Here is a 55,819-nt window from a genome sequence, read left to right as displayed (position 1 = left end):
GAACGCGATCGTTCGCGTGATACTCGCGTGCAGGCCGTCGCGGACCGCCGTCACCGAGACCAGCGCGTAGTCGCCGAGTTCGGCGTCGCGAGTCGTGTAGTGGCGATACTTGCTGGCGCGCTCGCCGCTCCCGACGAGGACGACCGGCGAGTCGATGCCGCGAGCGAACAGGCGGTCACGCAGCCGCCCGCCCACCTCGCGTTCGCGGTCGTCCGCGCTCGCCTCGCGGACGACGCTCTCGACGACCTCGGCGGCGTCGGCGCCGAGCGAGCGGTAGCGCTCGACGTCGGCGTCGGTCATCGGCTGGCGGAGCGGCGTCGCGTCGACCGATTCGAGGCCCGGCACGTCGAAGTCCGCGGCCGCGGGTTTCGGGCTGTGAGCGGCGACGGCGTCGGCGAGACCGCCGTCGTACCAGTCGATCGATTCGACGGTCACCGCGTCCGAGAGCTCCTCGTCGGCGAGGCGCGGCGCTTCGATGTTGTTCGTGACGACGGTGACGCCGTCGCCGTCGTAGCCGGCGGCGGCGACGCCGACGCCAGCGCTCCGGTCGACGACGTTGTTCCCGCCGGTCAGCCAGGTGAACGAGGGCGGTCGGGCGAACCAGACGGCCTCGAGGTCGCGGTCGGTCAGCAGTGCGTCGAGCCGTTCGGTGACGGCTTCGCTGTGGTCCATGCGGGGTACTGCTCGGCAGCGGCAAGTAAAAGCATCGCGTGTCGCCGGAGGCGTGTCAGTAGATCGGAGGGTGCGCTGCTCACTCCGTCTGGTAGCGTTCGAACAGGCCGGAGAGCTGCTCAGCGCGCATCGTGAGCATCTTCGCGTTGACGTACATCTCGGAGAGCGCGAGGTTCTGCTCCTCGGCGATGGCGGCGACCTGTTCCGCCTCCTCGACGTTCTCCTTGCTGGTCTCGGCGGCGTCGTCCGCGATCGAGGCGACTTCCTCGGAGCTGGTTGCCTGGTCGTCGGTCGCGTTGCTGATCTCCGTGACGCCGGTGGAGGTCTGCTGGACGTGTTCGAGGATGGACTCCAGCGCGTCGAGCCCCTCGCCGACGCCCGACTTCCCCTCGTCGATGGTCGTCTGCATCTCCTCGATCTCGTCGACGGTCTCGTCGGTCTGCTCCTGGATCTCGCCGATGAGGTCCTCGATCTCGTTGGTCGCGTCCTTGGTCTCCTCGGCGAGGCTCTTGACCTCGTCGGCGACGACGCCGAAACCGTTGTTGTCCGCGCCCGTGGACGCGTGGGCGGCCTCGATGGAGGCGTTGAGCGCGAGGATGTTGGTCTGCTCGGCGATGTCGTCGATGAGGTCGACGATCTGGCCCACCTCGTTCATCTGGTCGTCGAGTTCGGTGACCGTCTCGACCACGTGGGCGATCTGGTCCTGTGCGTCGTCCATCGTGTCGCGTGCCGACCGACCGGCCTCGATCCCCTCGACGGTGCGTCGCTCGGTCTGGTCGGCCATCTCGGCGACCTCGTCGGAGGAGGCGGCGATCTCCTCGATCGTCGCCGACATCTCGGACATCTCCTCGGAGATGCCGCTGATCTGCTGGTGTTGCTCGTGGAACACGTCCGCGATCCGCTGGATTCGCTCGGCGACCCGCTCGCTGGAGTCGGTGACCGCCTGCGTCGCGGTCGTCACCTGCTCGGAGGAGCCGACGACCTCGTCTGAGAAGCCTGCGGCCGCCTCGAACGTCCGCTCGAAGGCGGCCGCCATCTCGTTGAACTCCGTCGCCAGCGCCGCGAGTGTCTCCGGCCGGTCTTCGGCGTCGAGTCGCTGCGTGAGGTCGCCGTCGCCGAACGCGTCGAGCGCCATCCCGACCGTCTGGACGTCGCTGTCGTACTCCGCGAGAGTCGGCTCCTCGGCCGTCTGGACGCCGCCGTCGGTCGTCGCGACCTGCGGACTCGTGGGGTGACCCTCGAGTTCGGCCCGGAGGTCGGTCAGCTCCGTCTTCGCGTCGTCGAGCCGCGACCGGAGGTCGTCGCGCTCGCGCTCGACCTCGGCCAACCGGGTTTCGAGTCCACGGCGCTCGCAGACGCGTTCGTCCAGCGCCCGCACGACCGAGACGTACGCGTACCCCGCTCCCGCCGCGGCTCCGAGCAATCCGAGTCCGCCGAGGAGCGGCCACAGTCCGGGCACGACGAGGAGCACCACCACCTGGTAGACCGCGTGGGCGAACTGGACGCCCAGCGCGGCCCCAATCCGTCGCTTGAGGGTCGATCGCATGTATTAGCGGTACCGTGAACTTTCATATAGTGTCTTCTGCCGCGGTACAAATTCTGAGAATGACGACGGGTCCCCCCACACGCGTTCGCGCCGGCGAGTATTCGTCCACACCCGATACCCTTAAGTCGATGTACTGATTCGTACATCACACTACGGAACAGTCCATCGGTGACACACATGGAAGCATACATCGAATCAGTCACGGACGGGGAGCATCTGACGCTGGAGGAGGCCCGCGAGGCGGCGACGGCCGTCTTCGAGGGGGCCACGGAGGCACAGATCGGCGCGCTGCTGGCGGGGCTGCGCGCGAAAGGAGAGACGGAGGCGGAGATCGCCGGGTTCGCGCAGGGGATGCGCGAGGCCGCCCGGACCATCGACCCGGACCGGGCACCGCTGGTCGACACCTGCGGGACCGGCGGGGACGACTACAGCACGATCAACGTCTCGACGACGAGCGCCATCGTCGCCGCGGGCGCCGGCGTCCCGATCGCCAAGCACGGCAACTACTCCGTCTCCTCCTCGTCGGGGAGTTCGGACGTGCTGGAAGAGATCGGACTCGACATGGACACCCACCCCGATGCCGTGGAGGCGACCATCGAGGAGGCCGGCATCGGCTACATGCACGCGCCGGCGTTCCACCCGGCGATGAAGGCTGTCATCGGCCCGCGCCGCGAACTCGGCATGCGGACCATCTTCAACGTGCTCGGCCCGCTGACCAACCCCGCGGGCGCCGACGCGCAGGTCATGGGCGTCTTCGACGCCGACCTCGTCGGCCTGATCGGCCGCGCGGTCGCGGAGATGCCGGTCGACCACGCGCTGATCGTCCACGGCTCCGGCATGGACGAGATCACCGTCCACGACGAGACCGCGGTAGCCGAAGTCGAGGACGGTGACGTGACGGAGTACACGATCACCCCGGAGGACCTCGGACTGGAGACCCACCCCATCGAGGCCGTCGCGGGCGGCACACCGGCGGAGAACGCAGCAGACCTGCAGGGCATCGTCGACGGGAGCGTTACCGGCGCGAAGCGGGACATCATCCTCGCCAACGCCGGCGCGGCGGTGTACGTCGCCGGACAGGCGGACTCGCTGGAGGGCGGCGTCGCGGCGGCCGCCGACGCCATCGACTCCGGCGACGCCGTCGCGAAACTGGACAGCCTCCGCGACGTCAGCGACCGGGTCGCCGCCGACGGGGGCCGATGAGCGACGTGCCCGGACCGGACCACGGACTGTCGGCGACGCGCGTCAAAGTCTGCGGGGTCACCCGAGCGACCGACCGCGACGCGGTCGTCGCCGCCGGCGCCGACGCGGTGGGCGTCATCAGCGACGTTCCCGTCGACACGCCCCGCGAGGTGAGCGAGGCGACCGCCGCCGACCTCCTCGCCGGCGTCCCACCGCTGGTCACCAGCGTCCTCGTGACGATGCCCGAGAGCGTGGACGAAGCCGTAACGCTGGTCGACGCCCTCCGGCCGGACGCCGTCCAGGTCCACGGCGGACTCTCACCCAGCGAACTGGCCGCGTTCGGCCGCCGAGTGCGTCAGGATCTGATCGCCGCCGTCGACGCCGACGCCGACGACGTCGCCGACTACGCCGACGCGGCCGACGCCCTGCTCGTCGACTCCGTCGACGCCGATGGCGGCGGCGGCACCGGCGAGACCCACGACTGGGAGCGCACCCGCGAACTCGTCGCAGACGTGGACGTACCGGTGATCCTCGCGGGCGGACTCGCGCCCGACAACGTCGCCGAGGCCGTCGCGACCGTCCGGCCCTTCGGGGTGGACGTCGCGACCGGCGTCGAGCGGTTCGACGCGGACGGGGAGCGCGTCGGCGGCGAGAAGGACCACGACGCACTCGAGCGCTTCGTCGCGAACGCGACGCGAGCGGAGGTGCCGGCGTGAGTTCCCCCGATCTGGACCTCTCGAAGGCGGAGTTCGTCGAACTGGCCGAGGCCGACGAGCCGGTCGTCGTGCGCGCGGCCGCCGACCTCGACACCGACCTCGAACCGCTCGAGGCATACGCCGCGCTGTCCGGGCGGACGACGGACATCGACGGCGCCGACTACACGTTCCTGCTGGAGAGCGCGGAGAAGGTCGCCTCCAGCGACCCGGACGGCGCGTTCTCGCCGACGACCGAGGACCGCCACGCCCGCTACTCCTTCGTCGGCTACGACCCGAAGGGCGTCGTCACCGTCGACGCCGACGACGCGACCGTCGAGACGTTCGACGACCGCTACGACACGTTCTTCGAGTTGAACGGCGGCGATACGCTCGACCAGGTCCGCGGGTCGATGCCCGACGTGGAGCGCCGCGGGTTCCCCGACATGGACCGCGAGCACTTCGAGGGCGGCCTCGTCGGCTTCCTCTCCTACGACGCCGTCTACGACCTCTGGCTCGACGAGGTGGGCCTCGACCACCCCGACTCGCGGTTCCCCGACGCCCAGTTCGTCCTCACGACGAGCACGCTCGTCTTCGACGAGGTCGAGGAGACCGTCTCGCTCGTCTGTACCCCGATCCTCGAGCCCGGCGACGACGCCGCCGCCCGCTACGAGGAACTGGAGGCGGAGGTCGAGCGCGTGGCCGACCTCCTCTCGGGCGCGAGCGACCTGGAGACCGGCGGGTTCGTCCGTCACCGCGAGGACGCCGGCCCCCAGGACGAGTACGAGGACGCCGTCGAGAAAGCCAAGGAACACGTCCTCGCCGGCGACATCTACCAGGGCGTCATCTCCCGGACGCGGGAGCTGTACGGCGACGTCGACCCGCTGGGGCTGTACGAGTCGTTGCGCTCGATCAACCCCTCGCCGTACATGTACGTCCTCGACTACGACGGGCTGAGCATCGTCGGCGCCAGCCCGGAGACGCTCGTCGCCGTCCGCGGCGACCGGGTGCTCTCGAACCCCATCGCCGGCACCTGCCAGCGCGGGACGAGCCCCGTCGAGGACCGCCGACTCGCCGGCGAGATGCTCGCCGACGGGAAGGAGCGCGCCGAGCACACGATGCTCGTCGACCTCGCCCGGAACGACGTGCGCCGCGTCGCCGAACCCGGCTCCGTCCGCGTCGAGGAGTTCATGAGCGTCCTGAAGTACAGCCACGTCCAGCACATCGAGTCCACGGTGACGGGCACGCTCGCCGACGACCAGGACGCCTTCGACGCGACCCGCGCCTCGTTCCCCGCGGGCACGCTCTCCGGCGCGCCGAAGATCAGGGCCATGGAGATCATCGACGACCTCGAACGGTCGCCGCGAGGCCCCTACGGCGGCGGCGTCGGCTACTTCACGTGGACCGGCGACGCCGAGTTCGCCATCGTGATCCGGTCGGCGACAGTGGAGGAGGCAGGGGACGAAGAGCGGGTGACGGTCCGCGCCGGCGCCGGCATCGTCGCCGACAGCGACCCCGCCAGCGAGTACGAGGAGACCGAACAGAAGATGGGCGGCGTCCTCGACGCGCTCGAAGCCATCGAGGAGGACGCCGGTGACGACTCCGACCCCGCCGCCGTCTCCGCCGAGGAGGTGTCCCGATGAGCGCCCGCGGCCGCGAGCGGGCCGACGAGAGCGACCGGAAACAGGTCCTGTTCGTCGACAACTTCGACTCGTTCACCTACAACCTCGTCGAGTACGTCAGCGAGCACGCCGACACCGAGGTCGTCCGCAACACCGCCTCACTCGATGGCGTACGCGCCGCCGACCCGGACGCCATCGTCGTCAGCCCCGGCCCCGGCCACCCGAAGAACGACCGCGACGTGGGCGTCACGACCGACGTGCTCACCGAGGTCAGCCCCGACGTGCCGACCCTCGGCGTCTGTCTCGGCCTCGAAGCCGCCGTCTACGCCTACGGCGGCGAGGTCGGACGGGCGCCCGAACCGATCCACGGCAAGGCCTTCCCCATCGACCACGACGCCGAGGGCGTCTTCGCCGGCCTCGACCAGGGGATCCGCGGCGGCCGCTACCACTCGCTCGTCGCCACCGAAGTCCCCGACTGCTTCGAGGTGACGGCGACGACCGAAACCGAGGGCGAGGACGGCGAGACCGTCGAACTCGTGATGGGGATCCGTCACCGCGAGCACCCCATCGAGGCCGTCCAGTTCCACCCCGAATCGGTGTTGACCGCCGTGGGCCACGACGTGATCCGCAACTTCCTCGACGGCGTCTGAGAGTTCGCGGACGCCCCTCCGTATCGGTTCTGTCGAACCCCTCCGCGGGAGACAGGTCTCAGCAGTCGTTCTGAATACGGGGTGCACACCAGCCGAGTCAGACACGCTGGACGAGAACAAATTACTTGTTTGACATTGCAGGCCGAAGACTTGCCGAGCCTCGGTTCCAAGCAACTACGCCCCACCGCCGGGACGTCGTCTCGAGAGGGCGACACCGGAGGCCCCACGACGCGAACTCGAAACAAGGTTGCACTAAAGACAGTGGTTCAGTCGTTGCTCCGTCAGGCCGGAGAGCTCTCGTCGGTCTCCCCGGAGCTACTCGTCGTCTTCGCGATTATCGTCGGCGCGGTCGTTTTCTTCATCACCCAGCCGCTCCCGCTCGATATCACCGCGTTGCTCGTTATCGTCGTCCTCGTCGTTCTGGAACCGTGGACGACGATCTCTCCCGAGGACGGCATCGCCGGCTTCTCGAGCCCGGCCACGATCACGGTGTTGATGATGTTCATTCTCAGTGAGGGGATTCGTCGCACGGGAGGCGTCCAACTGCTCGGTGAGAGGCTCGCTGCTTTCGTGGGAGAGGACGACCGTCGGCAGCTCGGAGCGGTCGTGGGAATCTCCGGGCTCTCGGCCGGCTTCATCAACAACACGCCGGTCGTGGCGATCATGATTCCGGTCGTGAACGATCTCGCTGCCCGGACGAATACGTCACCGTCGCGGCTTCTCATCCCGCTCTCGTTCGCGTCCATGCTGGGTGGGATGCTCACGCTGATCGGTACCTCGACGAACCTCCTCGCGAGCGCGATCGTCGCGCGACCGAAATACCTGGGTCGCCCGTTCTCCATGTTCGAGTTTACGGCGCTCGGCGCGCTGGTGCTCGCAACTGGATCGCTCTACCTGCTCTTCGTCTCCCCGTATCTGCTCCCCGAACGGATCGCGTCCAGTGAAGAGTTCACCGACGAGTACGAGATAGGACCCTATCTCACCGAGGTCGTCGTCCCCGAGAGTTCGCCGCTGGTCGACCAGACGGTTCAAGAGGCCCTCGGCGCAGTGGCTCCCGAGCTCGAACTGGTGACCCTGTATCGAGACGACGACGTCTTCGGAGCGCCCGTCGACGAGAAGGCGCTCCGACCGAACGACGTGCTCCTGGTGCGAACCGACCGGGAGGCTGTCGTCGCGGTAGCCGACGTAGAGGGACTCGAACTGGCCCCCCAGATGGAGAGACGCGACCGGGACCTCGAGGCGTCGAGCGTGGCGCAACCCGGAGCAGATAGCACTCCCCTTCCGGCGAGCGACTCACTCGCGGCGCGGCCGACGCCACAAGTGCTCGCCGAGGTGATCATCGCCCCGGACGGCAACTTCGTCGGCGAGACGCTCGAAGACGCGAACTTCCGGCGCCGATACGAAGGGACGGTGCTCGCGATGCGTCGTGGCCCGGAGATCCGTCACACGCGGATGGACCAGCAACCGCTCCAGGGCGGGGATATCCTGCTCGTCCAGGCGAGTCGCGAGGGGCTCGAACGCCTCGGTCACGATCGGAACGTCATCGTCGCCAACGATTTCACGCGACCGACCTACCGGCGGGCGAAACTTCCGCTCGCGCTCGGCATAATCGTCGGCGTGGTCGGGGTCGCTGCCCTCGGGATCCTTCCGATCCTCATCAGCGCTATCGCGGGTGCCATCGCCATGGTCGCGACAGGTGTCCTCACCCAGGAGGAAGCCTACAACGCCGTCGACTGGAGCGTCATCTTCCTGCTCGCGGGTCTCATTCCGCTGGGGATGGCGATGGAGGAGACGGGAGCGGCGGCGTTCCTGGCAGGGAGCGTGATCGGCCTCGTCGCAGACCTCCACATCGTGGTCGTTCTCGGACTCGCCTATCTGTTCACCGCGCTGCTGACGGAGGTGCTCTCGAACAACGCCAGCGTCGTGTTGATGATCCCGGTGGCGTTCGACATCGCCGTTCGGCTCGGTGCGGACCCCTACGCGTTCGTACTGGCAGTCGTGTTCGCGTGCAGCACGCCGTTGCTCTCACCGGTCGGGTATCAGACGAACCTGATGGTCTACGGCCCTGGCGGCTACGAGTTCACCGACTTCGCACGAGTCGGTGCACCGCTGCAACTGCTGCTGACCGTCGTGACGACACTCGGCATCGTCGTGATCTGGGGCGTGTAGCGTGAGCGCACTCGATGCCTCGAAGCGGTAGTCTGCGCGAATGCATCGGCCGAGCACGACAGCACGTTCGACGAAGCGGAGGAGACGTGACTTCGGGAGAATCTATCCTGGCTCGCGCGACGAAACGCGCCACCGTCAGAACCCGCTCTGACGGCCCTCGGAACCGCAAGCGATTCCGCCGTCGTCCTCCAGGCGCGCTTCTGGATCGACAGCCACGACCGCGAGGAGTTCTCCGTCGCCCGCTCGACGTACATCCAGCGGGTCAGCGAGCGCTGTCGCGCGGCGGGCGTCGACCTCAGCACGACCACGAACCACGCGCTCTCCGGCGAAGTCGCCGTCGAGGACCGCTCTCCTGCGGACCCGCCCTGATATCGCAACGCCTACCGAGTCCAGCGGATCTCGCGAGCCGAGAATGGAAACGCGTCCGTCGGGGTAGTCCCGGCGGTCGGACGTCGACCGTCAGAGGATGCCGAGGCTGAACCCGAGCACGCTCAGGATGTACAGCGTGCCGACGACGATGATCCCGATGACCACGAGTCGCCAGGCCATCGACAGCAGGAAGCGACCGATCAGGATGATGGCCGCCAGCAGCACGAGCACGCCGAGAATCCCGACCGGCTGGGTCAGAAACTCGAACTGGAGCGCCAGCGCGTTGAGCATACCCGTTAAACTCCCGCCCGGCACCATAAGCTTCCGGGGACGGCTGACGGTCGTCTGACGGACGAGAGCCGCGCTCGACGGTCGATCCCCTCGTCAGCCCTCGTCGGCGGGTTCCGGGGTCAGCGCACCGGATTCGACCATCGCTTCGAGGGGGTTGTCGTCGATCCGCAGGGGCAGGTCGACGCGACCGCGCCGACGAGCGGACTCCCACGCGGCGAAGATCACTTCGGTCACCGCGAGCGCCCGCCGGGCGGAGAACTCCGGTTCGACCCCGTCGCGCAGGCAGTCGACCACGTGGTCGATCGCCGGCGGGACCGCCGCCGCGTGCTCGACGTCCTCGACCAGCGTCTCCCAGTCGCCGCCGTCCCGCCGGACGCGGACATTTTCGTTGCCCCACGGCGTGATCTCGATGACTCCCTCCGTGCCGTGGAGGCGGTGGCGCACGCCCTCACCGACGCCGTCGCTCCCGAAGCCGGTCATCGCGACGCCCTGCACTCCGCTGTCGTAGGCCCACTGGACGATCCCCTGGTTCTCGTTGTGCGCGCCGTACTTGACGTACTCCTCGCGGTAGTCGATCTGGCCGATGACCCACTCGACCGGCGACTCCCCGGCGTACATGTGCGCGAGGTCGATGTGGTGGGTGCCGTTGTCCAGCAGAGTGCTCGTCCCGACCTCGATCCGTTCGAGGTCGCCGATACGCCCCTCTTCCAGCGCGAGTTTCGGCTCGCGCCACACCGGCGAGAAGCGCCGCTGGTGGTTGAACGTGAGCTGGATATCACGGCGATTCGCCTCCTGTGCCATCAGCCGCGCGTCGCCCCACGTCGTCGCCATCGGCTTCTCGCAGTGGATCGCGTCGGGGACGCCGCTCGCGATGCAGTCGAGCACGATGTCAGCGTGGGTCGGCACCGGCGTCGAGATAGAGACGATGTCCGGGTCGACGGCGTCGAGCATCCGCTCGTAGTCTTCGAAGACGCCGTCGGCGTCGATGCCGAACTCCGTGGCGAACGCGTCGACGTTCTCGCGGACGATGTCCGCGGCGGCGACGATCTCGCAGTCCTCGCGCTCGCGGTACCCCTCGGCGTGGCGGTACGCCATCGCCGCGCTCTCGCCCCACACCGGGTTCTCCGGTTCGGGCCCGGTCCCGATAAACGCGATATCGTATGCCATACCCACCGCGTTACAGCGACGGGACTAAAGTCCACGCCTCCCGGAACGCCAGTCCGATTCAGTGCAAGCGGGGAGTGTTCGGATCCGACGAGCAGTCGGCTAGCCCCGGTGGCGCGTGCTGTCGTCTCGGAATCGCTTGCGATTCCGAGGGCCGTCAGAGCTTCGCTCTGACGTTGGCGCGCTTTCATGCGCGCGACGAAGCCGCGCGAGGGATGAGCGACCGTAGGGAGCGAATCCGTTGGGGAGGCGTGAGGCCGTCTGCGGCGCGTTCGCGGTGCGGTCTTCCTGGTGGACTGAAAGGGCGAGGCGCGCTCGCGTTCAGTTTAGTCGTCTGAGCGGCCGCTATCCGCGCGAGTGCGGCGCAGTGCTGTTGTCCGAGCGCGGATATGCCGGTCAGCGACCGCGAGCGGGCCGAGGGCTTTCAACGTCTGCTGTATACTGCGGTCGAAACGACTGCTAGCGAGCGGGCCGAGAGCGTCCGAGACCTAGCACGGACTGCATCGACTCCTCCCACCGGCGAGTCGCTCCCCAACCCGTGGACTGAAACCCCGTCCGAGCGACCCACCGGTATGGTACGCACCGCGATCAACCTCTACTCGGTCCGCAACCTCGACCTGCCGATGGCGGAGATCCTCGAACGCTGCGCCGACGCCGGCTACGACGGCGTCCAGTTCTCCGGCGAGTTCGGCGAACTCTCGCCCGACGAGATCGCCGCGAAACTGGACGAACTCGGACTCGACGTGACCGACGCGCACGTCGACCTCGACGCGATGGAAGCCGACGCCGCGAGCGTCGTCGAGACCCACGGGACTATCGGGTCGAGCGGCGCGGTCGTCCCGTGGCTCGGGGCCGAGCACTTCGAGACCCGCGAGGCCGCCGAGGAGACGGCCGCTCGCCTCGAGAACGTCGCCGCGAACCTCGCCGACCACGACTTCGCGCTCCACTACCACAACCACGACCACGAGTTCGTCCCCTTCGACGACACCAACGGCTACGAAGTGTTCGCCGAGTCGTGTAGCCTCCTCCTCGAACCCGACGTGGGCTGGATCGAGACCGCCGGGCACGACCCCGTCGACATCCTCGAACGCTACGGCGACCGCGTCGAGATCGTCCACATGAAGGACATGGACGACGGCGACTTCTGCGAGATCGGCGACGGCGACGTGGACATGCAGGCCTGTGCCGACACGGCCCGCGATATCGACGCCGAATGGCTCGTCTACGAACACGACCAGCCCGAAGACCCCGCCGCATCCATCGACCACGGCGCCGACTTCCTCGCCGACCTCTGAGGCGGACGGCCCCGCGGATTTACTCGACCTCGCGTTCCAGTTGCGGATCCGCGGCCGTCGATTCCGGCTCAGACTCAGACCCCGATTCCGACCCGGAATCGGGCTTCGACTCGGACGCCGACTCCGACTCAGACCCCGGCTTCGACGCACCCTCCCCGTAGGCGAGTTCGGCGTCGGTCATCGATTCGGTCTCGAGCAGTCGCTCGACGCGTCGCTCGAACTCCGCGTCGTCTATCTCGCCGTCGGCGTACCGCCGGCGCAGGTCGGCGAGCGGGTCGGGCCGCTCGTCGGCGTCGTCCGACTTGGGTTCCGGCTCTGCTTCGGCGGTGCGCTCCTCGTACCACCCCGCGAGCGTGCCGGCGAGGGGGAGGACGACCGCGAATCCGATCACGAACACCATCCAGAAGTTCGACCACCCGGCCAGCAGGAGCGTGATGCCGAGCGCGAGCGTCCCCCAGACGATGACCGAACCGACGGCCGAGGACAGGTCCTCCTCCGCCGAGTCGCCGCTCCCCTCCGAGTCGCCGCCGGCTTCGAAGGTCGCGTGGCCCAGTTGCGTGCCCGAGAGCGTCGCGTCGGTCAGGTCCGAACCGACGAGCGTCGCGTGCTCGAGGTCCGCACCGCTCAGGTCGGCGCCGGAGAGATCGGCGTCGCTGAGGTCTGCGTACCTGAGGTCTGCACCGCCCAGGTCCGCATCCGAGAGGTCCGCACGGCTGAAGTCCACGTATCTGAGGGTCGCGCCGCTGAAGTCCGAACCGGAGAGGTCCCGCCCACTGAGATCCTCACCCTGCTGTGGCATCGCGCTGAAAGTACGCGACTGCACCCTAAAAAAGCCGGTCACGAGACAGGTCGCCGCGGTTCCGGGCCCGCCGCTTCACCGGCCACAGCGGGTCGAGACGGCCGCGTTCGCGAGGGTGCCTCCCGTCGAGCGCGGACGACCAACTGTTAAGGAGGCCCTTGCCAATGCGAAGACATGGATACGTCGCTCGTTCGCCGGTGCCTCGTCGGTGCCGTCGTCTTGTCGCTGCTCGCAACTACGTTCGGCGCGAGCGTCGCCGCCGGTCTCTCCGATTCCGGGGCTCCGACACCGGAGTCCAGCGCAGTCGCGACCGGCGACGGCTTCGCCGCGGACACGGTCGGCCCGTCGGCGCCCGCGGCCGAGACCAGGACGACGGTCACGGAGTCGGGCGGGTCGGCCTTCTCCGTCGGGACCGACGACGTCTTCGACAACGCGTCGTCGAACATCACCGCCACGCAGGAGTTCCGGCTGACGCCGAACGACCGCGGCCGGATCACCGTCGTCCAGCGCTATCGGGTTCCCGAACGCGTCGCGGCCCTGAAACCCCAGCTACCGGCCGAGGTGAGCGTCACCGGGACGACGGGGTTCTCGCAGGCCGACGGGCAGACCTACGAGTGGGACGGGAACACGACGGACCCGCAGATCACCTTCGTGATGGACGTCAACGAGACGCGCGATCTCACCGGGCCGGAGGGCGCACGCGGGCGATACCTGTTCGTCGACGCGGGCGACTGGGCGCTGTTCCGCCAGCCCTCGATCGCGACGAGCTGGTCCTATCAGGGCGGGGAACCGGTCGGCATCACCCGTGAATCGACGACCGCCGGCCCGGGGTACGTCGGCGACTGGATGGTGTACATGGGCGAAGTCGAGACCCACGAACGGACGGCACACGGACAGCGATTCCAGTTGATCGTGCCCGACCGCGCGTCGCTGGCGGAGTCGCCCGACGACATCCTCGACACGATGGCGACGGCCGCGGACCAGTTGCGGGTGGGCGACCGCGACGACGAGGTGTACGCCTTCGCGGCGCCGACGACGACGGTCGAGTGGGGTGTCCGCGGACTCCAGTACGGCGACTCGGACATGTGGGTCCGCGACGCCGAGGCGCTCGCGACCGCCGAGAACACGTGGCTCCACGAGTACGTCCACACGCGACAGGACTACGACACGGACGCGTCGGCGAAGTGGACGACCGAAGCGTTCGCCACCTACTACGCCGCCCACCTCGCGATGGAACAGGGCCACGCGAACTACGACGGCTTCCGGGACGTGATCCGGCAGGGGACGGTCCGGCCCCAGTCCGATGCCGTCCTCACCGAACCGTCGTCGTGGGCCAACGCCGCCAACTACCTGAAGGGGAGTCTCGTCGCCGCCGACACCGACCGGCGGATCCGCCTCGCGACGGACCAGTCGCGCTCGCTCCAGGCCGTCTTCTCGGCGATGAACGCCCACCAGGGACCGGTGAACCACCGGACCGTCTTCGAGTCGGTCGGGACGGTCAGTTCCGCCGACGTCCGCCAGGCGGCCGTCACATACGCACGGACCGAGCGAACGCCCGACCTGTGGACGAAAGCCGCCCACGCCGAGGCGTTCGGGCCGACGCCCGCGCGCATCGAAGTCGGGTTCGCCGACGGCGCGGACAGGTTCGCCGTCGGCGGCCCCTACCGCAACGCGTCGGTCGAGGGGTCCGACCTGACGGTATTTACCGGCGAGACGCTCACGCTCACCGGCGCGGTCTCCAACACCGGCGGCGCCGCCAGCGAGTACGAGGCGCGGTTCGCCGTCGACGGCCGCGTCAGAGCGACCGAGACGGGGACGCTCCAGCCCGGCGACCGCGTCACGCACTCGTTCGAGCGGTCGTTCTCTGAGCCCGGCGAACACATCCTCGCCGTCGGAAGCGACGAGGTGACCGTCGAGGTGCACGACCCCGTGGCCGCGTCCGTAACTGGCCTCGCCGCGAACCGGACACAGCTCTCCGAGGCCGGCGCGGTCGCGTTCACGGCGACGATCAGCAACCCCACCGGCGTGCCTGCCCGCGGCAACGTCACCCTCCGCGGTCCGAACGGACCGATCATCGACCGACAGCCCGCGCTCGGGCCCGACGAGAACCGGACCGTCTCGGGCGTCGCCCGCCTCGAACGCGGCGAGTACGAGTTCAGCGTCGGTGATGCCGACACCCTCACCGTGACCGTCGGCGACGTGGGCGGGTCCGACGACGGCGACGGTGCGAGCCAGAACGGCGACGACGGCGCGGGCGGCGGGAGCAGCGGGTTCGGCCCCGGCTTCGGCCCCGTCGCGACGCTGGTCGGCCTCCTCGCGGGACTCGCACTTCTCGGCCGGCGCAGACAGGAGTAACGGACGCTACCGCTTCCCGCGCTTCGACGCCCTACTCGGCCGATTCGACCGCTTCGAGCAGCGTCAGCGTCCGGTCCACCAGCGCGTCCGGTTCGCGGGCCAGCAGGTAGACGAGCGGCCCCTCCCTGGCGCCGCGGTCGACGAGCGCCGCGGGCGTCCCGTCGACGGACTCGAAGGCCGTGTCGACGCCCCGTTCGACCGCGCTGGTTTCTGCGGGCTCCGCCGCCTCGCCGCTGTCGAACTCGCCGACCGGACGGTCGAGGTCGCCGAGCGCGCTCGCGACCGAGTCGTCGTAGCGGCAGTTCACCGCGAACCGGAGGCGAGGGTCGCGCTCGCGGGCGGCGAGGAGCAGGCGGGCGACGTTGGTCGAGGCGCCGAACCGGACGCCGCGACTCGGTCGGGCGCCGGAGAGCGTTCGGGTGATCCGGCCGTCGACGGCGGCGGTCTCACCGGGTCGCTCCGCGTAGGGAGTCGCGCCGGCGACGTTCGTTCCGACCTCCGGGACGAGCGGCGCGACGTTCAGGTCCACGAACGACTGGACGATCCCTTCGACCGCCTCCGTGGTGTCGTCCCGCGCGGCCCGGTCGCGCAGTTCGACGGCGTGGTGGACGGCGCCGGGCCCCTCGCCCACGTCGAGATTGTAGCGGACCGCGCGAGCGAGCAGGTCGACGCCGGCACCGACGGCCTCGTCGAGGTCGTCGCCGTGAGCGAGGCGGGCGGCGATAGCCGAGGAGAGCGCACACCCCGACCCGTGAGTCGCGTCCGTGTCGACGCGCGGGTGACGGAACGTCTCGACGCTGTCTGCGGTCACGAGCACGTCGACGACGGCGTCGCCGGGGACGTGCCCGCCCTTGACCAGCGCCGCGTCGGCGCCCATCTGGACGAGTCGCTCCCCGGCCTCGCGGGCTTCGGCCTCCCTCTCCGGCGTCACGTCGGTCAGGACGCCCGCCTCGTCGGCGTTGGGAGTGACGAGCGTCGACTCGGCGACGAGGTCCGCGTAAGCGGCCTCCGCTTCCTCGGCGAGCAGACGGTCGCCGGAGGCGGCGACCATCACGGGGTCGACCACGGTCGGCGCGGCCGTGTCGCGGACCTGGTCGGTGACGAGTTCGACCACCTCGGTCGTCGCGAGCATCCCCGTCTTCACCGCGGCCACGTCGAAGTCCGCGAGCACGGCCTCGCACTGGGCGTCGATCTCATCGGTCGGGAGGACGTGCGTGCTCTCGACGCCAGTCGTGTTCTGGGCGGTGACGCTCGTTATCGCGCTGGTGCCGAACGCGCCGCCGGCCTCGATGGTCTTCAGGTCGGCCTGGATGCCGGCGCCGCCGCCCGAGTCGCTCCCCGCGATGGTGAGGACGACCGGCGGTTCGACCGGCGCTTCCTGTCGTGTCATGTCCGGGTGTATCCCTGCCGACACCATAGGGGTGACGAGAGCCCCCAGCGGCACGTTCGGCGCAGGCACGTGGCAACTACACACTAACGCCTGCCGGCCCTCCGGTCTGTTATGGAACTCGAACTGTCCGACCTCCCGGAGTACCTGGAACGGTTCGACTACCCGGTCGACCGAGAGGAGCTGGCGGCGGCCTGCGAGGGCGACGTGGTAGAGCTGGCGGAGGGAGAGCGTAGCCTCGGTCAGGTGCTCGTCGACGCCGACCCCGATCGCTTCGAGTCGGCCGACGACGCTTACACCGCCGTCCAGAACGACCTTCCGCGCGAGGCCGTCGGCGAACCGTACCAGTCGGAAGGCGAGGGATGATCGCGGACTCGTAGACGGCCGCCAGTTACTACGCCGAGGCTGCGACCCAGCTACCGCGCGGAGGCTGCGACCCAGCTACCGCGCGTAGGCGGCAAACCAGCTACCGCGCGTAGGCGGCGAAGGGGTTGTCGTGCGTGATCTGCCGGACGGTCTCCTCGGTCAGTCCGGCCTCGCGCAGTCGCGGCAGGAACTCGTCGGTGAGATAGGTGTACGGTTTCTGCTCGCCGCCGTCAGGTTCCGAGGGGTCGTACCAGCCGCGGTCCTGACTCAGGAGGATACGGTCGGTGTAGCCCGCCTCGCAGAGCATCTCCACCCGGTCGACGTAGTCGGCGTCTGCCTGATCGTCGCCCCCGATCCAGTCGTACTCCACGAACGCGCCCCGCTCGGCGACCTCGCGGTGGTAGCGCTCGTCGTCGGCCTGGGCGTGGATCCAGACGAACCGGTCGGCGGCGTAGCCCGCGTCCTCGATCACGTCGAGCTGCTGGTGGACGACCTCGCCGTGGAGGGTGTGGCTCCCGATCAGCGCACCGGTCCGCTCGCCGGCGCGGGCCGCGGCTCTGAGTATCTTCGCCTCGTCGGGCGAGAGTCCGGTCGGGTCGTCGTCGTCCGTGCTGACCTTGATCCACGCGGCCCGGACGCCGGTGTCGCCGACGCCCTCCGTGAGGTCTTCGACCAGCCACTCGGTCAGTTCGTCCTCGCTGGACTCGCGAGCCCAGTCGGGGATCGACGGCTCCTGGTAGATCCCGGTCGGGACGACGATGGGAAAGTCCGTGGCCTCCGAGACGGCGAGGTCGAGGTCCACCCGGCGGCCGACGCCCTCGGGCGTGGCCTCGACGAGCGCCGTGACGCCGGACTCCCGAGCCCGCTCGATTTCGGGGGCCATCACGTCCACCACGTCCTCGGGGTCGGCGTCGCGCCAGTTCTCGGCCGCCATCGGCCCCAGATCGACGAAGACGTGTTCGTGCGGGAGAATCAGCCCCAGAGCCTCACGGTCGAGGGCGCCCTGCGTCGTGTGGAGTTTCATACCCGACGTGACGGAATCCAGCCCCCTAACCCCTCGCACACCGGAGAGCGTGACCTCGTCGGCCCGGGGGATCTAACGTCCTTATACTATATCGAGGATGAGTACCATACCCACGGCAAAGCTTAACTTGGTGAGCGTCTGGAGTCAAAGCGAACACTACGATGTCCGAGACGCAGCGTCGACCCGACTCCGCGGCGGAACAGTGTGGGACCTTCGAGACGATAGACGGCGATCTGGTGCTCTACGACCGGGAGAACGCCAACGCCTGGATCCAGACGAGCTACGCCATCGACTTCGAGGACGTACGCGCGACCGGACCGGCCGAGTGACGCTCGGGTGAGCGGCCGCTCTCTCCTTCAGCCGACCGTGATCAGCGTCACGCCGACGACCGCGAACGCCGCCGCGACCAGTCGGACGCGGAACGCGTCCTCCCCGAGGACGATCCCGCCCAGCAGGACGGCGACGACGGCCTGCGTGTTGATGACGGGCGAGGCGATACTCGCCGAGAGCGTCGAGAACGCGAGCATCACGAAGTGCTCGCCGACCGCGAGGAGGAGCCCGACCCCCGCGAACAGCCGGAGGTCGTCGGCAGTTCCCTCCGGCACGCGTCGGAGCGCGAGCGGCGCGAGTGCGAGCGGGACCGCCGTGAACAGGAGGAGGTTGAACGTCTCGGGCGGCACCTGTAGTTCCTGCGTCAGCACGCGTTTCCCCACGTCGACGACGCCGAAGACCGCCGCGCTCGCGAGCGCCAGCTGGGCGGGTCGCGACCGCGCGGCCTGGACGAACGGCTCGAACAGCTTCCCCGGTTCGTAGTTGGCGACGTAGACGGCGGCGGTGGCGACGACCACGCCGGCAATCTGGAGCGCCGAGAGCTGTTCCCGCAGGACGACCAGTTCGATGGGGAGCACGAAGACGGCCACGAGCTTGCTGATCGGTGCGACGTAGGACACGTCACCGACGGCGACGGCCCGGAACAGCGCCAGGAAGGCGACCAGCGAGCCCCCTACTGTGACGACGAACATCCCGATGCCGGGAGCGCCGAACCCCGCCGGCAGGTAGCCGCCGCCGTCGTTCGCCACGACCGCGATGGGCAGGTACCACAGCAGCGAGGCGGTGAACGTTATCGAGAGGTACACCGTCGACGGGTAGTCGCTGAAGTACCGTTTGATACAGAAGAAGTAGACCCCGAGGATCAGCGACGCGAGGCCTGCGTACACCAGTCCCGGTTCCGGTCCGAACACGGCGGAGGATTAGCCCGGCCGGACAAGAGCGTTCCCGTCCGTCCTCAGTCGTGATAGCACGGCGATACAACGGCTGTGCGCCGAAGGGACGCCCTACACCCAGGGGACGCCGACCGCGGAGAACAAGTCCAGCCCGAGCGGGCCGAGCACGGTGAACACGACGACGAGCGTGAGCCAGGCGACCACCGCGATGCCTATCGCGTCGACCCAGCCGCCCGAATAGGCGACGTTCAGGACGGCGATGTACGCGAGGAACGTCAGGATCGGCCCCAGCAGCGGGATGAACCCGAAGAACGTGCCGACGACCGCCCAGACGATCGCGCCGACGATCGCCGTCGTGACCGCCTTCTCGTAGCTCCCGCCGCCGCCGAACAGCGCCCCGCCGACGTAGATGCCGACGCCGCCGATCAGTACCCCGAGGAAGAACGTGACGAAACTCGCGATCAGTCCCATGCTCGAGGACAGGAAGGGGCAAGTGAAAAAGATGGGTCACCCGACGCGAGTCAGAACCACGGGAATCCGCCGTAGCGCAGGTACACCATGTCGAGGATGAGCAGCAACTGGAAGAACCCCTGCACGCCGCCGAGCATCGCGTTCTGCTTGCCGATGGCCGCGATGATCGAGGGGTCGGGGTCGGCGGACGTCATCTCCAGGTACATCCGCACCTCGCCGGGCATCAGGAAGCCGAAGCCCTGCACGGAGAGGATTGTGACGATCCCCAGCGCGATGGCGATGGTCGGGTCGGTCATCTGGAACTCGCCGATCGTCAGCGCGACCCACGCGAGCGACCCGACGGTCACGAGCGCGAACGGCACCTGCCAGCGCCAGTCGCGCCACCCGTCCAGTCGCCAGCCGATCAGCAGGAACACGGGGATCAGGTTGACGGCCGTGAAGATCGCGAGCCACGGCTCGGCGTGCGTGAACGTGCCGATGCGCTGGGCGAGCGTGATCCCGCCCGCGATGGTGACGAACGCGAGCGACGGGAGGAGGAACGAGGTCTTCGGCGTCAACCGGCTGAACACCGCGGCGCTCTCCTCGTCGTCGAGGCCGCCCACAACCGGCCCCAGCACCGTCCCGATGAAGATGTCGATGCCCGTCCACAGCACGCCCGCCATCACGTGGACGTACGTGTGTTGCTGGACCGATGCGACCGTCAGTGCGTAGCCGAGCGCGGCCAGCGGGAGCAGGACGACGGCGACCGCGAACGCCGGATTCGCCCGTCGACCGAGTCCACCCACCGTACCCCGGATCGTCGCTGTCGACATAGGGGCAACAAGACAGAATATCCACCAAAAATCTGTTCGTACCGGCGACGACGGCCGAGACTGTGGCGCGGTCGCACGGCGATCGGGTCGAGCGGCGGTCGCCGGTCGGCGGACCGGCCCGCACGACGGGTCGCTTTTCCCCGTCCGGACGTTACTGTGGGTATGAGCGACGCCGAGACAGCCGAGCGCATCGGGATCTACTCGGACTACGTCTGTCCGTTCTGCTACCTGGGTCGCCAGTCCCTCTCGCAGTACCAGGACGAGCGCGACGAGGACCTGGAGATCGACTGGCATCCCTTCGACCTGCGGTCGGGGAAGCGAAACCCGGACGGGTCGATCGACCACTCGGCCGACGACGGGAAAGACGAGGACTACTACGAGCAGGCACGGGAGAACGTCGAGCGCCTCCAGGCGGAGTACGGCGTCGAGATGTCGCTGGACCTCGCGACGGACGTGGACTCGCTCCCGGCGCAGGTCGCCGCCTACTACGTGAAAGAGACCGCCCCCTACGAGCGCTGGCTGGCGTTCGACTGGGCCGTCTTCGACGCGCTGTGGCAGGACGGGCGCGACATCGGCGACCCGGACGTCCTGGCCGACATCGCGAGCGACGCGGGCCTCGACCCCGAGGAGATCCACGCGGCCGTCGACGACGAGGAGTGGCGCTCGAAAGTCGAACAGCGGTTCGAGGAGGCACACCGGCAGGGCGTCACGGGCGTCCCGACGTTCACCTACGGCGAGTACGCGGCCCGCGGTGCCGTCCCGCCCGAGCACCTCCGGCGGCTGGTCGAGGGAAGCTGAACGGGACGACCGCTGTACGCCGTCCGCCCGCCGACGGGAGGACGAGACCGACGGACCCCGACCACACTACTTACTGTCGTCGCGTCCCACGAACACGTAATGTCCGTCAGGAAACACGCCTCCAAACACGACCGCATCGCCGACTTGCCGCTCGTCACCGAGTCGGCGACGGTCGTGGAGACGGAGGCCCTCGACCGCGACCGCTCCGCCGAGGTCCGCGAGGCGGTCGACCACTGGTTCGCGGAGGCGGGACTCGCGGACCGCTACGACACGGTCTCAGACTACGACGACTGGGGCGCGCTGGTCCGCGAACTCCGGGAGGACGGGTATCACCGGTTCGCCCGCCGCTGTAGCGCGCTCCGGGAGCGCTACGAGCGACCCCACCCGATGCTCACCCGGATCGAGTTCGAGCCGAAGCGTCGGTTCGAGTACCTCGCCGGCCAGTACGTCGGCCTGCGCTACCGCGGTAACTCGCGGGCCTACTCGCTGGCGAGCTCGCCCACCCGCGACACCGTCGAGATCTGCGTCCGTCGCGTCCCCGGTGGCGACATCTCGCCGCGCCTCTGTGCGGACCTCTCCGTCGGCGACAAAGTGACGCTCCGCGGGCCCCGCGGCGACCTCGTCCTCGACGACCCCTCGGAGCGGGACCTGGTCTTCCTCGCGACCGGGACCGGCGTCGCGCCGTTCAAGGGGATGATCGACTACGTCTTCGAGACCGGGCTGGACGAGGTCGGTGGCGAAAATCGGGACGTGTGGCTGTTCCTCGGCGCCGCGTGGGAGGACGACCTGCCCTACCGCGAGGCGTTCCGCGAGTACGCGGACGCACACGAGAACTTCCACTTCGTCCCCTGCCTGAGCCGCGAATCCTATCTCTCGAACTGGGCGGGTGAGACGGACTACGTCCAGCACGCGTTCGTCAAGCACGTCGACGAAGCGGCGGTCACCGCCCCGCTGGGTCGCGAACTGGAGCGGTGGCTCGACCAGTCGCCCGTGACGAGCGTCGACGCCCGCATCGACCCCGACAGCACGGAGGTGTACGCCTGCGGCATCAACGCGATGGTCCACAGCCTCGTCGACGCCGCCGAGTCCGTCGGCGTGCCCGACCGCTTCATCGAGGCCGAAGGCTTCGGGTAGCCGGGACCGAAAGATTCCTGTGAACGAGCCGATATCTCCGACCATGGCGACTGCACTCTCGCGTGCTCCCTCCGAGCGAGTCCGACGAGTGGACGTGCTCGCGTACGTCATCGGGCTCATGGGCGTCACGTTCGTCGTCGACAACGCGATCGAGATCCTGATCCACGGAGTGACGACTTACGCGGCCGGGATGGGCGTGATCGGGCTGTTCGCACTCGCCGCCGCCGCGGCGGTCTACCGCGACCCCTCGAACATCCGAAACGGGACCGAGGCGGCGCCCGCGTACCTTTACGTCCTGCCCCTCGTCTCGACCGGTGCCGCCGCGATGCTGGCGACCAGTTGGGTCCTCCGGCTACTGTGACGGCGAGACCGTGCGGGGACCGACTGGGTCGACCGCTCCGCGTCCGGTCACAGTTTCCGGGTCGGAAATCGTGTAGCCCCTTTTATATTCCCGCCGGGAAAACCGTCGAGCGATGAGTACGGGCCAGGATCCCGAGGAAGCCGCGGTCATCTCGTTGCTCGACGACGAGTACGCCCGCGCGATCCTGGTCGAGTCGAGTCGCGAGGCGCTGTCGGCGTCCGCGCTGGCCGACCGCTGTGACGCCTCCGAGCCGACGGTGTATCGTCGCATCGAGCAGCTACGGGACCACGACCTCGTCGTGGAGCAACAGCAACTGGACCCGGACGGCCACCACTACAAGACCTACCGGACCCGCGTCGAGCGCGTCACCGTCGAGATCGAGAACGGCGAGTACTCGATCGACGTGTCGCGCCGCGAGGTGGACGCCGCAGACCGGTTCACGCGCCTGTTCGAGGGACTCACAGAACCATGATACCGACCGCTACCGCTCCGATCGCCCCGGTGCAGGTCTCCGCGACCGGCGGGTCCGCCGTCCTCGCGGCCCTGGCCCTCCTGGGTCTCGCCACCGCCGCCGGCCTCTCCGTGCTGATCGCCTACGAGGCCCTGAAGGGGTATCGCGGGACGCGCGACCGCGCCATGCTGTTCCTCGCGGTCGGGATCGTCCTCCTGACCGGCGGGCCCATCGCCCTCCGCATCCTCCTCCCGACGTTCACCGACACGCCGGAGTCCGTCCGCCTCCTCTCGACGACCGTCAGCGAACTGCTCGGACTCGGCTGCATCCTCTACTCGATCTACGGAGACCCATGACAGTCCGCACGCCACACCGACCGACCGACCACGCCCCCGGTGCCCGCCGAACCAGCACGTCCCCCTCGCGGGAGGTGCCGCGATGAGCGGACTGTCCCCCGGTCTGCTTTCGGTCGTCGCCGCGGTGTTCGAGGTCCTCCAGACGACCGTGAGCGTCACGCCGGCGACGGTCGCGCGGTCGCTGACCGCCACGGTCGGCCTGTTCGTCGCCTACCAGGCCTACCGGGGCTACCGGCGCAACGACAGCCGTCCGATGCTGTTTCTCGGACTCGGCATCTTCCTCGTGACCGCCCTGCCGTTCGTCGTCACGACCCTGCTCGCCGGCGCGCTCGGTGCCAGCGACGCCGCGGTCGTCCTCGCGTGGACGGTCCTCGAGATCCTCGGCCTCGGATCGATCCTCTACGCGCTCACCGGCGCCTGACGGCCCTGTCCGACGGGCGGCGCCGGACCGTCGATCGATGACCGATCGTTTTACTATCCGGCGGTCGAGGAGACGACAATGAGTCGACGGGTCTCGGTCCCCGACCTCCCGACCGGTCCGCGCGCCCTCATCTGGCGGTTCCTCCGGGTGCCCGTGCGCCTGCAGACGTACGCGAACCTGCTGTACCTGTCCGCCCTGTTCCCGCTCGGACTGACCTACTTCGTCCTGTTGACCGTGGGGTTCGCGTTCGGGCTCACCCTCTCGGTGTTGCTGGTGGGCGTGGTGCTGGTGATCGCGATGGTGTACCTGACTCGGGAACTGACCGCGCTCGAACGGTTCGTCGCCGACAGAGCGCTCGTCGTCGACGTCCCCGCCGGGGCGACGGACGCGCCGCCGCTCTCCGACCCGGTCGCTCACCTCAAGTACGTCGTCACGAGCCTCTCGACCTGGAAGGGACTGGTGTACCTGGTGAGCAAGCTCGTCCTCGGTGTGGCCGCGTTCACGCTCCTCGTCTTCCTGGGCACGCTCTCGCTGTCGCTGCTGTTCGTCCCGCTCTACTACGAGAACGTGAACGTGGGCGTCCGGCCCGTGTCGGGCGAGATGAGCCTCGAACCGTCCGTCGAGTTCGCGCTCCAGACCTGGCAGATCGGGCTGACGATCCCCTTCCAGGTGACGACGTGGTACGTCACCACGCTCCCGGAGGCGCTGGCCGTCTCGGCGTTCGGACTGGTCGCGACGCTGGTCTCCCTGCACCTCTGTAACCTGGCGGCTCGGGTCGTGGGCTGGTACACGTCGCTGTTGCTCGGCGGGACCGACCCGTCGACGATACGTCGCTCGTTAGACGTGTAGCCCGGTCAAAACGCGAATTTCCGCGATCGGACGCCCGGGCCCTTATTACCCTGTATCGCATACGGTGTCGGTACGACTCCGATGAGCTATCTTCTCGCGGACCCGTCGGTCGCGCTCGTCGTCGGCGGATCGAGCGCCGATCGCGACCGGGTTCGGTCCGCAGTGACGGACGCCGCTGCCACTGACGCCGTCGACGCCGAAGACGCCGAAGACGTCGACGACGTCCGCTCGACGCTCTCCGAGCGGACAGACGTCGGCTGTGTCGTCGCGGTCGACGTCGACGAGCGGACGTTCCGCGACATCCGCGAGGCGGTCAGGGCCGCCGACGACCTCCTTCCGGTCGTGGCGTACGCGGACGAGGCGGCGGCCGCAGTGGCCGAACACGCCGACTGCCGATACCTGCCACGATCGGCGTCGATGGAGACGCTGGCGACCGTCGTCGACGACGCGCTCGACACGTTCCAGCGCCGACGCCAGACGGCCGCGGACAGTAGCATCTTCGAGACGCTTCTGATGGAGGGCGAACTCACCGTGTTCGCCAAGGACGAAGCGGGGCGCTACCTCCGTATGGCCGACGTGCCGTACACGATAGACCCCGAGGAGGCACAGGGGAAGACCGACCCGGAGGTGTTCGAACACGACCCGGAGGCCGCGACCGATGCCTACGAGGACGACCTCCGGGTCGTCGAGACCGAAGAGACGATCCGGGACAAGATCGAGCACTTCGAGGGACAGGGCGGCGACCACTGGTCGCAAGTGACGAAGGTGCCGTGGTACGACGACGACGGCGAGGTGCAGGGGGTCGTCGGCTACACGAACGAAGTGAGCCAGCGGATCCACGCCGAGCGCAAACTGGAAGAACAGCGCGACCGCTTCGACCAGTTCGCGAGCTACGTCTCTCACGACCTCCGGACGCCCCTGCAGATATCGGTGGGCGCACTCGACAGGGCTCGGGAGGGGGACGAAGACGCCTTCGACCGGATCGAGCGGGCCAACGAACGCATCGAAGAGATAATCCAGGACCTGAGCGCGCTCTCGAAGGGCGACCGCTCGGACCAGCGCCTCTCGGAGGAGGTGCTCGAGGCGCTCGACGTCGGCGTCGACGCGACGGAACTGGTCCCGCTCGTCGAGAACATCTGGCGCGTCAACGAGACGGAGGAGGCCACGCTCGAGGTCGACGTCCCCGAGGGGACGGAAGTGATAGCGGAGACGGAGACGCTGCGGCCGCTGATCGAGAACCTGTTGAAGAACGCCGTCGACCACGGCGGGCCGGGGGTGACCGTCCGCGTGGGGGTCGTGGAGAGGGGTTTCTTCGTCGAGGACGACGGCCCCGGCATCCCCGAAGACGAACGCGAGAACGTCCTCGAAGACGGCTACACGACGTCGGATGACGGCAGCGGGACCGGGCTGGCTATCGTGACGGAGACGGTCGGCCAGCAGGACTGGACGCTGACCGTCACCGAGAGCGCGGCCGGCGGCGCCAGGTTCGAGATCGGTGGGTGTCCGGTCGTCGTCCCGCGGTCCGCGACGCCCGCCGCGTCGGTCGACCTCTCGGAGAGCACCGACGTCGGGGACGTCACTGTCCCCGGGGAGTCGAGGTACAACTCGGTCGACGATAGCTGGACCGTCACCGGGAACGGCCGGGACATCTGGCAGGACATCGACGAGTTCCACTTCGTCTACGGCGACGCGTCGGCACCCGTCAGGATCGAGGGTCGACTCGTCGACCACGAGGGCACGCACGAGTACAGCAAAGCCGGACTGATGGTGCGTGACGGCCTCGACGAGGACGCCGCGTTCGCCTTCGTCGGCGCGACCGAGTCCTTCGGGACCGAGACGATGTGGCGCGAGCGCACGGGCGAGTACGCCGGCAGCGACCAGATGGAAGAGCCCTACGGCGCGTATCAGTGGTACCGGATCGACGCGGTCGGTGACGAGGTGACGCTGTCGTGGTCGACCGACGGCGAGGAGTGGCAGGCGCTCGACCAGCGGACGGTCTCGATGGCGGACCCGCTGGTCGTCGGCCTCGCGGTCTGTAGCCACAGCGAGGACGAGACCATCGAGGCGGTGTTCGAGGACGTGACCGTCTCCGAACTCGACGTGCGCGACTGATCTGGACCGCGGAACGGATCAGCGCGAGCGGCCGGTCACCCCCACAGATTTTAGGCGTCGGCGAACCCAGACGAGAGAGACTCGTTTCGATGAGCTATCTCCTGTCGGATCCTGAGACTGTGTTGCTCCTGGGCGACGAATCCGTCGACCGGATCCGCACTGCGCTCGTCCCGTCGGTCGCCGGCGACCTGCTCGCGGTGTCGGACGTCGAGAGCAGCGTCGACGTCCTGTCCGACCGCGACGACGTCGGTTGCGTGCTCGTCACCGACAGCACCGATCCCGCGGCGGCCTGCCGCGCGGTCAGGGAGACGACCGACCTGGTTCCGGTGGTCGTCACCGTCCCGGTCGCAGACTGCGACCACGCGGCGCTGGCGGCGCTGGACGACTGTCGCTACGTCCCGCCGTCGGCGGGCGAGGACGCGCTCGCGACGGTGGTCGGGAACGCGCTGGAGACGTACGACGAGCGCCGGCGCCGCGCGGCCGAGAGCTCCCTCTTCACCACGTTCCTCGCCGACGCCGAGCTGGCGGTGTTCGCGAAGGACCGCGAGGGGCGACACCTCTACAAGTCCGACATCGAGGACGACGTCGACCCGGCGTCGGTCGTCGGGCGGACCGACCTCGAGATCACCGCCGACTACATGCGGGAGAAGGCACGCGCCGACTTCGAGGACGACATGCGGGTCGTCGAGACCGGCGTGCCGATATACGACCGCGTCCGGGAGTACGACCACGACGGCCACACCCACTGGGCGCGGACGACGAAGGTCCCCTGGCGCGACGACGACGGCGAGGTCCAGGGGATCGTGGGGTACGCGGAGGACATCACCGACCAGAAGCGATTCGAACGCCACCTCGCCGAGCAGTCCGAGCGCATCGACCAGTTCATCACGTACGTCGCCCACGACCTCCGTACACCGCTCCAGATCGCCTACGGGCACGTCGACCGCGCCCGGGCGGGAGCGGACGACGCGCTCAACGGCATCGAGACCAGCATCCACCGTATCGAGGACATCGTCGAAGACCTCGCGCGCCTCTCGAAGCGGTCCGGTACCGAGGGGCTGTCGAGCGAGACGCTCCGGTCGTTCCGGGCCGAGTCGCTCACGACGGAGTTCGTCCCGCTCGTCGAGAACGTCTGGAGCGTGCTCTCGGACGGCGAGGCCGATCTCACCGTCGACCTCCCGGAGGACACCGTCGTCGCGGTCGACGCGAAGACGCTCCGGCCGCTGTTCGAGAACCTGTTCAAGAACGCGCTCGACCACGCGGGCCCGAACGTGTCCGTCCGCGTCGGCGCCCTCGACCGCGGCTTCTTCGTCGAGGACGACGGCCCCGGCATCCCCGATTCCGAACGGTCGAAGGTCACGAAGTCGGGGTACACGACCGCCGAGGACGGCACCGGGACCGGCCTCGATATCGTCGCCGAGACCGTCGAACAGCACGGGTGGGACCTGCACATCACGGCCGCGAGTCCCGCCCACGACACCCCCAGAAACGGCCCGGACGGGGAGTCGCCGGGCGCTCGGATCGAGGTCGCGGGCGTTCCGATGGTGACCCGCACCGAGTTCGGCGTGCGCGAGCGAGGACGAGTCCCGCTCGACCGGAACGAGGACGTGGGACCGGTGTCGGTGCCCGGGAGCGCCGAGTACGACCGCGACGCCGACCGGTGGACGGTCGTCGCAGACGGGTCGAACGTCTGGGGTAACACGAACGAGTTCCACTACGTCCACGGCGAGGCCGAGTCCCCGGTTCGTATCCAGGGCCGTATCGTCGACCTCGACGGGCCCCACGAGTTCAGCAAGTGCGGGTTGGCGATCCGTGCCGGTCCCGACGAACGCGCGCCGTTCGGCTACGTCGGAACGACGGAGTCACACGGCTCCGAGGTCACCTGGCGGGAGGGCGTCGACGGATTCACCGACAGCGACCAGTTCGGTGAACTCCCGGGCACGTTCTCGTACTACCGCGTCGAGTACGTCGACGGCGTCGTCACGCTCTACCTGTCGGAGTCCGGCGACGAGTGGACGCCGGTCGACCAGCAGGCGCTCGACCTCGGTGAGCGCGTCTCCGTCGGGCTGATGGTGTGCGGGCACTCGTCGAAACGGACCTGCGAGGCGACGTTCGGCGACGTGCGAGCGGTCGAACTGGAGTTCGTCTGAGCGGACGGGGGGCGGTCCGGCTCCGACGCCTGTCGGTCAGTGCTGCGCCGTGGCGAACGCGGTCAGTTCGTCGACGTCGAGCACGCCGTCCGCCCGGGTGTCGACGAGTTCGCCGTCGACGAACAGGAGGAGTTTCGGGACGCTCCGCACGTCGTACTCGTCGACCAGTTGCGGGTCGTCGCGCGGGTTCATCGTCGCGACGACGACGTCGGTCGTGCGGGCGACCCCCGACAGGACCGGTTCCATCGCCGCGCACTTGCCACACCCCTCGGTGTAGAACTCGACGAGGACGCGGTCGTGACTCGCGACGAGGTCGTTTAGTTCCGATCGGGTCGATGGCGAGACGGGGCGTTCGTGTGACGTGGCCATACCGGAGAGACGAGCGCGAGTCAGGTAAGGGTCGCGGCCGGGCGTCGAGTTCCGGGGAGCCCGCGACCGCGGGCGGAGACCCGATGGATATAACCCGTACGGTCCGCTGTCACACAGCCATGGACGCGGCACTGGGAGCGCCGGCGAAGATGGCCGACCGCGAGGAGGACCTGACGCCGATGATGGCCCAGTACTTCGAACTCTGCCGGGAGTACGACGACTCGCTCGTCCTCTTCCAGGTCGGGGATTTCTACGAGGCGTTCTGCGACGCGGCGGAGCGAGTCGCGCGCCTGTGTGAGATCACGCTCACCAAGCGCGAGGACTCGACCGGGCAGTACGCGATGGCGGGCATCCCCATCGACAACGCCGAGTCGTACATCGAGCGCCTGCTGGAAGCGGGGTATCGGGTCGCCGTCGCCGACCAGGTGCAGGACCCCGACGAGGTGAGCGGCGTCGTCGACCGCGCCGTGACGCGGGTCGTCACGCCGGGGACGCTCACCGAGGACGAACTCCTGCGGAGCGCCGACAACAACTACGTCGCCTGTCTCACGACAGCCGGGCCGGGCGGCGACCGCTCGACCCAGCGGACGACCCGAGCGGGCGGCGGAGCCGGCGCGAACGGCGACGAGTCGGGCCCCTACGGGCTCGCCCTGCTGGACGTGTCGACGGGTGACTGCTACGCGACGAGTGCGGACCGGATCGACTCGGTCGCCGACGAACTCGGACGCTTCGCCCCCGCGGAGGCCATCGTCGGTCCCGACGCCCCGACCGACGTCTTCGACGGCGACTGCATGGTCTCGCCGTACGAGCGCACCGCCTTCGAGCGAGAACGCGCCAGCGAGCGCGTCGAGGCGTACTTCGGCGACCTCGCGCTCGCCGACGAGGTGGAGATTCGCGCCTGCGGCGCCCTGCTGGCGTACGCCGAGTACACCCGCGGCGGCAACCCGGACGCCGGCGACATCGGCGACGACTCGACGGCGGCCGTCTCGGGGCCGGACGCGGACCCAGGGACCGCCGCGCTCGACTACATCAACCACCTCACGCGCTACGACCCGCGCGAGTACATGCTCCTCGACCGCGTGGCGCTCGACAGTCTCGAACTGTTCGACCGGCGCGCGGTCCGCGGACGAGCGGGGCTGACGCTCGTCGACGCGCTCGACGAGACCGCCTGCGCGCTCGGCCGGCGGAAACTCGACGACTGGCTCCGCCGGCCGCTGCTGGACGAGGACCGCATCGCCGCCCGCCACGACGCCGTCGCCGAACTCGCCGGTGACGTGACGTTACGGGAGCGCCTCCACGAGCTACTGGACGACGTGTACGACGTCGAACGGCTGATCTCGCGGGTCGCCAGAGGGCGGGCGAACGCCCGCGACCTGCGCTCGCTCCACGACACGCTCGCCGTCGTGCCCGACGTGGAGGCGGCGCTGGCCGACGCGCAGTCGGCGACGCTCGTCGAACTGCGCGAGCACCTCGACTCGCTGGCGGACGTGCGCGACCTGGTCGACCGCGCCATCCAGTCCGACCCCGCCGCCGAACTCACCGAGGGCGGCGTCGTCGAACCCGACTACGACGAGGAACTCGCGCGCTTGCGAGAGACCGAGCGCGAGGGGAAGGCGTGGATCGACGACCTCCAGGCGCGCGAGCGCGAGCGCACCGGCATCGACTCGCTGAAGGTCGGCCACACCTCCGTCCACGGCTACTACATCGAGGTGACCGACCCCAACCTCGACAGCGTGCCCGAGGACTACACGCGCCGGCAGACCCTGAAGAACTCCGAGCGGTTCGTCACGCCGGAACTCCGGGAGCGAGAGGACGAGATCATCCGCGCGGAGGGACGGGCCGACGACCTCGAGTACGAACTGTTCTGCGAGGTCCGCCGCGAGGTCGCAGAGGAGTCCGAGCGGGTGCAGGCGCTGGCCGACCGACTCGCGCGACTGGACGTGTTCGTCTCCTTCGCGAGCGTCGCGGCGAAGTTCGACTACACGCGCCCGGAGGTCGGCGCAGACGGATTCGACGTGACCGCCGGCCGCCACCCCGTCGTCGAGCGCACCGAGGAGCGGTTCGTCCCCAACGACGCCCACTTCGACGACGAACACTTCTTCGCGGTGATCACGGGACCGAACATGAGTGGCAAGTCGACGTACATGCGCCAGGTCGCGCTCACGTCGGTGCTCGCACAGGCCGGGAGCTTCGTCCCGGCCGCGGAGGCGCGACTGCCGGTCGTCGACCGCGTGTTCACGCGCGTCGGCGCGAGCGACGACATCGCCGGCGGTCGCTCCACCTTCATGGTCGAGATGACCGAACTCGCCGACATCCTCGAACACGCGACGGAGGACTCGCTGGTCCTCCTGGACGAGGTGGGCCGCGGGACGAGTACCGCCGACGGCCTCGCGATCGCCCGCGCGGTCACCGAACACGTCCACGACGACGTGGGCGCGACGACGCTGTTCGCCACCCACCACCACGAACTGACCGCCATCGCCGACGACCTCCCGGGCGTGTTCAACCTCCACTTCGAGACGGAGCGCGACGGCGACGGCGTGGCCTTCGAACACGAGGTCGCGCCGGGCGCCGCGGCCGCCTCCTACGGCATCGAAGTGGCGAAACTGGCCGGCGTCCCCGCCGACGTGGTCGAGCGCTCCCGCGAGTTGCTCGACGGGAGCGACGCGGGCAGCGCGGACGAGCCGTCGGCCGACTCGAACGGCCACGACCCCGACGGGAGCGTTCGAGTGAGCAACACGGCCGACGACGGTGACCCGGCGGGCGGGACCGGGACGGCGGACGCCCGACTGGCCGACGAACTCGAATCCCTCGACATGGCGACGATGACGCCGCTGGAGGCGATGAACGCGCTCGCCGAGCTGAAAGAGTCGCTGGACGAGTGAGCGCGGGCGAAGTGCGTCGCGCGGCTACTCCGAGGAGCCCGGAGACTCCCCGGATCCCGTCGGCGTGAGCGGGACGAACTCCAGGCCGCGTTCGGCGAGCAGTCGGCTCGCGCGGTCGGTCACCGAGGGCGCGACCAGGATGCCGCGCACCTCCGTGTCGGCGTGGAGGTCCCGTTCCATCGCGTCGACGTAGCGGCCGAGCTGGCCCACCGCGTCGGGGCCCACCCGCCGGCGCTTGAGTTCGACGGCGACGGCGCGGCCGTCCCCGTCCTCGCCGTAGATGTCGACCGCACCGGCGGGGGTCCCGCGCTCGGTCGCGAGCGGGACGAACCCCGTCTCGACCAGCGCGGGATCGTCGAGGATGCGCTGGCGGAGGTCCTCCTCGGTGCCCTGCAGGGAGAGGTCGCGCTCGTCGGTCAGCCCGTAGGCCGACACTTCGAGCACGGACTCGAAGTCGACGGCGAGGTGCTCCTCGGGCGTCTCCCGGTGGCTCTCGATCCGCAAATGTCCGTCGACGAGCGACGCCTCGTGGTCGCAGTCGGGGGGCTGCCAGTTCACCGGCTGCTGGCCCTCGTCGGTGTGGACGAGCGCGGCGCCGTCGGGTTTGAGCATCACCAGTCGCTCGCCGGGACCGAGGGTGCTCGACGCGCGCCCCTCGTAGTCGACCGTGCAGCGGCCGACGACCGTCACGAGCGCCCCGGTGTCGATCGCTTCGGCCACGAGGTCCCTGGCAGCGTCGTGATCCGGCCGCTCGCGGGTCTTCAGTCGGAGTCCGTCCTCGACGGCAGTCACGACTATCGGTTGCGCCCGGGCGGGTAAAAACCGCGCGACACGGGACGACCGTCCCCGGGTTCTGCGGTGTCAGGCCACGGTGTCACCCCCCACCGGCAGCCACAGCGTGTCCGCCGGAACGTCGGGGTGTCCAGCGAGACGGATCCGGAGGGACGCCGTCGCCGCCGGTGCCGAGAGGAGGCCGGCGTCGACGGCGTCGCCGAGCACGTCCTTCGCGGTACGGAGAAACCGTCGGAGGCGCGTCGCAGTCGCCGCGTCGGTCCACGGGACGAGGGCGGCGTCACGGACGAACGCCGTCGCCTCGTCCGCGGGGGTCCCCGCCGTGTCGGCGCGGCCGGTGTGCTGGAGTGGCTCGACGCCGAGCCAGCAGACCAGGTACGCCTCGACCGACCCGCCGTCGACGACCAGCGCCTCGTACTCCCGGGGGTCGAGCAGGGCGAGGACGCGGTCGGCGGGGACGGCCGTCTCGACGGGGCCGGCGTCGGCGAGAGTGGGGGGAAGCCCGTCGACCCGGAGGAGTCCGACCAGCCGGTCGAGGTGCTGGCCACCCCACTGGGAGTGGTAGCAGTCGTACCGACCGTTCGGCCGCTCGACGGCGACCAGCGTGCGCGCTCCCACGGCGAGTCGGGTTGGTCCCGGGTTCGTACGTAAAGGCTCGGACGAGTCGCCCGTCGGGTCGGCCCACGGGCCGCGTCGGTCGTCGGGTCACCCGCTGTCGTACTCGACGAGGCTCTGGAGCGGGACGAGTCGGTGCTGGACCTCCGGTTTCGTGTAGCCCGACGACTCCTCGCTCACGCCGGAGGTGTAGACGGTCACTCGCTGCTGGAGCAGGTGGGGTTCGCCCTGCTTGTTGTTGACGACCTCGACCGAGCGCCAGGCCTCGTCTTTCATACGCCGTCACGAGGACCGCCGCCGACAAATCGTTTTGGCGTCGGAGGAAGTCGACCACCGAGGAGCTCATCGGGCGGTCAGTCCGGGCGGTCGACGTCGCGGATCTCCACCCGAGCGCCCGCCGTGTCGCTCTCGGTGACCGCGGTGGTCCAGCCGTGGGCCGACGCGATCTCGGAGACGATCGCGAGGCCGAATCCGGTTCCGTCGGGCGACGTAGAGAAGCCGCTCTCGAACACCCGGTCCCGGCGGTCGTCGGGGATCCCGGACCCGTCGTCGGCGACGAAGAAGCCCGACTCCTCGGGGAGGTCGCCGACCGTCACGGTGACCGTCTCGTCGCCGTGCTGGAGCGCCCCGTACCGGTCCCGCGCGTCCGGGTTCCTCGGTCCGTGTTCGACCGAGTTCCGGACGAGATTTTCGACGAGCTGTCGGAGGCGCGACTCGTCGGCGAGGACGGTCGCGTCCGTCTCGACGCGGAGCTCCGCGCCGCCGGTGTCGACCGTGGCCCAGGCGTCCCTCGCGACGTCCGGGAGCGACACCGGTGCCGGCGCGTCGACCGTCTCGCCCTCCCGGGCCAGCCGCAGCAGGTCGTCGATCAGCCGCTCCATCCGGTCGAGCGCGCGGTAACACCGCTCGAAGTGGTCGGCCTCGCCGGTCTCCTCGGCGAGCGGGAGGGAGCCGACGAGCACCGAGAGCGGGTTACGGAGGTCGTGCGAGACGACGCTCGTGAACGCCTCCAGGCGTTCGTTCTGTCGTTTGCGCGTCTGGGCCTGCTCGACGCGGTCCAGGGCCGCCTCCGCGTTGGCGGCGAAGATCTCCGCGAGGTGGACGTCGGACTCGTCGAAGACGCCCGCCTTCGTGTCTCCGATCGACAGCGTCCCGTGGTCACCGATCGGGACGTACATCGACGCACGGGCGTCCTTTCGGTCGTAGCCGTCCTCGACCGTCTGGACATTGTCGAGGACGAGCGTCTCCCCGTCGGCGAAGGCCCGACCGGCCGTCCCCTCGCCCACGGGGTAGGAGGGGCGCTCCCCGAGGATCGTCTCCGCGCCCGCCGATATCGCGACCGGCCTGAGTTCGTTCGCGTCCCCGTCGAGGAGCCTGACGACGTTGTTCGGGTAATCGAGGGTGTCACGGACGGCGTCGACGGTCAGGCGCGCGACCTCGGTCTTGCTCTCGGCATCGACCAGTTCCCGGGTGGCTCCGTGGAGCCCTTCGAGCGTCCGCTCGCGCTCGACCACTTCGCTCACGTCGCGGTGGAACCCGACCCAGTGGGTGTGCCGGCCGTCGTCGTCGCGGACCGGCGCCGCGTCGAACCGACTCCAGAACACGTCGCCGTCGGCGCAGTGCTGGCGGATCCGGACCGAGACGGGCTCGCACGTCTCGACGGCCGTGCGGACGTGCTCGCTCGTCTCCGGATCGGTCGCCGGACCGTCGAGGAAGCGCCAGTCGCGACCGCGGACGGACGACTCGTCGTAGCCCGTCAGCTCGCAGAACCTGTCGTTCGCGTAGACGATCGGTTCGCCGGGTTCGGTCGCGTCGGCGATGGTGACGCCGACCGGCGCCGCCTCGATGGCGCGGGTGCGCGTCGCGAGCTCCGACTCGCGGCACTCCAGCCGACTGCGCGTCTCGGCGGCCGCTCTGGCTCGACTGACGGTATCGCCCAATTCGGCGAGCACCTCGCGCTCCGTCTCGCCCGTCGCGTGGACCGTGTCGGCGTACACGCCGAGCACGTCGTGTCGGCCGTCGGTGGCCGACAGCGGGACGAACACGACCGATTCGAACCCGTGCCGCTCGGCGATGGCCCGCCACTCCTCGCACGTCTGGTCCGCCGGGACTGTCGCGGCGTGCCGGAGTTCCCCGGTCTGGACGGCGCGCCCGGCAGGCCCCTGCTCCGCCGGGTCCGCGTCCTCCACGTACGGGACCGTCACCTCGTCAAGATACGTTTCGGCGTCGCCGGCCGACGTACGCGGGCGGATCTCGCCCGTCTCGGGGTCCGGTTCGCCGATCCACGCGAACCGGTAGGAGTCCGACTCGGCGAACGCCTCGCACACCGTGCGGTCGACGGCGCGGACGCTGTCGGCCTCGACGAGTCGGCGATTGATGCCCCGGACGAGGCCGCTGATACGCTCCTGTCGGGCGGCACGGTCCTCCGCTCGGGCCGCCGCGATCGCGTTCTCGACGCGGTTGGCCAGCACCGCGTAGTGGTCCAGCCCCGTCCCCTTCTGGAGGTAGTCGGTGACGCCCGCCGCGATCGCGTCGCTCGCGACCTCCTCGCTCCCCTTCCCCGTGTAGAGGACGAAGGGCAGGTCCGGGTACTCCGCCCGGACCGCCTCGAGCAAGGCCAGCCCGTCCATCCCCGGCATCTGGTAGTCACTGACGACGCAGTCGAACTGTTCCGTCCGAATTCGCTCGAGCGCGGTCTCCGGCGCGTCGACCGTGACGACCGACAGTCGGTCGCTCTCGAGTTCGAGGTGCCTGCTGGTGACTGCGGCGAGATCGGTGTCGTCGTCGACGTGGAGCACACGTGCGTCGTCTGTCGCATCCGGCATATGTCGTTCCTGTCAACCGATCTTCGTAACTGCCAGTAATAAACGTGTGGCTCCACGAACAGGCTGGCACCCGACCGAGCGGCCGGCCGCCGGCCACCCCGGTCGTCCACGGTTAGCGGTCCACGGGCCCCAGCGACAGTGTCCGCGTCTCCACCCCGTTCGCGTAGTACGCTCTCGCGAGCGACGCCTCGTCTGTGACGGCGTCCCGCGCGACAGTGCGCGTCTGGACCGGTACTTCGACCGGCGACTGGTCGAACGGATACGGGTCGAGGCGGAACTCGCCGTCGGCGACCCGCGATATAGAGACCTCGGTGCCGTCCCGGGGACCGCTCGTCGGAACCGCGTCTATCGCGTCGTACCCCGGCGGAGAGTCGGTGATACAGAACGAGAGCGAGAGCGCGTCCCACGCCTGGAGCCGCCGATAGTCCGCCCAGATCCGCCCGTCGTACCCGTTCGGCACTCCGCCAGCGCCGTGGAGCGAGGCCAGCAGGTCGCGGTCGGCGTCGGTCACGGTCTCGGCCCCGCCGGCATCGAGCAATCGGTCCAGCAGGCGCTCCTGCCGTCGTTCTTCTCGGTCGACGAACTCGCGGAACGCCGCGGGCGTCTCGGGCCACCCCGGGGAGAGGCCGTAGCGCTGCTTTCGCAGGCCCGCGCCGTGCATGGAGACGAGCAGTCCCGCGTAGTCGTCCATCTCGACGACGGCGTCGATCCCCTCCTCGTAGAGGCCGATCCACGTCGCCGCGGGCATGTCGCGGAAGTCGACCGGGTCGCCCTCGTCGTCGAGATGGGGACGGCGGTCGTACGCCCGCCAGCCGGTGTCGTGGGCGTAGGCCGCCACCACGAGCGATTCGAACGGCTCGGGTCTGTCGAAGCGGTCGTTCCCCCAGTGCTCGGCGAACCGGCCCGCGAGGTCGGCGTGGTCGGGTTGCGTGACGAACCGGTAGCCGTCGGTCGTCTCGGCGACGATCACGGGATCCGTTCGAGCGGGACGGACAAAAAGGGTCGTCGGCGACGACTCATCCCTCTCGCTCGGCGGTCTCGGCCCACCGTTCGACGTCACGACGCGTGAGATCCGAGGACCAGTAGAGGTCACCGCCGTGGAGCACGGGAAACGGTTCGGACGCGAGCGACTCGACCAGCGAGTCGAGGGTCGTCGCTATCGGGAACCCCTCTCCCGGGGAGAGGAAGCTCATGGCGTTGTCGACGGCGTGCGGCAAGAGCGTCGTCCCCAGCGGCGTATCGGTCGTGGGGTACGCCAGGGGCGTCACCGTCGGCCCGTCGTTCCACGTCACGTGAAGCCCGAACGCGACGCCCGTCTCGTTTTTCGTCAGCTGAACCGATCCGTCGCCGACGACGACGTACTCGTCCGTCGGGAAGTCGGTCGTGCGCTTGCAGAGTTCCAGCGCGGCGGTCAACGAGAACCCCTGCCCGAGTAGCCGAGCCGCCGTCTCGCCGAGACGGCCCGCCATGGAATCGAACACGTCGTGGACGGTGACGATCCCGCTGACCGCCCCGTTCTCGACCAGTGCCCGCCCCTGTTCGAACGAGACGCAGGCGTTGAGCAGGAAGGCCCGCACACCGACCGATTCGACCGTTCTCGCGTCGAGGAATCCGTCGACACACTGGAATCCCCGGTCGTCGACGTGCCCGACGTAGTGGAGGAGGTCGGTTTCGGCCGTGAGTGCGTCTTTCAGCCGCTCACACGATGCCCCCTCCAGAACCGTCACGTCGAACGACTCCAGCTCCCCCAGCGCGTACACGTCTGCGACGGCGTCACCCTCGCTCATTCGGGCGTCGTTGTCGACGACGGTCACGCTCGTCTCGACGTCCACTGTCGGCTCTCGTCGAAGCTGTCGTTCGTACGCCGGGACGGAGAGCCGACTCGCACCGACAGGAACGCCGTCGCCGAGGTAGGCGTGCTCGACGCTCTCGGTCGGCGGCGGGTAGACGAACTCCTGGTCCCACTCCTCACGGGCCGACCGGCTCAGCATCGCTGGCTGGGGCTCCGTCGTGGAGTGGACTCTCTCGGGATGCGCCCGCCCGGGCGTTCTCCCGCTCGGGTCGTCGAATTCGCTCGGGGCCGGACAGCGGACCACGGCGAGCTCGCGAACGAGATACGGGAGCGCGCCGACGTGGTCCGGTTCGGGGACGACGTCTGCAGTGAGCGTCCAGCGGGGGATCGCTTCCTCGAACACCGCCCTCGGTACGTCCATGTACGTCGCGACACGGGACGGGAGCGACCGGTCGTACACGTCTCCGGGGGCGAACGGGAGGTTGTCGACGGCTCGCTCCCGCTCGTACAGTTCGAGGTCGTACAGCCCCTCGGTGCGGACGAGACAGTCGAGCGTGAAGTTCCGTTTCAACACGTTCGCCGCCGTCGTCGCGATATCTCCGTCACGGGTCAGCGACCACTCCCGCCCGCCGACACACAGGCGAGGCGGTCCACCGACGTCGACGGTCGCACCGAGGTAGTACGCGAGGGGAGCGACCGAATAGAGCGTGTCGAGGCGGGACGGCACCTCGATAGTAACGCCCGTGTCCGGCGGTTCGATCCCATCCGGGACGTGCAGTTCGTCGCCGACTTCGACGAGCGGCGGACACCCGCGAAGCGTCGGCCACGACCGCTCCGGGGAGCGCGTCTTCAGCGCCGAACCGAACTGCGAGACCGCCGTCGCCACGTCGCTCGGGGCCGTCGTCGTCGTGATCGTCCCAGTCGGTTGATCGTGATAGCTCCGGGCGCCGAGGCGAAACATCACGGGCTCGGCGGCCCGAAGCACGGACCGCTCGTCGGAGACGTCCGCAGTGAGTTCCCCACCAACCTCGACGTGCAGTTTCATCGGCGCTTTGCTCAGTTCGAAACTGTACCGCCCGGCGGGGAGCCGCTTCGTCTCCCCCCACTGCAACTCCCCGACGTGGGCGCCGTCTCCGTCTCGAATCGCGTAAAGGGCCAGATGAGGAAACTCGATCACGCTCGCCTCGAACTCGACCGCCGCGTCGACCGGGAACCGAAACCCCCCGGTGTCCGCGACCGTCGGATCCACCGGTCGGTCCGTCTCGACATTGAAATCGACCGCCTCGATCGGGTCGACGATTCTGACGCCCGGCGGGTCCGTGGTGGGCTCGAACCGCGGTCGGGTCGCCTGAGTCCGTTCGGTCACGCGTTGTCACTCACTCTGTCGTAGTGATGCACAAGTAGCTTGCGCCCGCGGAACACCACTCTCCCCGGGCTCGCGTCGCTATCGTTGTCGAGCGACGAAAGAAAACTGCCGACGCTGGACCTTACAGCAGGTCTTCGACGTTGTCGACGACGTCCTCGGGGGTGTCGCCGACGGGGACGCCCGCGGATTCGAGCGCGTCGATCTTCGACTGGGCGGTGCCGGTGCCGGAGCCGGAGACGATGGCGCCGGCGTGGCCCATCCGCTTGCCCGGCGGGGCGGTGCGACCGGCGATGAAGCCGGCCACCGGCGTGGTCATGTACTCGTCGATGTAGGCGGCCGCTTCCTCCTCGTCCTCGCCGCCGATCTCGCCGCACATGACGACCGCGTCCGTCTTCTCGTCCTGCTCGAACAGCGCGAGCGCCTCGACGAACGAGGTGCCGATGATCGGGTCGCCGCCGATACCGATGGCGGTCGACTGACCGATGCCGCGCTGGGAGAGGCTGTCCACGACCTGATAGGTCAGCGTGCCCGAGCGGGAGACGAGGCCGACGCGGCCGGCCTCGAAGATGTTGCCCGGGAGGATGCCGAGTTTGGCCTCGCCCGGCGTGATGACGCCGGGGCAGTTCGGCCCGACGAGGTAGGCGTCGGTCTCCTGGAGGCGGCGGTACACCCGCGAAACGTCCTGCGTCGGGATGCCCTCGGTGATGGTGACGACGAGGTCGAGGGCGTCGACGCCCAGCGCCTCGAAGCAGGCGTCGCCGGCAAAGGCCGGCGGAACGAACACGACGGAGGTGTCGGCGTTCTCGGCCTCGGCGGCCTCCTCGACGGTGTCGTAGACGGGAACGCCGGCGACTTCCTGGCCGCCCTTGCCGGGGACGGCGCCGGCGACGACGTTCGTCCCGTACTCGATCATCTGTTCGGTGTGGAACTTGCCCTCACCGCCGGTGATACCCTGCACGATGACGCGGCTGTCTTCGTCGACTAGAACACTCATGCTTCCACCTCCTCGGCGTACTCGACCGCACGCTGGACGGCGTCCTCCAGCGTCTGCTCGACCGTCACGAGGTCCTCGTTGAGGATCTCCATCCCCTCGACGGCGTTCGTGCCGGCGAGGCGGACGACGACGGGCTTGGGGATCTCGTCGAACTGTTCGAGCGCCTGGTTGATCCCCTTGGCGACCTCGTCGCCGCGGGTGATCCCGCCGAAGATGTTGAAGACGACGGAGTCGACGTTGTCGTCGGAGAACACCATGTCGAGCGCGTTGGCGATGCGGTCGGCCTTGGCGCCGCCGCCCACGTCGAGGAAGTTGGCGGGCGTGCCGCCGTAGTGGTCGACGAGGTCGAGCGTCGTCATCACGAGGCCCGCGCCGTTGCCGATGATGCCGACGTTCCCGGACAGGCGGACGTAGTCGAAGCCGTACTCGTCGGCCTTCTGTTCGAGTTCGCTCTCGGCGAACTCGCCTTCCTCCTCCATCTCGGCGAGTTCGGGCTGGCGGAAGAGGGCGTCCTCGTCGACGTTGAAGACGGCGTCGGCGGCGACGACTTCCTTGTCGCCGGTGACCATCAGCGGGTTGATCTCGGCGTCGGCGCCGTCGCGGTCGTCCCAGAGCTGGTAGAGCGTCCGCAGGATGGACGCCACGTCGCCCGCGATCTCGCGGTCGACGCCGGCGTCGTAGACGACCTTGCGTGCCTGGTAGGGGTGCATGCCGAAGGCGGGGTCGATGTGTTCGCGGGCGATCGCGTCGGGGTCCTCCTCGGCGACCTCCTCGATGTTGACGCCGCCGCGCGTCGAGACCATGGCGACGGGCTCGCCCTCGCCGCGGTCCATCGTAACGCCGACGTACAGTTCGTTCTCGAAGTCGACGGCGGCCTCGACGAGGACGCGGTCGACGGTGTAGCCCTTGAGGTCCATCCCGAGGATGTCGTCGGCGGCCTCGCGAGCCTCGTCGGCGTCCTCGACGAGCTTGATCCCGCCGGCTTTCCCGCGCCCACCGACGTGTACCTGTGCCTTGATGGCGACCGGATAGCCGATCTCCTCGGCCGCGTCGACGGCCTCGTCGACGGTCGCGGCCAGGTCGGACGCCGGCGTCGGGATACCGGCGTCGGAGAAGACCTGCTTGGCCTGATATTCGTGCAGTCGCATGTCACTCGAAATCCGGGCCGGCGAGCGCTTAAATCCCGTCCATCTGACCCGGAACCCCGGCAACAGCCCGCCAAATTATCAGGTCTGATAATCTCGACGGCAGATTTTTATACAGGCGGCTACAGATACCACGTGTAGGCACCATCTGGTGCCGGTACTCTCCATCTCACCCACCCACCCACCGCATTTCACCCACCCACTGCAGTCCACCCACCGCAGTCCACCCACCCACCGTTTTTGCGTACCGTTCTCCCCCTTTTCGAAGACCGCCGACTGCGAGCGACTGACTCGTCGATAGCGCGGTGTGTCTCCCGGGAGCGCCGCGTCGGGCGACGAGTCGTTTTTGAGGGCGTCGTCCCTCCGTACGGACATGGACGGAGCCGAATCGTCGGTGGCGACGCTCGTGAGCGAGATCGCCAGCGCCGAACGGGTCGTCGCACTGACCGGAGCAGGGGTGAGCGTCCCCTCGGGGATCCCGCCCTTCCGCGGTGAAGCGACCGACGACGACGCGCCGGACCCGGTGTGGGAGACACACGACCCCGCCGACTTCCACCGGCGGCGGTTCGACGCCGACCCAGCGGGATTCTGGACCGACCGGCTCGAACTCAGAGAGACGATGTACGGCGACGGCGTCGCGCCGAACGCCGCCCACGAGGCGTTCGCCGCGCTGGAGGAACTGGGTCACCTCGACCTGCTGGTCACGCAGAACGTCGACGCCCTCCACGCCGCGGCAGGCTCGGAGTCGGTCGTCGAACTCCACGGGACACACGAGCGCGTGGTGTGCGACAGGTGCGGCGCGACACAGCCCGCGGGCCCCGTCTGGGAGCGGGTCCGCGGAGGCGAGCGCCCGCCGACGTGCGACTGCGGCGGCGTTCTCAAGCCCGACGTGGTGCTGTTCGGCGAGCCGCTCCCGGACGACGCGTTCGACCGGGCCCAGACGGAGACGCGCCGCTGTGACGTGTTCCTCGCCGTCGGGTCGTCGCTGACCGTCCGACCCGCCGCCCTGCTGCCCGACGTCGCCGCCGAAGCGGGCGCGACGCTCGCCGTGATCAACCTCGACGAGACCGACTACTCCGAGCGCGCCGACTACGACCTGCGAGCGGACGCGACAGCGGCGCTGCCCGCGCTGGTCGCGGCGCTCGAAGGCGACCGCTCGTAGACGGTCGGTCGGAGATGCGTCTGTCGGAGACCGTCAGAGAGGCCGGACACGGAGCTCGGACGGACGCGCGGCTACCGGGAGAACCCTCCCGGGCGGACGCCGTTCAGAGTTCGACGCCGCTCGGGATCAGACTGTGCTGACGGAGGAGACCGCCCTCGTCGTCGTAGACGAGGAGCGTCCGCTTCTCGTAGCTCGCGACCTGCTCGCCGTCCCGGCGGACGTCGACCCGGTAACAGCCGTCCGCGTCCTCGGGGTCGTCGTCGCGTCGGGCGGCGTCGACGAGGTCGCGGACCGACGCGGCGTCGGCGTTGACCTCGACGATGAACTCCCCTGTCACCCGGTTGGTGAGGCTGAAGACGCCGTCGGCGTCCGCGTCGTCCGTCGCCGTCTGGAAGCGGAACGCGACGTCGATCGCCTCTCGGTCCAGCGGCTCGCCTCCGGCGTCCGTGAGGCGCTCTTCGAGGAGGTCTGTCGGCCCCTCGTAAGTCAGCACGGCCGTCGGTAGGTGGTCGCCGTCCTGGTCGGCGTTGCGAAGGTCCAGCGTGACGTAATCGCGCCTCATTCGACGTCCCCAACTACGACGCGAGTAGCCATGAACGTAACGCCGCCACGGGGGTCTCTCGCGCGACGCCGGCCTGTCGGCCCCCTCCAGCGTCGACCCGGGCGGCCTCTGGCGCTCACGGCACCGGAGGCAGTAGCTTTTATACCTCCCGGGACGCCGACTCGGATCACTATGTGGGTCCGCTCGGAGTACGCCGGTGAACTGGCAGTCCTCGCGACGTGGCTGACCGCCCTCCTGCCCTGGTCGGTGTCGTTCCTCAGGCGGTCGCCACAGGGGATGGACGCCACGTTCACCGTCGTGAACATCAGGTTCGTCTTCTTCCAGTTTCACTACCTCTTCGGCATCTCGCTGGGCGAGCAGTCGCTCGGTCAGATCGTCCAGATCGTCTACGAGATCCCGGGGTTCGTCCCGGACAACCAGGTCCTCGAGGGCCAGATCTGGCTCGCCGCCGCCGCGGTCTTCGCTCTCCTGCTGGCCGCCAGTTTCGTCTATTACGCGCGCGACGAACGACTGGAGGACGCGGCCGACGAGGCGACGACCGGGCTCGCGGAGTCGCTTCCCGACTCGCTCGCCGACCGGCTGACGCTGGACCCCGTTCGCGTGTTCGGCGCCGCCTTCGCCGTCCTCGCGACCGTCTTCAGCGTCGCCACCGCGATGTTCCTCCAGCACCAGCCCACGATCCCCGTCGGCGCGCTGTTCATGTGGGTGTTCGCCGCCATGTTGCTGACGGTCGAACGGACCTGAGTCGCGACGGACCATCGGTCAGGACCGCGAGCGTCCGCACACGACACACGAGATACCCCCTCCGTCCGACCCCCGGCCCTTCCTCCCCGTTCCGTCCCGCGATCAGCCTCCGTTCGTGCGATTTGGGACCTCTTGCCAAACGACATACTCCGAAAGCTTTAAGTAGTTTTCGGACTTACGTAGTGTTAGGAAGTGCGGCATCGGATTCTTAGGGCTTACGCCACCGGTGAGCCGCTCCGGAGTACATCATGAGCGACACAACAATTCGAACCGGCACCGAGGAACAGACGCGGGAACGACTGCAGGACGAGAACGAGCAGGAATCGACCGACGTACAGGTCTGTCCCGAGTGCGAGGGGCGACTCGACGCCGACACCGAACACGGCGAGACGGTGTGTTCGGAGTGCGGCCTCGTCGTCGAGGAGAACGAGATCGACCGCGGCCCGGAGTGGCGAGCGTTCAACCCCTCCGAGAAGGACGAGAAGTCCCGCGTCGGTGCACCGACGACGAACATGATGCACGACAAGGGCCTCTCCACGAACATCGGCTGGCAGAACAAGGACGCCTACGGTAACTCACTGTCCTCGAACCAGCGCCAGAAGATGCAGCGCCTGCGCACCTGGAACGAGCGGTTCCGCACCCGCGACTCGAAGGAGCGCAACCTCAAGCAGGCCCTCGGCGAGATCGACCGCATGGCCTCCGCGCTCGGCCTCCCGAAGACGGTCCGCGAGACCGCCTCGGTCATCTACCGGCGCGCGCTCGAGGAGAACCTCCTGCCCGGCCGCTCCATCGAGGGCGTCGCGACGGCGTCGCTGTACGCCGCGGCCCGCCAGGCCAACACGCCGCGCAGCCTCGACGAGATGACCGCGGTCTCCCGGGTCGAGAAGATGGAGCTGACCCGGACGTACCGCTACGTCGTCCGCGAGCTCAACCTCGAGATCAAGCCGGCCGACCCCGAGAGCTACCTTCCGCGGTTCGTCTCCGACCTCGGTCTCTCCGACGACACCGAGCGCCGCGCGCGCGAGCTCATCGAGAGCGCGCGAGACCAGGGCATCCTCAGCGGGAAGAGCCCCGTCGGCCTCGCGGCCGCCGCGGTGTACGCCGCCGCCCTGCTGACCAACGAGAAGGTCACCCAGAGCGAGGTCAGCGGCGTCGCCAACATCTCCGAGGTCACCATCCGCAACCGCTACAAGGAACTCCTCGAATCCGTCGACGCGCCCGCCTGATCGCGGGCCCGCGCGCTCGACGCCGTGACCCGACGGTCCCCGCGTCGAGCATCGACCTGTCGCTTGATGTAGGTACGTACCAGCCTTTTTGTTCCAGTACTGTGTGTTGATACCACGCATGGAGGAAGCGTACGTCCGTTTGCTCTGTCCCGAATGCACCAAAGACTGGGAGTCGACGCCGACCGACCTGCCAGAACACACGAACGTCTATCACTGTCCCAACTGCCACGCGAGCCGGCGGCTCGCGGAGTTCGCGCGCACCGAACGCGACCTGCAGACGCTGAAGAGTCTCGGTTAGCCGCTGGTCGCCGACCGCGCGCCGCAGGCCTCACACCGCAGGAGGAGCACGCCGCCCTCGCGCTCGAAGTGGGTGTCAGGGAGGCCACACTCCGGGCAGAGGACGAACTCGTCGGTGTACTCGTCGACGGCGTTGCTGACGCGGCGGACGCTGAACTCGCCGGTCAGGCGCGCGCGGCCGCTCTCGTCGATGTGGCCGCTCGTCCCGATCTCGTTCTGGAGGAACTGCATGACGTGGTCGTCCTCGCGTCCCAGCGCGTCGCACGTGTCCTGGAAGTTCTCGAACACGGTGACGTTCCCCTCCTGTCGGAGGTTCGGGTCGGGAACCTCGAACCGGTCGGAACTCCCCTCGATGTCCGGCGTCTCGTCGAGCGCCCGGTCGAGCATGTCGTCGTAGTCCATACCAACGGGAAGCCCGTCCGCCGGTAAAAGTCTTTCAACCCGGCCGTCGTGCCCGCTCAGCGCGCGCGGCCGCCGGACCGACTCGGGGGACTTGGTCGCCACGTCCACCCCACCGAACGGCCCGACCGTCTTCTCGGCCACCCCGGCCCGGTCGCCGGGCCGAGCACTCGGTTGCGGCCCGCTCCGAGCCGATCCCCGCTCCCGTCGGGCGAACCGCGACCGCCGCGGAACGATATCGAGGGGCTTTTGTACACGGTTTTTAAGCAGGCGTGTGTTAACGCGACTCAGGATACTACTATTACCCTCCAGTGGTAAGCACCGGGTGACTATGAAAAAGCAGGAGCTCATTCACCTTCACGGCCTGCTTGCTCAGGTGGAGAATCACTACGAGATGGAGACAGGCGACGAGGTGGAACACGACGAGTACACCTCGCTCGGGGTACGACCGACGTCCATCCACAAATCGAAGACCGACCACAAGAACGCTGTTTTCGCACTGGCGAAAGGTATCACGTCCGAGATGGAGACCGAGCCGCGCGAACGCGTCCCCGCCTCGGCGGACTGAACGACTCGTATCGTTCTGTATCCCTCACGACCGCTCAGCGGTCGCTCTCTCTCTTCCCGCTCTCTCGACTGCCGGAGTCGCGACTGGCGCGCGCGATGAACTACAGAAGACCGCCCGACCCGCCCGTCAGGACTCGTCGATGAGCTCCTCGAACTCCGGGAGCACGTCGTCCCCGTCGTCCCTGTCGCCCGACGACTCGTCCTGCCCGCCGTCCGTCTCGTCCGATGGCGACTCGCTCTCGTCGGTCGACGACACCTCCTCGTCGCTTTCGTCCTCGTCGGTCTCGTCTTCGTCTTCGTCGTCGATCTGTTCGATCACGAGCACGTCGAGCGGGATGTTCTCCAGACGCTGTCCGATCTCTTTCCGGGCGATGCGCGCGGCGTGCTCCTCGCGTTCGACGTTGAAGACGGTGATCTCCAGTTCGAGCGCGACGAGGCTCTCGTCGGCGGCCAGGAACGCGGGCTCCAGTTCCTCGCCGCAGTGGGGACACGACCGTTCGCCCATGTTGATCTCGACGTAGTTCAGGTCCGGGTTGAGCATCTCGCCCGTCTTCGAGATGGCGATCCGTACCGCCTCGTCCTGTGTTTCGACGTCGTAGACGGGCACAGCGGCCTCGACGACAACTCTGCAGTTCATGTACTTGTCTTTGCCTCGCAACGACATGAAGCTTCGCCTCGATAGCACACCGCACACACCGGTGTGCGGGGGAGCGCGTCGCGGCCGAGCGAGCGTCGCCGTGTCCGTCTCGAAAGGGCAAAGCCGGCCGCTCGCCTGGCCCGAGTATGAGCGTAGAGCGTGGCGCCGTCGCGCTGTCCGAGTTCCCCGGTCCGTTCGACCTCCAGTCGACCGTCGAGAGCGGCCAGTCGTACCTCTGGGACCGCGCCGACGGCCTGATGTACGACGAGAGCGGCGCGTACGGCGGCGACAGCTGGTACGAGACCGTCGTCCGCGTCGACGGGGAGCCCGCGGTCGTCCGAGTCCGACAGGTCGACGACCGACTGGAGTGGGAGTCGTCGGTCGACGCCGCGCCCGTCCTCCGGGAGCGGCTCCGTCTCGACGACGACCTGCCGGCCATCCGTGCGGTGACGCCCGACGACGACGTGATCGAGCGCGCGTTCGACGCCTACTGGGGGATGCACCTCGTCGACGACCCCGCGTTCCCCTGTCTCGTCTCCTTCATCTGCTCGGCCCAGATGCGCGTCGCCCGCATCCACGGGATGCAGCGCGAACTCGAGCGCGCGTTCGGCCCGACCGTCGAGTTCGACGGTCGCACTTACCACGGCTTCCCGACGGCCGAGCAACTGGCCGCCGCGACGGAGGCGGAACTCAGAGACCTCGGGCTGGGATACCGGGCGCCGTACGTCCGCGACACCGCGCGGATGGTCGCCGACGGCGAGGCGGCCCCGGAGGAGGCAGTCGGTCTGGACTACGAGGACGCCCGCGACTCGCTCACGCGTTTCGTCGGCGTCGGCGACAAGGTGGCCGACTGCGTGCTCCTGTTCGCGCTGGACTACCTCGAAGCCGTCCCGCTGGACACGTGGATCCGCACGACCATCGATGAGTACTACCCCGACTGCGACCGGGGCAACTACGCGGACACCTCGCGGGCCATCCGGGCGGCCCTGGGCGGCGAGTTCGCCGGCTACGCGCAGACGTACGTGTTCCACTACCTGCGATAGCGGAGAAGCGAGGGGGAACGACCGACGTTCGCGCCGTCGACGCTACCGCTCGTCGACGGGCGTCCACGAGCGGTCGTGGTCGCCGACGTAGCTGGAGAGGGGACGGATGAGGCGGTTGTCGTCCAGTTGTTCGAGTGCGTGGGCGGTCCAGCCGCCGACCCGGGAGATGGCGAAGCAGGTGGTGAACAGTTCCTTCGGGACGCCGACGCCGTCCAGCAGCGCGGCGGTGTAGAACTCGACGTTCGTGTCGAGGTCGCGACCGGGCTTGTGCTCGGCGAGCGCGTCGACGGCGACCTCCTCGAACGCCTCGATCGACTCGAAGAAGTCGGTGTCGCCGGCCTCGTCGTAGAACTCCGAGGCCGCGTCCGAGAGGACGGCCGCCCGCGGGTCGCGGACGCGGTAGACGCGGTGACCGAAGCCCATCAGCCGCTCGCCCGCCTCCAGTTTCTCGCGGACGTACCCCTCCGGGTCGCCGTGCTCGTGGACCGCGTTGAGCATGTCCAGCACCGGTCCCGGTGCGCCGCCGTGGAGCGGTCCTTTGAGGGTGCCGACTGCGGCCGTCGCCGCCGACACCACGTCGGACTCCGTCGAGACGACCGTCCGCGCGGTGAACGTCGACGCGTTCAGCCCGTGGTCGATCACGGTGTTGAGGTACGTCTCGACGCCGCGGACCGCGGCCTCGTCCGGTTCCTCGCCGGTGAGCATGTAGAGGTAGTTGGCCGCGTGGCGCAGGTCCGCGCGGGGCTCCACGGGGTCGTCGCCCTCACGGTAGCGCCAGTACGTCGCGACGATGGTCGGGAACACTGCGATCACCCGCCGGGCGTCGGCCTCGGGGTCCTCGGCGCCGGTGCCGAGGTTCGCCGCCGCGGCGCCCATCCGAAGCGCGTCCATCGCCGGTTTCTCCTCCTCGGCCGCTCGCCGGAGCACCGCCCGCGCCTCGTCACCGATCTCCCGGTGTTCGGCAAGGGCTGTCCGAAACTCGTCGAGTTCGTCGGCCGACGGCAACCGGTCGTTGTAGAGCAGGAAGACGCTCTCCTCGTAGGTGGCGTTGCGCGCGAGTTCGCCGACCGGGTACCCGCCGATGGTGAGTTCCCCGGCCTCCCCGTCGATGTCGCTCAGTCGCGTCTCCGCCACCCTGATCCCTTCCAGTCCGCGATTCAGGTCACCGTCACTCATGATCTCCCCTGTATCGAGCACTACCAAAGGTTTGTTGGAACACGCGGGACTTTTCCGGTAGTTCCGAAAACTTCTCGCAATTTCTCCGGTCCAATACCCGGAATTGTCCAATCGTCGACGGTGGTAACGACAGACGTGCAAACGCGACGACCCGCGAGCGGCGCGTGGATCGGAGGAGTCGGTTCCGCAGTTCGGCGCGGCGTTTTTTCAACACGGGAGCGCTACCGGCGCGCATGGCAGATCGAACGCGCGCACACGTCTACGTCTCGGGCCGGGTACAGGGCGTCTTCTACCGGGCGACCACTCGCGACCAGGCCGGCGAGTGCGGAGTCGACGGCTGGGTGAGGAACCTCGACGACGGCCGCGTCGAGGCGGTGTTCGAGGGACCGGCGGACGCCGTCGAAGGGATGGTCGAGTGGTGTCACGAGGGGAGTCCGCAGGCGCGTGTCGACGACGTCGAGGCCGAGTACGGCCAGCCGGAGGGGCTCGACGGGTTCGAGATCAGGCGGTGAGCCGGGCGCGGCCCCCGCGTTTCGGCGCCGTCAGTCCAGCGCAGCGTCGATCGCCTGTTCGAGGTCGGTTCGCAGGTCCTCGACGTGCTCGATGCCGACGCTGAGTCGGACGAGGCCGTCAGTGAGGCCGACCGCGCGGCGCTGTTCGGCGGGGACGGCCGCGTGGGTCATCGTCGCCGGTTGCTCGATCAGGCTCTCGACGCCGCCGAGGCTCTCGGCCAGCGTGAACACCTCCGTCGCCATCACCGCGTCGGCCGTCTCCTCCAGCGACGCGTCGAGTTCGACCGAGAGCATCCCGCCGAAGTCGTCCATCTGGCTCGCCGCGAGGTCGTGGCTCGGGTGCGAGTCCAGTCCGGGGTAGTACACCCGCGAGACGTCGGGATGGTCGTCGAGCCACGTCGCCAGTTCGCGGGCGTTCGCGCAGTGGCGGTCCATCCGCACGGGCAGCGTCTTCGCGCCCCGGAGGACGAGGAAGCAGTCGAAGGGACCGGGGGTCGCGCCGACGCTGTTCTGGTAGAACCCGAACCGCTCGTCCAGTCCCGGGTCGTCGGTGACGACGGCCCCCGCGACCACGTCGGAGTGCCCGCCGAGGTACTTCGTCAGCGAGTGGACGACGATATCGGCCCCGAGATCCAGCGGCCGCTGGAGGTAGGGGGTCGCGAACGTGTTGTCGACCGCACAGAGCGCGCCGTTCTCGTGGGCGACCTCGGCGAGCGCCTCGATATCGACGATCCGCATCAACGGGTTGGTCGGCGTCTCCAGCCACAGCAGTTCGGTGTCGGGCGTGACGACCTCCCTGACGCGGTCGACGTCGGTGGTGTCCACGAACGTGAACGAGATGTCGTAGTCCTCGAAGACGTCGCGGAAGATGCGGTGGGTGCCGCCGTACACGTCGTCGCCGGTGACGACGTGGTCGCCCGCAGACAGCAGGTTGAGGACCGTGTTGATCGCGCCCATCCCGCTGGAGAACGCGCGGCCGAAGGCGCCGCCCTCCAGCGCGGCGAGGTTGTCCTCGAGCGCGGTCCGCGTCGGGTTGCCCGTCCGGGAGTACTCGTAGCCGCGGTGGTCGCCGGGGGCGTCCTGCTCGTAGGTCGACGTGGCGTAGATGGGCGTCATCACGGCGCCGGTCTCGGCGTCCGGCTCCTGCCCGGCGTGGACGGCACGGGTCTCGAACTGTTCGACTGGCTCGGATGTGGTGTCGTCGGTCACGTGTGTTCACTCCACTCCTCGAAGGAGGCGTAGATCTCCTTCGAGAGGTACCGCTCGCTGGAATCCGGGAAGACGGTCACGACCGGGGCCGCGGGGGCGTCGACCTCGCCGTCACGGATGGCCTCGGCCACGCGGCGAGCCGCGACGCTGGCGGCGCCGGAACTCGAGGCGACGAGGTGTCCCTCGTCGCGGGCCAGCCGCTTCAGTTCGGCCTGCGCAGCCCGGTCGGTCACCTGTCGCACCTCGTCGACGAGCGACGGATCGAAGAGATCGTTCCGCTCGGGATCGTGCGTGCCGATCCCCTCGGTCAGGTAGTCGCGTTCCGGGACTTCGCGGCCCTCGAGCGTCGCGAACTGCGACCCCTCGGGTTCGACCGCGACGACGCGGGTCTCCGGGTCCTGCTCGCGGGCGTAGCGGGCCAGCCCCATGAGCGTGCCTGCGGTGCCGATGCCGGCGACGACGGCCCCGACCGAGTCCAGCGCCTCGAAGATTTCGGGGGCGGTCGTCTCGTAGTGCGCCTCGACGTTGAGCGGGTTCGAGAACTGCTCCGGGACGACGGCGTCGTCGCGCCCGTCGGCGATCTCGTAGGCGCGGTCGATGGCGCCGCCGATCCCGTCGTCGGTCGGCGTGTTGACGATCTCGGCACCGAGGGCGGCCATCAGGCGCTGTTTCTCGACGCTGAACTTCTCCGGGACCACGAACACCGCCTCCACGTCGAGCCGGGTCGCCGCCAGTGCCATCCCGATGCCCGTGTTCCCCGCGGTCGGTTCGACGACCGTCCCGCCGGGCGGGAGGTCGCCGCGGTCGAGCATCGCTTCGAGCATGTAGCGGCCGATGCGGTCCTTGACGCTCGCGCCCGGATTGAACGACTCGAGCTTCGCGTACACCGGCACCGCCTCGGGGCTGGCCCGGACTCGCACGAGCGGCGTCTCGCCGACGGTCTCCAGCACCGAACCGAGCGGCTCGCTGTGGGTAGTCATGGTAGGACGTGGCCGAGTGACGCCGGTCTCCGGCGCCGGCCGGACACGTGTGCTACTTACTCACGCGGGCGATAAGTATCCCGCGCCGGTCGCCGTCTCCGGGCGGACCGAGCGACGAGACGGGTCGGATCCGCGCCGAGTGCCCCCACCCTTATGCGGTGGGCGGGCGAACGCCCGCTCATGATTACGGGCAGCGAGATGGCCGTCGTGGACGAGAACGCCGCGGCCATGGGAGTCCCGCGGAAGCAGTTGATGGAGTCGAGCGGACACGCCGTCGCGCGAGGGGTTCGCGACGTCGCCGAGGAGGGGGCGAGCGTCCGCGTCGTCGCGGGGCGGGGGAACAACGGCGGCGACGCCTTCGTCGCGGTCCGCTTCCTCGAAGCCTTCGACGTGACGACGACGCTCCTGGGGCGCCCCGAGACGATCACCACGGACATCGCCCGCGAGAACTGGACGGCGCTGACCGCCGGCGAGTACGACGTCGAGACGGTCCGCGACTCCGCGGCCTTCGAACTCGGCGACCCGGACGTCGTCGTCGACGCGATGCTCGGCACCGGCATCTCGGGCGACCTCCGCGAACCCGAGCGGACCGCCGCCACCGGCATCAACGAGAGCGACGCCACCGTCGTCTCCGTCGACGTGCCGTCGGGGATGGACGCCGAGACCGGCCAGCTCGCCGAGACGGCCGTCGAGGCCGACCACGTCGTCACGTTCCACGACACCAAGCCGGGACTGTCGGCCCTGGACGCCGCCGTGACCGTGGCCGACATCGGCATCCCCGCGGCCGCCGAGCGCTTCGTCGAGCGTGGCGACCTGATGCGCCTCGACGACCGTCGACCGGACAGCCACAAAGGGGAGAACGGCGAGGTACTCGTCATCGGCGGCGGCCCCTACGCGGGCGCACCGGCCCTCTCCGCGAAGGCCGCGCTTCGGGCCGGTGCCGACCTCGTTCGGGTCGCCTGCCCGATGGTCGTCGGGCGCGAACTGCAGGGGTTCGGCGAGGACCTGATCGTCCGGCCCTACCAGGGCAAACAGCTCGAACCCCGGCAAGTGGGCTTCCTCCTCCAGATGGCCCGCCACCACGACACCGTCGTCATCGGCCCGGGGCTGGGCGACGAGGAGGAGACGCTCGAGGCCGTGGAAGGGCTCCTCTCGGGCTACTCCGGGACGGCGGTCGTCGACGCCGACGCGCTCTCGCGCGTGCCGGCGGTCGATACCGAGGCCGACCTGATCTGCACGCCCCACCAGGGCGAGTTCGCGCAGATGGGCGGCCGGGTGAGCGACGACTGGCGCGAGCGCGCGGACATCGTCGAGCGCTTCGCCACCGACCTCGGACAGGTCGTCCTCGTGAAAGGGAAGTACGACGTGGTCTCGGACGGCGAGACGACCCGGGTGAACCGGACCGGCAACGCGGGCATGACCGTCGGCGGCACGGGCGACGTGCTCGCCGGGATCACCGGCGCGCTCGCGGCGACGCAGGACCCCCTCGACGCCGCCGCGATGGCCGCCTACGCCAACGGCGCCGCCGGCGACAGAGCCTTCGAGGAGCGGAACAACGGCCTCGTCGCGACCGACCTCCACGACGAGATCCCTCGCGTCCTCTGGACCGAGCGAGGTGACGCCGCGTGAGCGAGGACCGGACGGAAACAGAGAGCGGCGACACGCCGGACGAAACCGGGGCTGTGGACGCCGAGCTGACCCACACCGACGAGTCCGGCGAGGCGCAGATGGTCGACGTCGGTGACAAACCTGACACGGCGCGTCGTGCAGTCGCCCGCGGGTGGATCCGCCTGCGTCCCGAGACGGTCGCCGCCGTTCGCGAGAACTCCGTGGAGAAAGGCGACGTGCTCGCGACCGCCCGCATCGGCGCGATCCAGGCGGTCAAACACGCCTGGGAGACGATCCCGATGTGCCACCAGATCCCGATCACGAACGTCGACACCGCCTTCGACCTCGGCGAGGGCCACGTCGAGTTGACCGTCGCCGTCGAGACGACCGGCAAGACCGGCTGCGAGATGGAGGCCCTCGAAGGCGTGACCACCGGCCTCAACGTCGTCTGGGACATGGTGAAATCCGCCGAGAAGGACGCCGGCGGCGACTACCCTGAGACGGGGATCGAGGGCGTCGAAGTCGTCGAGAAGTCGAAACGCGAGATCTGACGGCACGTCACCTCACCCCGTGCGAACCTTCAAATAGGATACCGAGACCACGCCGGCGTGTGCGCTGAGAACCGCCGCGCGGTGGACTGCGGTCGTGCGACGCGACCGCCGCGCGCTGCTGTCGTCGCGTCGCCTGTTCGCCAGACGAACGGAGCGAGTCCGTCGGCGTCCGGATCGAACCTCCGACGCCGTCCATCTCGGCCCTTTTTCCCGCTGTAGTCGATCAGTTCGATCATGCGCGCGGCAGTGTACCACGGCGAGCGAGACGTTCGCGTCGAGGACGTGTCCCGGCCCGAGATCGAAGATCCCGGCGACGCCGTCGTCCGGGTGACCCACACTGCGGTCTGTGGGTCCGACCTCTGGCCGTATCGGGGTGAGAGCGACCGCGACGTGCCCTCGCGTATCGGCCACGAACCGATGGGGATCGTCGAGGAAGTCGGCGAGGGCGTGCGCCGAGTCCGGCCCGGAGACCGGGTGTTCGGACCGTTCGTGATCAGTTGCGGCGAGTGCGAGTTCTGTCGGCGCGGTCTCCACACCTCCTGCGTGAACGGCGACTCGTGGGGCGGCGACAACGGCGGGGCGCAGGGCGAGTTCGTCCGCGCGCGCCACGCCGACGGGACGCTCGTCCGGATCCCCGACCGCTACGCCGACGACGAGGACGCCCTGCAGGCGGCGCTCCCGCTGACCGACGTGATGGGGACCGGCCACCACGCTGCAGTGAGCGCCGGGGTCGAGGCCGGGAGTACCTGCGTCGTCGTCGGCGACGGCGCGGTCGGCCTCTGTGGCGTGCTCGCAGCCCGCCGACTCGGGGCTTCCCGCATCGTGGCCGTCGGCCACCACCCTGACCGTCTCGACCTCGCCGAGGAGTTCGGCGCGACGGAGACGGTCCTCGGTGGCAGCGACGGCGTCGACGACGAAGCCGAACGCGTGACAGATCTCACGCACGGCGGCGCCGAGCACGTCCTCGAGTGCGTCGGCGCCGCCGGGGCGATGGAGACGGCAGTCGGCGCCTGTCGACCCGGTGGCACGGTCGGCTACGTCGGCGTCCCGCACGGCATGGGCGACGGCCTCGACCTGTTCGACTTCTTCGGCGACAACGTCACGCTCGCGGGCGGGGTCGCACCCGTCCGCGCCTACGCCGACGAACTCCTCGCCGACGTGCTCGGCGGGACGCTCGACCCCTCGCCCATCTTCACGAAGACCGTCTCGCTGGAGGAGGTCGCCGAGGGGTACCGCGCCATGGACGAGCGCGACGCGATCAAGGTGCTCGTGAAACCCTGAGACCGCCGTCGACGGATAAACAGCGCGGGATACGCGGGGGTAACCACTTGTCCGTTCCGGGCGTCGCTTCGACTATGAGCGGAGCGAAACGGCCGCCGAGTCCGGGCGGGGTACCGTTGATGGGGCACGGACTGGCGTTCGCACGGGACCCGTGGAGCGCGATGCGGGAGTGGGCGACGGAGGACGACGTCGTCGCACTGGAGTTCCCCGGTCGCTCGATGTACATGGTGACCGACCCCCACCTGATAGAGCGGATGCTCGTCTCGGACCAGGCGCAGTTCACGCTCAGTCGGGCACAGCGGCAGACGTTCGCGGGGATAGAGGACGACGCCGTGACGGCGACCGAGGGCGAGCGATGGAA

The 55,819-nt window shown here is 69.1% G+C and carries 55 protein-coding genes (2 of these 55 cut by a window edge); 30 read left to right on the top strand and 25 right to left on the bottom strand.

Translation table 11 applies throughout. The features are described 5' to 3' along the window. Positions 1-672, bottom strand: partial view of a M24 family metallopeptidase gene (locus D1409_RS00560; RefSeq protein ID WP_123533007.1) — the 5' portion only. 420 nt of this gene lie to the left of the window's left edge; only the first 672 of its 1,092 coding nucleotides appear in the window; its start codon is at positions 670-672; its stop codon lies beyond the left edge, outside the window. Positions 673-751: 79 nt separating this feature from the next. Further along, complete coding sequence (locus D1409_RS00555) at positions 752-2,218, bottom strand: methyl-accepting chemotaxis protein (RefSeq protein WP_123533005.1); 1,467 nt, start codon at positions 2,216-2,218, stop codon at positions 752-754. A 177-nt stretch (positions 2,219-2,395) separates the two neighbouring features. On the opposite strand from D1409_RS00555, the gene trpD reads away from it, so the two are divergent. From trpD to D1409_RS00530, 5 genes are all read left to right on the top strand, one after another. Next, the gene (gene trpD / locus D1409_RS00550) at positions 2,396-3,421 is read left to right on the top strand and encodes an anthranilate phosphoribosyltransferase (RefSeq protein WP_123533003.1); all 1,026 of its coding nucleotides are present in this window, start codon (positions 2,396-2,398) and stop codon (positions 3,419-3,421) included. Continuing rightward, positions 3,418-4,116, top strand: a complete 699-nt coding sequence (locus D1409_RS00545; protein ID WP_123533001.1) for a phosphoribosylanthranilate isomerase — start codon at positions 3,418-3,420, stop codon at positions 4,114-4,116. Before trpD ends, D1409_RS00545 begins: the two co-directional genes overlap by 4 nt. Beyond that, positions 4,113-5,735 carry an anthranilate synthase component I gene (trpE, locus tag D1409_RS00540; protein WP_206424946.1) on the top strand — a complete coding sequence of 541 codons (1,623 nt, stop codon included), beginning with the start codon at positions 4,113-4,115 and terminating at the stop codon, positions 5,733-5,735. Before D1409_RS00545 ends, trpE begins: the two co-directional genes overlap by 4 nt. Further along, positions 5,732-6,364, top strand: coding sequence for an anthranilate synthase component II (gene trpG / locus D1409_RS00535; protein ID WP_123532999.1), 633 nt, complete (start codon positions 5,732-5,734; stop codon positions 6,362-6,364). Before trpE ends, trpG begins: the two co-directional genes overlap by 4 nt. A 261-nt stretch (positions 6,365-6,625) precedes the next feature. Further along, complete coding sequence (locus D1409_RS00530) at positions 6,626-8,533, top strand: SLC13 family permease (protein WP_235853467.1); 1,908 nt, start codon at positions 6,626-6,628, stop codon at positions 8,531-8,533. A 459-nt stretch (positions 8,534-8,992) separates the two neighbouring features. Here D1409_RS00530 and D1409_RS00525 read toward each other — a convergent pair whose 3' ends face one another. After that, positions 8,993-9,193 (bottom strand): hypothetical protein, encoded by a 201-nt coding sequence (locus D1409_RS00525; protein WP_123532995.1) that lies wholly within the window; start codon positions 9,191-9,193, stop codon positions 8,993-8,995. 93 nt (positions 9,194-9,286) lie between these two features. Further along, positions 9,287-10,360: a Gfo/Idh/MocA family protein gene (locus D1409_RS00520; RefSeq protein ID WP_123532994.1), complete on the bottom strand. Its 1,074-nt coding sequence runs from the start codon at positions 10,358-10,360 to the stop codon at positions 9,287-9,289. 569 nt (positions 10,361-10,929) lie between these two features. On the opposite strand from D1409_RS00520, the gene D1409_RS00515 reads away from it, so the two are divergent. Beyond that, entirely contained in the window at positions 10,930-11,652 is a 723-nt protein-coding gene (locus tag D1409_RS00515; protein WP_123532992.1) for a sugar phosphate isomerase/epimerase family protein, read from the top strand. Positions 11,653-11,671: 19 nt separating this feature from the next. On the opposite strand, the gene D1409_RS25115 is transcribed toward D1409_RS00515, so the two are convergent. Then, entirely contained in the window at positions 11,672-12,451 is a 780-nt protein-coding gene (locus D1409_RS25115; protein ID WP_206424945.1) for a pentapeptide repeat-containing protein, read from the bottom strand. A 174-nt stretch (positions 12,452-12,625) separates the two neighbouring features. Between D1409_RS25115 and D1409_RS00500 the strand changes: the two genes are divergently transcribed. Then, positions 12,626-14,806 (top strand): PGF-CTERM sorting domain-containing protein, encoded by a 2,181-nt coding sequence (locus tag D1409_RS00500; protein WP_123532990.1) that lies wholly within the window; start codon positions 12,626-12,628, stop codon positions 14,804-14,806. 31 nt (positions 14,807-14,837) lie between these two features. Here the strand turns inward: D1409_RS00500 and thiD are convergent, their stop codons facing one another. Beyond that, positions 14,838-16,196, bottom strand: coding sequence for a bifunctional hydroxymethylpyrimidine kinase/phosphomethylpyrimidine kinase (gene thiD, locus D1409_RS00495; RefSeq protein ID WP_123532987.1), 1,359 nt, complete (start codon positions 16,194-16,196; stop codon positions 14,838-14,840). Between the two features lie 111 nt (positions 16,197-16,307). On the opposite strand from thiD, the gene D1409_RS00490 reads away from it, so the two are divergent. Next, positions 16,308-16,559, top strand: a complete 252-nt coding sequence (locus D1409_RS00490; RefSeq protein WP_123532985.1) for a DUF5789 family protein — start codon at positions 16,308-16,310, stop codon at positions 16,557-16,559. A gap of 100 nt (positions 16,560-16,659) precedes the next feature. Here the strand turns inward: D1409_RS00490 and D1409_RS00485 are convergent, their stop codons facing one another. Beyond that, positions 16,660-17,583: a phosphotriesterase family protein gene (locus D1409_RS00485; RefSeq protein ID WP_123532983.1), complete on the bottom strand. Its 924-nt coding sequence runs from the start codon at positions 17,581-17,583 to the stop codon at positions 16,660-16,662. A 161-nt stretch (positions 17,584-17,744) separates the two neighbouring features. Here D1409_RS00485 and D1409_RS24195 point away from each other — a divergent pair, with 161 nt between their 5' ends. After that, complete coding sequence (locus tag D1409_RS24195; RefSeq protein WP_164471520.1) at positions 17,745-17,912, top strand: DUF7331 family protein; 168 nt, start codon at positions 17,745-17,747, stop codon at positions 17,910-17,912. Positions 17,913-17,939: 27 nt separating this feature from the next. Here D1409_RS24195 and D1409_RS00480 read toward each other — a convergent pair whose 3' ends face one another. The 3 genes from D1409_RS00480 to D1409_RS00470 all read right to left on the bottom strand — a co-directional run bounded on the left by D1409_RS00480 (position 17,940) and on the right by D1409_RS00470 (position 20,089). Beyond that, positions 17,940-18,824 (bottom strand): EamA family transporter, encoded by an 885-nt coding sequence (locus D1409_RS00480; RefSeq protein ID WP_123532980.1) that lies wholly within the window; start codon positions 18,822-18,824, stop codon positions 17,940-17,942. A gap of 93 nt (positions 18,825-18,917) precedes the next feature. After that, positions 18,918-19,277: a hypothetical protein gene (locus D1409_RS00475; protein WP_206424944.1), complete on the bottom strand. Its 360-nt coding sequence runs from the start codon at positions 19,275-19,277 to the stop codon at positions 18,918-18,920. Between the two features lie 50 nt (positions 19,278-19,327). Further along, positions 19,328-20,089, bottom strand: coding sequence for a hypothetical protein (locus D1409_RS00470; RefSeq protein WP_123532978.1), 762 nt, complete (start codon positions 20,087-20,089; stop codon positions 19,328-19,330). Positions 20,090-20,251: 162 nt separating this feature from the next. On the opposite strand from D1409_RS00470, the gene D1409_RS00465 reads away from it, so the two are divergent. From D1409_RS00465 to D1409_RS00425, 9 genes are all read left to right on the top strand, one after another. Continuing rightward, positions 20,252-20,887, top strand: coding sequence for a DsbA family oxidoreductase (locus D1409_RS00465; protein ID WP_123532976.1), 636 nt, complete (start codon positions 20,252-20,254; stop codon positions 20,885-20,887). Between the two features lie 99 nt (positions 20,888-20,986). After that, positions 20,987-22,021: a ferredoxin--NADP reductase gene (locus D1409_RS00460; protein WP_123532974.1), complete on the top strand. Its 1,035-nt coding sequence runs from the start codon at positions 20,987-20,989 to the stop codon at positions 22,019-22,021. A 43-nt stretch (positions 22,022-22,064) separates the two neighbouring features. Then, positions 22,065-22,382, top strand: a complete 318-nt coding sequence (locus tag D1409_RS00455; RefSeq protein WP_123532972.1) for a hypothetical protein — start codon at positions 22,065-22,067, stop codon at positions 22,380-22,382. 112 nt (positions 22,383-22,494) lie between these two features. Then, complete coding sequence (locus tag D1409_RS00450; protein WP_123532970.1) at positions 22,495-22,854, top strand: winged helix-turn-helix domain-containing protein; 360 nt, start codon at positions 22,495-22,497, stop codon at positions 22,852-22,854. Beyond that, on the top strand, positions 22,851-23,189 hold the full coding sequence (locus tag D1409_RS00445; RefSeq protein WP_123532968.1) for a DUF7521 family protein: 339 nt from the start codon (positions 22,851-22,853) through the stop codon (positions 23,187-23,189). Before D1409_RS00450 ends, D1409_RS00445 begins: the two co-directional genes overlap by 4 nt. 82 nt (positions 23,190-23,271) lie before the next feature. Then, positions 23,272-23,610: a DUF7521 family protein gene (locus D1409_RS00440; RefSeq protein ID WP_235853466.1), complete on the top strand. Its 339-nt coding sequence runs from the start codon at positions 23,272-23,274 to the stop codon at positions 23,608-23,610. 78 nt (positions 23,611-23,688) lie between these two features. Further along, positions 23,689-24,459, top strand: coding sequence for a sensor domain-containing protein (locus D1409_RS00435; protein ID WP_123532966.1), 771 nt, complete (start codon positions 23,689-23,691; stop codon positions 24,457-24,459). Positions 24,460-24,540: 81 nt separating this feature from the next. Beyond that, positions 24,541-26,571, top strand: coding sequence for an ATP-binding protein (locus D1409_RS00430; RefSeq protein WP_123532964.1), 2,031 nt, complete (start codon positions 24,541-24,543; stop codon positions 26,569-26,571). 89 nt (positions 26,572-26,660) lie between these two features. Further along, positions 26,661-28,721 (top strand): ATP-binding protein, encoded by a 2,061-nt coding sequence (locus tag D1409_RS00425; RefSeq protein WP_164471519.1) that lies wholly within the window; start codon positions 26,661-26,663, stop codon positions 28,719-28,721. Positions 28,722-28,757: 36 nt separating this feature from the next. Here D1409_RS00425 and D1409_RS00420 read toward each other — a convergent pair whose 3' ends face one another. Beyond that, positions 28,758-29,090 (bottom strand): thioredoxin family protein, encoded by a 333-nt coding sequence (locus D1409_RS00420; protein ID WP_123532960.1) that lies wholly within the window; start codon positions 29,088-29,090, stop codon positions 28,758-28,760. Positions 29,091-29,209: 119 nt separating this feature from the next. On the opposite strand from D1409_RS00420, the gene mutS reads away from it, so the two are divergent. Beyond that, on the top strand, positions 29,210-31,975 hold the full coding sequence (gene mutS, locus D1409_RS00415; protein ID WP_123532958.1) for a DNA mismatch repair protein MutS: 2,766 nt from the start codon (positions 29,210-29,212) through the stop codon (positions 31,973-31,975). 24 nt (positions 31,976-31,999) lie between these two features. On the opposite strand, the gene nucS is transcribed toward mutS, so the two are convergent. The 8 genes from nucS to sucC form a co-directional block, all read right to left on the bottom strand. Then, positions 32,000-32,767, bottom strand: a complete 768-nt coding sequence (gene nucS / locus D1409_RS00410; RefSeq protein WP_206424943.1) for an endonuclease NucS — start codon at positions 32,765-32,767, stop codon at positions 32,000-32,002. A gap of 69 nt (positions 32,768-32,836) precedes the next feature. Continuing rightward, entirely contained in the window at positions 32,837-33,385 is a 549-nt protein-coding gene (locus D1409_RS00405; protein ID WP_123532956.1) for a DUF6735 family protein, read from the bottom strand. 87 nt (positions 33,386-33,472) lie between these two features. Continuing rightward, entirely contained in the window at positions 33,473-33,658 is a 186-nt protein-coding gene (locus tag D1409_RS00400; protein ID WP_123532955.1) for a hypothetical protein, read from the bottom strand. A 77-nt stretch (positions 33,659-33,735) separates the two neighbouring features. Further along, positions 33,736-36,207, bottom strand: coding sequence for a GAF domain-containing protein (locus D1409_RS25640; protein ID WP_123532953.1), 2,472 nt, complete (start codon positions 36,205-36,207; stop codon positions 33,736-33,738). A 112-nt stretch (positions 36,208-36,319) separates the two neighbouring features. Beyond that, positions 36,320-37,177, bottom strand: coding sequence for a DUF3891 family protein (locus D1409_RS00390; RefSeq protein ID WP_164471518.1), 858 nt, complete (start codon positions 37,175-37,177; stop codon positions 36,320-36,322). A gap of 46 nt (positions 37,178-37,223) precedes the next feature. Then, entirely contained in the window at positions 37,224-39,365 is a 2,142-nt protein-coding gene (locus D1409_RS00385; protein WP_123532949.1) for a hypothetical protein, read from the bottom strand. A gap of 121 nt (positions 39,366-39,486) precedes the next feature. Then, complete coding sequence (gene sucD, locus D1409_RS00380; RefSeq protein ID WP_123532947.1) at positions 39,487-40,359, bottom strand: succinate--CoA ligase subunit alpha; 873 nt, start codon at positions 40,357-40,359, stop codon at positions 39,487-39,489. Further along, complete coding sequence (sucC, locus tag D1409_RS00375) at positions 40,356-41,507, bottom strand: ADP-forming succinate--CoA ligase subunit beta (RefSeq protein WP_123532945.1); 1,152 nt, start codon at positions 41,505-41,507, stop codon at positions 40,356-40,358. The genes sucD and sucC overlap by 4 nt, the downstream gene beginning before the upstream one ends. A 370-nt stretch (positions 41,508-41,877) precedes the next feature. Here sucC and D1409_RS00370 point away from each other — a divergent pair, with 370 nt between their 5' ends. Next, positions 41,878-42,666 carry a Sir2 family NAD-dependent protein deacetylase gene (locus D1409_RS00370; protein ID WP_123532943.1) on the top strand — a complete coding sequence of 263 codons (789 nt, stop codon included), beginning with the start codon at positions 41,878-41,880 and terminating at the stop codon, positions 42,664-42,666. 103 nt (positions 42,667-42,769) lie between these two features. On the opposite strand, the gene D1409_RS00365 is transcribed toward D1409_RS00370, so the two are convergent. Next, positions 42,770-43,228: a DUF5793 family protein gene (locus D1409_RS00365; protein ID WP_123532940.1), complete on the bottom strand. Its 459-nt coding sequence runs from the start codon at positions 43,226-43,228 to the stop codon at positions 42,770-42,772. Between the two features lie 171 nt (positions 43,229-43,399). Between D1409_RS00365 and D1409_RS00360 the strand changes: the two genes are divergently transcribed. The 3 genes from D1409_RS00360 to D1409_RS00350 all read left to right on the top strand — a co-directional run bounded on the left by D1409_RS00360 (position 43,400) and on the right by D1409_RS00350 (position 45,496). After that, positions 43,400-43,972 carry a DUF7549 family protein gene (locus D1409_RS00360; protein WP_123532938.1) on the top strand — a complete coding sequence of 191 codons (573 nt, stop codon included), beginning with the start codon at positions 43,400-43,402 and terminating at the stop codon, positions 43,970-43,972. A 248-nt stretch (positions 43,973-44,220) separates the two neighbouring features. After that, positions 44,221-45,198 (top strand): transcription initiation factor IIB, encoded by a 978-nt coding sequence (locus D1409_RS00355; protein ID WP_123532937.1) that lies wholly within the window; start codon positions 44,221-44,223, stop codon positions 45,196-45,198. A gap of 118 nt (positions 45,199-45,316) precedes the next feature. Continuing rightward, positions 45,317-45,496 carry a DUF7836 family putative zinc-binding protein gene (locus D1409_RS00350; RefSeq protein ID WP_123532935.1) on the top strand — a complete coding sequence of 60 codons (180 nt, stop codon included), beginning with the start codon at positions 45,317-45,319 and terminating at the stop codon, positions 45,494-45,496. Here D1409_RS00350 and D1409_RS00345 read toward each other — a convergent pair. Further along, positions 45,493-45,897 carry a translation initiation factor IF-2 subunit beta gene (locus tag D1409_RS00345; protein WP_123532933.1) on the bottom strand — a complete coding sequence of 135 codons (405 nt, stop codon included), beginning with the start codon at positions 45,895-45,897 and terminating at the stop codon, positions 45,493-45,495. The two genes, D1409_RS00350 and D1409_RS00345, sit on opposite strands and share 4 nt — an antisense overlap. Before the next feature lie 328 nt (positions 45,898-46,225). Here D1409_RS00345 and D1409_RS00340 point away from each other — a divergent pair, with 328 nt between their 5' ends. After that, positions 46,226-46,462, top strand: a complete 237-nt coding sequence (locus tag D1409_RS00340) for a UPF0058 family protein (protein WP_123532931.1) — start codon at positions 46,226-46,228, stop codon at positions 46,460-46,462. A gap of 126 nt (positions 46,463-46,588) precedes the next feature. On the opposite strand, the gene D1409_RS00335 is transcribed toward D1409_RS00340, so the two are convergent. Next, positions 46,589-47,098: a DUF555 domain-containing protein gene (locus tag D1409_RS00335; protein ID WP_123532929.1), complete on the bottom strand. Its 510-nt coding sequence runs from the start codon at positions 47,096-47,098 to the stop codon at positions 46,589-46,591. Between the two features lie 146 nt (positions 47,099-47,244). On the opposite strand from D1409_RS00335, the gene D1409_RS00330 reads away from it, so the two are divergent. Beyond that, positions 47,245-48,141 carry a DNA-3-methyladenine glycosylase family protein gene (locus tag D1409_RS00330; RefSeq protein ID WP_123532928.1) on the top strand — a complete coding sequence of 299 codons (897 nt, stop codon included), beginning with the start codon at positions 47,245-47,247 and terminating at the stop codon, positions 48,139-48,141. A gap of 42 nt (positions 48,142-48,183) precedes the next feature. On the opposite strand, the gene D1409_RS00325 is transcribed toward D1409_RS00330, so the two are convergent. After that, complete coding sequence (locus D1409_RS00325; protein WP_123532926.1) at positions 48,184-49,317, bottom strand: citrate synthase/methylcitrate synthase; 1,134 nt, start codon at positions 49,315-49,317, stop codon at positions 48,184-48,186. Positions 49,318-49,550: 233 nt separating this feature from the next. Here D1409_RS00325 and D1409_RS00320 point away from each other — a divergent pair, with 233 nt between their 5' ends. Continuing rightward, a complete protein-coding gene (locus D1409_RS00320; RefSeq protein ID WP_123532925.1) occupies positions 49,551-49,829 on the top strand; it encodes an acylphosphatase in 279 nt (92 codons plus the stop codon). A 30-nt stretch (positions 49,830-49,859) separates the two neighbouring features. Here D1409_RS00320 and D1409_RS00315 read toward each other — a convergent pair whose 3' ends face one another. Next, a complete protein-coding gene (locus tag D1409_RS00315) occupies positions 49,860-51,038 on the bottom strand; it encodes a cystathionine gamma-synthase (RefSeq protein ID WP_123532923.1) in 1,179 nt (392 codons plus the stop codon). After that, positions 51,035-52,018, bottom strand: a complete 984-nt coding sequence (locus D1409_RS00310; protein WP_123532921.1) for a PLP-dependent cysteine synthase family protein — start codon at positions 52,016-52,018, stop codon at positions 51,035-51,037. Before D1409_RS00310 ends, D1409_RS00315 begins: the two co-directional genes overlap by 4 nt. A 180-nt stretch (positions 52,019-52,198) precedes the next feature. On the opposite strand from D1409_RS00310, the gene D1409_RS00305 reads away from it, so the two are divergent. From D1409_RS00305 to D1409_RS00290, 4 genes are all read left to right on the top strand, one after another. Further along, positions 52,199-53,647, top strand: coding sequence for an NAD(P)H-hydrate dehydratase (locus tag D1409_RS00305; RefSeq protein ID WP_123532919.1), 1,449 nt, complete (start codon positions 52,199-52,201; stop codon positions 53,645-53,647). Continuing rightward, on the top strand, positions 53,644-54,177 hold the full coding sequence (moaC, locus tag D1409_RS00300; RefSeq protein ID WP_123532917.1) for a cyclic pyranopterin monophosphate synthase MoaC: 534 nt from the start codon (positions 53,644-53,646) through the stop codon (positions 54,175-54,177). Before D1409_RS00305 ends, moaC begins: the two co-directional genes overlap by 4 nt. A gap of 234 nt (positions 54,178-54,411) precedes the next feature. Then, positions 54,412-55,458, top strand: a complete 1,047-nt coding sequence (locus tag D1409_RS00295) for a zinc-dependent alcohol dehydrogenase family protein (RefSeq protein WP_123532915.1) — start codon at positions 54,412-54,414, stop codon at positions 55,456-55,458. Positions 55,459-55,532: 74 nt separating this feature from the next. Next, positions 55,533-55,819: the 5' end (the start) of a cytochrome P450 gene (locus D1409_RS00290; protein ID WP_123532912.1), read on the top strand. The gene runs 1,024 nt beyond the window's last position; 287 of the gene's 1,311 nt are visible here — the first part of the coding sequence; it begins with the start codon at positions 55,533-55,535; its stop codon lies beyond the right edge, outside the window.

This window comes from Halosimplex salinum (assembly GCF_003730195.1).
Classification (GTDB): Archaea; Halobacteriota; Halobacteria; order Halobacteriales; family Haloarculaceae; genus Halosimplex; species Halosimplex salinum.
This window is presented reverse-complemented; position numbering and strand designations above follow the sequence as displayed.

Excerpts from the sequence above, each read along its gene's own strand:
- trpD (WP_123533003.1), top strand. The coding sequence starts at position 2,396 with ATGGAAGCATACATCGAATCAGTCACGGACGGGGAGCATCTGACGCTG.
- D1409_RS00525 (WP_123532995.1), bottom strand. The coding sequence starts at position 9,193 with ATGCTCAACGCGCTGGCGCTCCAGTTCGAGTTTCTGACCCAGCCGGTC.
- D1409_RS00440 (WP_235853466.1), top strand. The coding sequence starts at position 23,272 with ATGAGCGGACTGTCCCCCGGTCTGCTTTCGGTCGTCGCCGCGGTGTTC.
- D1409_RS00350 (WP_123532935.1), top strand. The coding sequence starts at position 45,317 with ATGGAGGAAGCGTACGTCCGTTTGCTCTGTCCCGAATGCACCAAAGAC.
- D1409_RS00360 (WP_123532938.1), top strand. The coding sequence starts at position 43,400 with ATGTGGGTCCGCTCGGAGTACGCCGGTGAACTGGCAGTCCTCGCGACG.
- D1409_RS00455 (WP_123532972.1), top strand. The coding sequence starts at position 22,065 with ATGGCGACTGCACTCTCGCGTGCTCCCTCCGAGCGAGTCCGACGAGTG.
- mutS (WP_123532958.1), top strand. The coding sequence starts at position 29,210 with ATGGACGCGGCACTGGGAGCGCCGGCGAAGATGGCCGACCGCGAGGAG.
- D1409_RS00500 (WP_123532990.1), top strand. The coding sequence starts at position 12,626 with ATGGATACGTCGCTCGTTCGCCGGTGCCTCGTCGGTGCCGTCGTCTTG.
- D1409_RS00310 (WP_123532921.1), bottom strand. The coding sequence starts at position 52,018 with ATGACTACCCACAGCGAGCCGCTCGGTTCGGTGCTGGAGACCGTCGGC.
- D1409_RS00470 (WP_123532978.1), bottom strand. The coding sequence starts at position 20,089 with ATGTCGACAGCGACGATCCGGGGTACGGTGGGTGGACTCGGTCGACGG.
- D1409_RS00320 (WP_123532925.1), top strand. The coding sequence starts at position 49,551 with ATGGCAGATCGAACGCGCGCACACGTCTACGTCTCGGGCCGGGTACAG.
- D1409_RS00430 (WP_123532964.1), top strand. The coding sequence starts at position 24,541 with ATGAGCTATCTTCTCGCGGACCCGTCGGTCGCGCTCGTCGTCGGCGGA.
- D1409_RS00485 (WP_123532983.1), bottom strand. The coding sequence starts at position 17,583 with ATGAAACTCCACACGACGCAGGGCGCCCTCGACCGTGAGGCTCTGGGG.
- D1409_RS00330 (WP_123532928.1), top strand. The coding sequence starts at position 47,245 with ATGAGCGTAGAGCGTGGCGCCGTCGCGCTGTCCGAGTTCCCCGGTCCG.
- D1409_RS00420 (WP_123532960.1), bottom strand. The coding sequence starts at position 29,090 with ATGGCCACGTCACACGAACGCCCCGTCTCGCCATCGACCCGATCGGAA.
- D1409_RS00465 (WP_123532976.1), top strand. The coding sequence starts at position 20,252 with ATGAGCGACGCCGAGACAGCCGAGCGCATCGGGATCTACTCGGACTAC.
- D1409_RS00490 (WP_123532985.1), top strand. The coding sequence starts at position 16,308 with ATGGAACTCGAACTGTCCGACCTCCCGGAGTACCTGGAACGGTTCGAC.
- D1409_RS00295 (WP_123532915.1), top strand. The coding sequence starts at position 54,412 with ATGCGCGCGGCAGTGTACCACGGCGAGCGAGACGTTCGCGTCGAGGAC.
- thiD (WP_123532987.1), bottom strand. The coding sequence starts at position 16,196 with ATGACACGACAGGAAGCGCCGGTCGAACCGCCGGTCGTCCTCACCATC.
- D1409_RS00435 (WP_123532966.1), top strand. The coding sequence starts at position 23,689 with ATGAGTCGACGGGTCTCGGTCCCCGACCTCCCGACCGGTCCGCGCGCC.
- D1409_RS00475 (WP_206424944.1), bottom strand. The coding sequence starts at position 19,277 with ATGGGACTGATCGCGAGTTTCGTCACGTTCTTCCTCGGGGTACTGATC.
- D1409_RS00445 (WP_123532968.1), top strand. The coding sequence starts at position 22,851 with ATGATACCGACCGCTACCGCTCCGATCGCCCCGGTGCAGGTCTCCGCG.
- D1409_RS00365 (WP_123532940.1), bottom strand. The coding sequence starts at position 43,228 with ATGAGGCGCGATTACGTCACGCTGGACCTTCGCAACGCCGACCAGGAC.
- D1409_RS00345 (WP_123532933.1), bottom strand. The coding sequence starts at position 45,897 with ATGGACTACGACGACATGCTCGACCGGGCGCTCGACGAGACGCCGGAC.
- D1409_RS00305 (WP_123532919.1), top strand. The coding sequence starts at position 52,199 with ATGATTACGGGCAGCGAGATGGCCGTCGTGGACGAGAACGCCGCGGCC.
- D1409_RS00520 (WP_123532994.1), bottom strand. The coding sequence starts at position 10,360 with ATGGCATACGATATCGCGTTTATCGGGACCGGGCCCGAACCGGAGAAC.
- sucD (WP_123532947.1), bottom strand. The coding sequence starts at position 40,359 with ATGAGTGTTCTAGTCGACGAAGACAGCCGCGTCATCGTGCAGGGTATC.
- D1409_RS00450 (WP_123532970.1), top strand. The coding sequence starts at position 22,495 with ATGAGTACGGGCCAGGATCCCGAGGAAGCCGCGGTCATCTCGTTGCTC.
- sucC (WP_123532945.1), bottom strand. The coding sequence starts at position 41,507 with ATGCGACTGCACGAATATCAGGCCAAGCAGGTCTTCTCCGACGCCGGT.
- D1409_RS00460 (WP_123532974.1), top strand. The coding sequence starts at position 20,987 with ATGTCCGTCAGGAAACACGCCTCCAAACACGACCGCATCGCCGACTTG.
- D1409_RS00555 (WP_123533005.1), bottom strand. The coding sequence starts at position 2,218 with ATGCGATCGACCCTCAAGCGACGGATTGGGGCCGCGCTGGGCGTCCAG.
- D1409_RS00325 (WP_123532926.1), bottom strand. The coding sequence starts at position 49,317 with ATGAGTGACGGTGACCTGAATCGCGGACTGGAAGGGATCAGGGTGGCG.
- D1409_RS00515 (WP_123532992.1), top strand. The coding sequence starts at position 10,930 with ATGGTACGCACCGCGATCAACCTCTACTCGGTCCGCAACCTCGACCTG.
- D1409_RS00370 (WP_123532943.1), top strand. The coding sequence starts at position 41,878 with ATGGACGGAGCCGAATCGTCGGTGGCGACGCTCGTGAGCGAGATCGCC.
- trpG (WP_123532999.1), top strand. The coding sequence starts at position 5,732 with ATGAGCGCCCGCGGCCGCGAGCGGGCCGACGAGAGCGACCGGAAACAG.
- D1409_RS00425 (WP_164471519.1), top strand. The coding sequence starts at position 26,661 with ATGAGCTATCTCCTGTCGGATCCTGAGACTGTGTTGCTCCTGGGCGAC.
- D1409_RS00400 (WP_123532955.1), bottom strand. The coding sequence starts at position 33,658 with ATGAAAGACGAGGCCTGGCGCTCGGTCGAGGTCGTCAACAACAAGCAG.
- D1409_RS00355 (WP_123532937.1), top strand. The coding sequence starts at position 44,221 with ATGAGCGACACAACAATTCGAACCGGCACCGAGGAACAGACGCGGGAA.
- D1409_RS25640 (WP_123532953.1), bottom strand. The coding sequence starts at position 36,207 with ATGCCGGATGCGACAGACGACGCACGTGTGCTCCACGTCGACGACGAC.
- D1409_RS24195 (WP_164471520.1), top strand. The coding sequence starts at position 17,745 with ATGTCCGAGACGCAGCGTCGACCCGACTCCGCGGCGGAACAGTGTGGG.
- D1409_RS00335 (WP_123532929.1), bottom strand. The coding sequence starts at position 47,098 with ATGAACTGCAGAGTTGTCGTCGAGGCCGCTGTGCCCGTCTACGACGTC.
- D1409_RS00545 (WP_123533001.1), top strand. The coding sequence starts at position 3,418 with ATGAGCGACGTGCCCGGACCGGACCACGGACTGTCGGCGACGCGCGTC.
- D1409_RS25115 (WP_206424945.1), bottom strand. The coding sequence starts at position 12,451 with ATGCCACAGCAGGGTGAGGATCTCAGTGGGCGGGACCTCTCCGGTTCG.
- D1409_RS00340 (WP_123532931.1), top strand. The coding sequence starts at position 46,226 with ATGAAAAAGCAGGAGCTCATTCACCTTCACGGCCTGCTTGCTCAGGTG.